Origin of the sequence: Aminobacter anthyllidis (assembly GCF_018555685.1) — a bacterium.
In the GTDB taxonomy this organism is placed as follows: Bacteria; Pseudomonadota; Alphaproteobacteria; order Rhizobiales; family Rhizobiaceae; genus Aminobacter; species Aminobacter anthyllidis.
The window spans coordinates 115,344-172,259 of record NZ_JAFLWW010000007.1 but is presented as its reverse complement, the minus strand read 5'-3'; the positions used below and the strand labels follow the sequence as shown (position 1 = coordinate 172,259).

Genomic DNA, 56,916 nt, shown 5'->3' with positions numbered 1-56,916 from the left:
CCAGTCCCGGGCATTGCTCGATGCGACCGACAACTTCAGGCGGGTTGAGAAAATCCTGACCCTGCAGGATTTCCTGACGGATTACAACGTGAGTCTCACGATCTGAGACTACAGAAGACGCAAATTGATAGCAAAGGGGCGTCGGTGCACGGACCGTTTATTGGTGTGGGTTCAGGCAAGCGGCAACGGCAGTAGCGGAGCTGATGCCTTTCAAAACGCAGCCGCGGGCCAAACACAAGGCCCAGCGTCAAGGTGATCCGGCGTCGGGGCCTCGGTCGCGCTCACTATCGCTCGGCGGTGGACAACCCGATGCTATTTGGAAAATCCAGTACGCTCGGAGCCTACTTCGGGCTTACGCCAAAAAAATATGACCCGGTGAGACCGATCGAGAGGTGGTGTCAGCAAGGTCAGCGACGCCATGGTGCGATCGGGCACAAGGCCCCGATCTCGTTGCTCAATCCCGATGGCGCCGCCAGCCCGCCGTCGTGAGAAAGCCGGGAAACTCCACCTTCCGGCGGTCCAGAGAATGGTATCGGAGCAGTTCCTGGCGGTCCTTTCCCTCAATGAAACCCGCCATGCCGAATCCCCGCTCAACCCGCAGTAGACTAGCATGAGCGGGAGTTTTCACACAGCCTCGGTGGAAAGCCGACTTTAGATTATTGGGAACACATGAAAACGTTCATGCCACTCACGTCGTCCTCAATAGCTTCCCACCCCAAGCGCCGATAGAAACTAGAGTTTTCGGGAGTTGCGCAGAGATAGACCGGGGAATGCCCGAGTTTGAAAGCCGCGTCCGCCGCCGCGCGGACAAGCGCCGAACCGACACCGCTTCCCCTGTGCTCCGGGTCCACCCAAACCACCGCAACCCAAGGCGAATATTGCGGGCGTTCGTCCATGTCGTGGGCGATGACCGAAGCCGTTCCAATGAACATTTTGCTACGATGCGCCACAAGCGCAAATGGAATGCTATTCGAGGTAAGATTTTCCTCTACGCGACCTTCGATGTAACTGAGCGGTACGTCTTGGCCCATCCACCACGCCTGCCAAATGCGCTGCGCCACGGTCGCTTTGAACTGGGGCTCGTGCCGTAGGTCAGAGATTATGTATTTGCTGTTGGCCAACTGTGACACCCTCTGAGGTCATAGACTTTGTAAAACTATTCCCCGGTGTCCGCAAAGGCTGCGACATTCACTTCAGGTCCACCAGAGAACAAGATCCGGCCGCGCAAAACCGAAAAAGCTATTCAGCACCAGGCGACGCCTTCCATTGCCTAATTGACCGGTAACCCCGTGAACGAAACCGCCATCGATCAGTGCGATATCCCCGGCCTTAAGCTGGAACTCGCGAGAAGGGACCGGCTCGAGATAAGCTGCCGAATACGGATAGCCCGTGGTCTCCACACCCTGCGACTTTCGGTCGGCGACCGTCGGTTTGTGGCTCCAGAGCCTCAGATTGCCACCTTCCTCGGGCATGCTGGGATAGACGTTGAGCGCTACAACGGTGTTGTGCGCCACCGCAGAAAGCTCGTAGTCGTTGCCAGCACACAGGACTTGAGCGACATCGTCGTGGGGGTCCAAGGAAAAAGTGCCGCTGCCAGACCAACTGAGAGCGCGACAAACACTAGCCTGACCGTGTTCTGAACGGGCCAGCCGCAATTCAATACCCTGGTTGTGAAGCTCGCGCTTCAATGCGTCGAATATTCCTCGGACCGGATCAACCAAATTCTCAAAGAGGGCGTCGACGAACGGTTTCGCATTCTTCGACTCCGCGAAATAGCTGGCTGCATCCTTCCTGTAGTGGGATGCGCCCACATATTGTCCGGGGACGCCATCTTTACGCTCCTTGAGAGCGGGACTGCCAACAAAGTTCGCGGTGATCTCACCGGCTGTTTCGGTGCTGAAAGCCTGCTTGATGTGCAGGGCCGTGATCTCGCCTTTCAGCACCGAGATGATCTCTGCAGTGCTGATCGAGCCGGTTCGTTCTTTGATCGTAAGAGGCGAGATGGCCGGCGTTTGAGGTACTTGGTTAGTCGCCATTGGTTTTCTCCTGTAGTGCCTGATCGAGGATGGCAATGCCGTGATCGAGTTCGCCATCTGAGATGGTTATCGGCGGAAGGACTTTGATGACGTCGCGATTTGGCCCCGAGGATTCGATCAGCAGGCCGTTTTCGAACGCGACATCGTGCACACGGCTAACAACGGCATGGGAACGGCACTTGAGGCCAGCCATCAGACCCCGGCCGCGCTTTTGTTCGATGCACTTGGGGAATTTCGCAACGAGGCGATCAAGGTGTTCTTGCAGTTTGACGGCCGTCCGCTCGACGGCTGTAGTAAACTGCCTATCGGACCACATTGTGCACATGGCCGCGGAAGTCACGAACGCGAGATTATTGCCTCTAAAGGTCCCGCTATGTTCTCCCGGATTCCATATGTCCATGTCGGGGCGAATCAGAACTATGGACAACGGATTACCCGAACCGCTTAGCGATTTCGAAAGACACACGATGTCCGGTTCGATTTTGGCGAATTCGAACGAGAAGAAATCGCCCGTTCGTCCCGAACCTGCCTGAATGTCATCGACGATGAAAACAACGTCGTGCTTGCGGCAAATGCGCTGAATTTCTGAGAGCCAAGGTGCCGATGCAGTGTTCATGCCGCCTTCTGCCTGGATGGGCTCCAGGATGATTGCGGCCGGCTTTTCTATCCCGCTGCCTGGGTCGCCCAACACGTGATCAATGTAACTAGCGGAATCGAAAGTTTGGTTCGGATAGTTCTCGTAAGGGACACGGATCACGTCGTGGCGAGCAACGCCGCCAAGCTGTCTAGTTGACGCTGAACCCGATACAGCCAAGGAGCCGAGTGACATGCCATGGTACGAATTTGTGAAGGCCATGACACTCGAGCGGCCGGTATATTTTCGCGCCAGCGCCAACGCCGCTTCGTTAGCGTTCGTCCCGGTCGGCCCAGGAAACTGTATCTTGTAAGAAAGGCCCCGGGGCTTCAGGATGGACTCGACAAACACTTCGATGAAATCACGCTTTGCAGCTGTATACATATCAAGCGACAAAACAATACTTTTTTCGGCGAGATATTGAATTGCCGGCGCCATAATATCTGGATTGTTATGGCCGTAGTTGAGCGCGCCGGACCCAACAAGGAAATCAATATAAGGTTCTCCGGACTCGTCCCAGATTGTCGCCCCAAGTGACTTTTTAAAGACGGTTGGAAAGGATCGTCCATAGCGACGAACGTTAGACTCGTAAGCTTCAAAAATGTCGATATCCATTAAAGGGCCTCTCTGTATGCGGCTTGCGATCAACGCTACAGGTTCTCTATTCACGCATTCCAAACCATTGATTTCGACGATTAGCTGCGGCCAATCTCTGCCTTAAGGCGAACGTATCATGGTTCAGCGACTTGCATTCGCAAAGAATCTGTAAACTTGTTTGACGAATCTGTTGCAACGCTTTGGATAGCGTGACGGTCAGTACCCGCCTTGCGGCAACGCTATCGGCGGCGTTGTTGGCGGGGGCGACTGACACAACCGCACCGGTTTTTCCAGGACGAGGCAGTCACGATGCTTTGATATTTCTCTACCGCGGCCGTGACGGCCCTTGCCGACGAGTGGCTGTGACAAACAGAGATTTCTCTCCTTCGATGTGACGGCGGACCGGGGCTCGCTCGAGTTTCGTTTTGGAACGCGGACGCGCCAGACCGCGAACTGGCGGCAGAACTGGAAGTGACGGCGGTCTCTAATCGCGGCCGTGGCCGCCGTGGCGGTGATGGCGCCGTTCGCTGGGCGACGCGTTGGCCCACCCCTGGGTTCGCGGCGTCTACAATGCTTCAGTCGGCCCTCCCAAGGTAACGGCCGCACTGCAGGCCACGGGCGGAGCACGCGGGTGGTGTTCGGCATCAACGAGCTGACGCAGAATCGACCGCGCCTGCTTCGAGAAGGCGCGATCGATGCAGTTATCGACCACCCGGTGTTCGCCACCTTACCGTGTGGTGACGATGGCGCGGCTTTTGGAGCGCAGCACGACTAAGAGTTCCCACCCTTGCACTGGCCAACATTCATACGATCGAAAACGCTGGCTCTGGCGACGCCACTGGCGATGTGTCCGATGCCGCTTTTTGTACGCAAGGTTTCACTCTGTCCGACACCCGACAATTGTTGGATGTCAGACAGGGCGCCAAATCCGCTAAACCGTCGTTTTAAAATAGTTTTCCTCTCTGGCACGTTCTGTGCAGCGTGGCTTGCAAACTCATCAGCGAGAAAATAGCCCCATGATCACACTCACTGAAAACGCCGTCGCTGCCGTCAAGACCGCGCTTTCTCGCGCCGACGAACCGGCGGAAGGCTTTCGCATCATGGTCGAGGCGGGCGGCTGCGCCGGCCTCAAATACCTGATGGGTCTGGAAAGCGTCTCGCGCGAGGGAGATGCCATCATGGAGACGGACGGGTTCAAGGTGTTCGTCGACGCAAACTCCCAGCCCCATCTCGCCGGCATGACCGTTGACTTCGTCACGGACCTGGAGTCCTCGGGCTTTGTTTTCGACAATCCCAATGCGCGGGACAAATGCGCCTGCGGCAAATCCTTCGGCTAGCCGCCATAACGACAAGGATCGGCGCCCATGCGGGACGACACCGACAACATATACTTCTTCAGCGACAAGCTCTATTTCATCAACCCGAAAAATGTCGGCGCTTTGGACACCCCCAATGCGGCCGGTGAGGTCGGCGCCGTCGCCTGCGGCGATGGACTTAAATTGATGATGGGTTTCGATCCTAAGACGCAGACGATCACCGCCGCAACGTTCCAGACCTTCGGCCGCGGCTCGGCCATAACCGCTTCCTCGGCGTTTACCGAATTCATCGTCGGCAAGACCATCGATGAAGCCCTTCAGATCACCGATCAGGACATAGCGGATTTTCTCGGCTCCCTGCCGCCGCACATGACATCCTCATCGCTCGACCGCCTCATCCTGGAGCGTGGCTTGCGGCTGATGAGCGAGTTCTTCCGTGCGGTTAGGAAGGCTTTCGAGGAGACACCAGGATTCTCACGCCTCGTGCTCGTCAAGGCATCCTCGCGATGAGCGGCGAGATCGAGGCGTTTCTCTTGGTGATAGGCTTCGAGGAGCGAGAGGCCCTTCCCCGCAGTCTCCACCCGCTGAAACCTAGTTCTGCGTGGAGTTCGAGCGAGTGGGTTTGCGGTATCGAGCCTCGACGGTGGAACGCGCAGCAAAACGTGCAGTGGGACATTTCCCACCTTTTGCCGCGTCTCGTAAGCCAGCAGAGATGCTCCCTTGCTCACTCGAAGGCCGCTTAAGCAATGTCATATGCGGTCAAGGAAATTTTCTACACCCTTCAAGGTGAAGGACGAAATGCCGGGCGGGCCGCCGTATTTTGTCGTTTCGCCCGCTGTAACCTTTGGTCGGGACGTGAAGGCGACCGGGCAAAAGCATTCTGCGGATTTTGCGACACCGATTTCGTTGGGGTAGATGGCCCCGGTGGCGGACATTTTGACACCGCACGGCAGCTTGCGCTGGCGGTCGAACAAGCCTGGCGCGGGTCGGGAACTGGGCAGAGTCTTGTCGTGCTCACCGGAGGGGAACCCCTCCTCCAGATCGATGAAGAACTCCTGGAAGCGCTGCATTCCTTGGCGTTTGAAATTGCCGTGGAGACCAATGGTACCATCCCCACACCCGCCGGCATCGACTGGCTGTGCGTCAGTCCGAAATGCAATGCACGCCTCGTGGTCATGGCAGGGGACGAGCTAAAGCTTGTATATCCTCAGATTGGCGCGGAGCCCGAACATTTCGAAGTTCTCGCGTTTGAGCACCTTTTGCTTCAGCCGATGGATGGGCCCGAGCGCGAGGCGAATACGGCCGCCGCAGTGGCCTATTGTCTTGCCAACCCACGTTGGCGCTTGAGCCTTCAAACCCACAAGTTTCTCGGAATCCCATGAAGATTACGCAAGCTTTCACCTTCGAGGCAGCGCACTGTCTTCCGCGGGTGCCAGAAACCCACCGCTGTCACCGCATACATGGCCATTCCTACCGTGTGGAACTGCGTCTGGAGGGGCCCGTCGATCCAGATACGGGCTTTGTCATCGATTTCTTCGATGTCGAGGCTGTGTTCGGACCGCTTCTGCAACGTCTCGACCATCAGTATCTGAATGAGATTGATGGTCTTGACAATCCGACCGCGGAAAACATTGCGGTCTGGATCTGGAACCAAACCAAGCCGCTTCTTGGCCAAATGTGCTCGGTAACGGTCTATGAGACGCCGCTGTGCTGGGCTGAATACGAGGGTTGACCCGATGCAACGAGATCCGGGAACCGCACTCGTCCTTTTCTCCGGCGGCCAGGATTCGACAACCTGCCTGGCTTGGGCGCTCGAGAACTTCGAGTGCGTCGAGACAATCGGCTTCGACTATGGGCAGCGGCACCGGATCGAGCTCGATGTGCGGCCCTACCTGCTCGGGCGCATTCGAACAGACTTTCCGGCCTGGCGTGGGCGACTAGGCGAGGACCACATGATCGACATGGCCGTGCTCGGTCAAATCAGTGATACCGCGCTCACGCGCGACGTCGAGATCGCACTGAACGCGAACGGTATAACAAATACCTTCGTGCCTGGCCGCAACCTTCTGTTCCTCGGCTTTGCGGCCGCGATGGCTTACCGGATGGGCGCGAAACACCTCGTGATCGGCGTGTCCGAGACGGATCGTTTCAGCTACCCGGACTGTCGGGATGACGCAGTCAAAGCAATGCAACTCGCCCTGAACCTTGGAATGGAGACGCGTTTTGTCATTCACACACCCCTCATACGGCGCGACAAGGCGCAGACCTGGGCGCTGGCGGATTTGCTGGGCGGCGAGGCGCTGGTGAAGCTCATCTGCGAGGGAAGCCACACCTGCTATAGCGGAGACCGCGAACATAGACATAGCTGGGGTTTCGGTTGCGGGACCTGCGTCGAGTGTAATCTTCGCGCAGCAGGATGGGAGCAATTCCGATCCCGCAAAGTGGCACCGGTGGCCGCCCATGAAATGACGTGAGCGCCCAGATCCAGGCCGACGGTGGCAACCTGTTCCATAGATCGTTTCCTTCTCTTTGTGGTGTTCAGCACGACCAGGGTAGGCGCCTTCGATGCCGTTTCGAAGGGCTGTTCCATACCATCGACCTTGATGATCTTTGCCGTTCGCGTGGTGCTGTTTGGTAGGGGAGTTCAGCACCATAGCGAGCAGGCTGCGATTGTTATCCTTGATCCCGGTCGGATTGATCGTGGAGCGTACCGCCAAGAAAAAGGGGAGGTTGTGGTTTCGACGAGAGGCGGTTGATGCCCGAGCCTGCCCTTATCCTGGAGGATCGTCGATGCAGGTCCATAACCAGCATGGCCGCACCATTGGCATCATTGAAGTGACGAATGACGACCTCATCGGCAATCGATGCCGGCGCCTGCGTAAGCCGGCACGGGCGCAGGCGCCTGCGGCGACGCGATGCGGATATCCCTCCCCTGGCCTACCTCGGCCCAATCATAGGATTCCTGATAAGCGCCTTCGATCTCGTAATGCTCCTGCGTCCAGTGAATACGCGTGCCGTCTTGATGGCGATCGTCACAGCCTCAGTGTCGAAGTTGACGAAATGATCTGCACAATCGCCGGAGACAATCGAGCAGGTAATTCAGCAAAGTCGATCTCATGTACCGTCGAATTGAAAAGGCCGCTGCCGTCATGAAGGATGCGCGCGACCGCATTAAGCGCCGGGGGCAAAGCCATCCCTATGCATCAGAATGGCGAAAGTGTTGTCGAGGTCCAGAAAGCACTGTCCGTTGACGTCAGCCAGATTGGCGCCTTCGCGTTGCAGCGCGCCGCGCGGCTTCGGATCGCACACCCGCAGCGCGCGTGGTGCCATCGGGCGGGCGGCCGCGGGCGAACAATCTTGCCGATTGGCGTCAGGCGGCGCCGAGATTTCGTGCAACATGTCAGGCCTCTCCACGAAGGATCCGGAGACCTACGCCTCTTTCGCGCAGACATGGCCTTTGCACTTGAAAGAAAGTCATTCACGAATTGCATATGAGAGGCGGCTGATGAACAGACCAACGATCGCCGATCTGGCGAAAGCCGCGGGCGTAAGTGTTTCCACCGTCAATAGGCTCTTGCACGGAACTGGCACACTGCGACCGCAGACGGCCGACCTCATCTTGAGCGCAGCGCAGCAGATCGGCTTCCGCAGTTCGGGGCCGCTGCACGAACGCAGGCGGGACAATCTCCCGCATCGGCACTTGAGCTTTCTCATGCAGCAATCGCACCGGCCGCTCTGCCGGATCTGGGCCGAGGCGCTTCTAGGTGCCTGCGCGCGACGCACAGATGCGGTTATTGAGCCCGACATGCTCTTCCAGGACGACCCTTCCCCAGAAGCGGTCGCTGCCAATCTGCTCAAGATGGGCGGAAGCGCCGATGCAATCGCGGTGATCTCGGCCGATCACCCGCTCGTCGGCCAGGCGATTGATGAGTTGCGCGTCAAGGGCGTTCCGGTGATCGCCTACGTCACCGACCTGTCCGCCGCCAGCCGGGCCGGCTTTGTGGGGACCGACAACTGGAAGGCCGGCCGCACCGCAGCATGGTTTATCAGCCAGACGTCCGGTCGGCCCGGCAAGGTCTTTCCTCTCATCGGCAGCAACCGTTATCAGTTCCAAGACATCTCGGATGCGAGCTTTCGCTCCTATATGCGCGAGCACGCGCCCGAGTTCCACGTCAGCGAAACCCTGCTGACCCATGAGGCGCCGAAGAACGCCTATGCAATCGTTCGCAGGCTGATAGCGGAGGAGCCGGAGCTCCGGGGCATCTTCGTTAATGGCGGCGGCATTTCCGGCGTCCTGCGTGCTATGCGCGAGCTCGCTGCGGAGCAGCAGTGCAAAATCCGGGTCGTCTGCCGAGACATCGGGCCCGAGACACGCAAGGGATTGAGCGAAGGCTTGATTACTGCTTCCTTGTGCCATCCCGTCGACAGGATGCCTGAAGAACTCATCGACGTAATGCTGCGCATGATCGAACGTACGGACACACGGCTAATCGAACAGCGGATCGTTCCGTTCGAGATCCTCACGCCAGAGAGCATTTGGACTTAAGAATCGGAAGAGCCATCGTCGTCCGGATAAAACTGGGGCGCAAGGGCAGTTCGGCACTCATGGTCCTCGTATCCACCGAAATAGGCCAGAGGACGAGGAGATGGAAATCTCCGAGGAAGCCTATCTTGTCGAGAGCTGGACCCCACGCTTCCGCCAATGATTAGGCTGCATCGGCCGTCGGCGCCGATTTGCGCGGCTTGTGGCGCACCACAACGTCCACCTTATAAGCGCGTCGATCGAGGCAGCGCATCGGGCGATCTATAGAGAACTTGCCCTGTTCGCCCATGACTACGGCGGATATGTCGGGCTGTTTCATAGCAAGCAATTGCGCTGATTTGGCTTGAGTGAGGCGCCGACGCATAATGATGGCGCGGATCTCACGGGCGAGCTTGGCTTTCCGCAATTCCTCTTCGGAATTGTCAAAGCCCAAATCCGCAAATACGTTGCCGCTGGTCATTTCGCCGGTGATTCTTCAGTCATGACTGTGTTCCTTTCCGATAGTTTTCGCGATCGTGCGTCTCAGCCACCTTCAATCGCTGTAACGAGGTCGACTTCGCACTTGGGCGTGTCCCTGCCCTTCTTCTGCAAGCAAAGATGCAGATCACACCAGCGAAGCGGCATGGACGGGCGATAAGTATCCCTGTCTAAGTCGTCGACCACCGCAAGGATTCGGCCGCCAAATCCCTTGAGGGCTTTGACCGCCAGATGCTGCTCGCCATTTTGGGCATCGTTGATTGCAACACCCATGACGATGCAGACATCGACCAATCTCACTCCGCTCAGCCACTGAAAGAAAGATCCGGGTCAAACAGCCGTTTTCGCCAAGTGATCATATTTCCTATGAACGCATTTTGGACTGCACGGACCGTTCCAGCTCGGCGCAAAACCCTCCCAGATACTCGTCAATCGCGCTCTGCAAATGCACCCAATAGAGCACTTTGGCGGTGCTACATCGATAATGAGCCCAGTTTTGCTTTTTTTGAGAAGATGTCCCTCTTGCTTGGCCGCAGCGAATATCCCAGTAAAAATTGGCGGCAGCGCATCGCGTTTAGCGCTCGCCGGGCGGAGCTGGTCCGGGTTGCGAAGCCCGGCGAGCGCGGATCGTCTTGGGCCATGTGGTGATCAGGTGCGGTTCTTGGAGCGCCAGGATTCATGTCCGATTTCGATGATCTCGCAATGATGCGTGAGAGGATCGAGCAGTGCGGTCGTTGTTCCGTCGAAGTAGCCGCGCCTGCTGTCGCGGATGAGCGCCCGGGCGATGGCAATGGCCAGATGCGACTTCCCTTTCCGGGCCACCAATCAACACGCCATTGGACAAATGCCATCAAGGGCATCTCCGCTGGCCGGCGAACAACGCAGGCTTGATGACGTGATCGCAGCCCTCCCCGAGGAGCGTCGGGAGCGTGTCGACGCACGTTTCGAAGAGTTAAAGGACGGAGGTCGAACGGCGAGCTGCGCCGTGCGGCTGGGAAGCCCCAGGCGGAGATTGCCTTGTCCCTCAAGATCAACCAGCCCTCTGTCTCGAAGATCGAGCAACAGGCCGATATGTATCTGTCGACACCTAGAGCTACGTAGAGGCGATCGGGGGACAACTCAACCTCATCGTCGCCTCGCCGCGCGCGCCCCTCCGTATAGAGCGGCTCAGCTACGTCGTAGCCCCCAAACCCCCTCCGCACGTAGTGCTAAAAGAGCGCGAGGTGGACGACCCGCCCGAAGGCAACGCGCCGGCTGAATGCGCCGTTTCGGTCAAAATTGCCGAAGGAACGACAGTCTCGTCGACGCTCGCAATAGGTATGAGCAAGCCCTCGTTAAGCCGGATACCGACTGCCCGCTGTCACGTCGCGGGGGACGCCTCTCCCTCACCCATGCTGGCCCAGTTCACCGCCGCGCTGGGGGTGTCCGGCGATGTGCTCGCCGACGACGACCCGCTCGAGCACGCTTGGTCACAGCTTCCAAACCTGCTCAAGTAGATACCTCCGCGCCTGCGCGACATCTTCGGTAGCTTACAATTTATCAAATTTACGGCGATTATCGCGGCCCCGCAAAATGACAAGAAAGTCAAACGGCCATGTCTTCTCCCTTCTTATGCGGCTCCGGGACACATTGAGCACAGGCAAATGCTGCCAAGCATGCCAGCACCACGACCCCACGTCGTGGCGGCAGTTAACAGCTGCCCGCTGAAGTTTGCCAACGGGCCTTCGGTCAAACTTGGCGCAGCGCTGTTACGGCAGGCACAGCACGTGGAGGTCTGTCGAGCATCAGCCATTGCGAAAGGTGTAGCCATAACCGTTGATGGCCGGCGCGCCGCCGAGATGCGCGTAGAGAATCCTCGAGCCCTCTGGAAAAAAGCCTTTCTGGACGAGGTCAATCATCCCTTGCATCGATTTGCCCTCATAGACGGGATCGGTAATCATACCCTCGAGCCGCGCACACAGACGGATCGCCTCCTTGGTTTGCTCGGATGGAATGCCGTACCGCGGGTGCGCGTAGTCCTCGAGCAACACCACGTCATCCTCGGCAAGTTCCGATCCGAGCTCGACGAGGGTCGCTGTATGTCGGGCAATGCTAAGCACCTGCGCCTTGGTCTTGGCCGGGGTCGCAGAGGCATCGATACCGATCACGTTGCGCTGCCGACCGTCCTTGGCGAATCCGACGAGCATGCCGGCATGCGTTGAACCGGTGACCGTGCAAACGACCATGTAATCGAAGGCAAACCCAAGCTGTTCCTCCTGGGCGCGCACTTCCTCCGCGAACCCCACATAGCCGAGGCCTCCATTCGGGTGAACAGACGCCCCGGCCGGTATCGCATAGGGCCTGCCGCCCCTTGCCTTGACCTCATAGAGCGCTTTTTCCCAGCTGCGGCGGATACCGATGTCAAAGCCATCGTCGACCAGACGTACCTCTGCGCCCAAGATGCGGCTCAAGAGAATGTTGCCGACCCGGTCGTAGACGACATCCTCATGTGGAACCCAGCTCTCCTGGACCAGGAGACATTTCATGCCGATCTTGGCGGCAACGGCGGCGACCATCCGCGTATGGTTGGACTGCACGCCGCCGACGGTGACAAGGGTATCGGCATCTGACGCGATCGCGTCGGGGATGATATATTCGAGCTTGCGCAGCTTGTTGCCGCCGAACGCCAGACCGGAGTTGCAGTCCTCGCGTTTGGCGTAGATTTCGACCTTGCCACCCAGATGCTTGCCGAGCCGGTCGAGCTTCTCGATGGGTGTGGGTCCAAAGGTGAGCGGGTAACGCTCGAATTTTTCCAGCATATTCTCTCCGGCGATGACCATTCAGCTGAAATAGCCACGCAAAACTCGTTCCATAAGCGCTGCTTGGATTGGTCGGCCGCGCTCTCCGACCACCCATCAGAGCTTTGGGGATTTCCAGCGCTCTCCTTGCGATTCAAACGAAGCGATCCACATGTCGGCATGCTGCGATGAGGCGACCATCGCCTAGGAAACCTACGACGACACGCGGTCGGCATCTGCGTTTTTGCTAGCTTTGCAAGTGCAGCCAGACCGCCAAACCAACAGACTTCGATAAAAACGCAGTGGCTCTTGTTTGCGATTGGACCGGCAGGAACCGCACAGTTGCCGAGCCGAATTCCGCGAGGCGATTTTTGTGGCGCTCAACGCCTCACAGAAGTTTCAGCTGCTGGATCGAAGTGCTCGTCTACCTGATCGAAACGGGTGCCAATGCCCTCGAAGGGCTGGCCTCGCTGCGGCCGTAAGTCGTCGGATTGTAGTTGACGAGCGTGTCGGTCCTAGCGGTATCCAGCAACTGATTGTAATCTGTGTCGGTGTTGCGGACGTGAACTTGCTGCTGTTCTGAACGCGAGTCGTCTGAAAGGCATGCCCGGCAGAGACGGAGCTCCCTGCCGGGCCGGGTTCGCCTTGGGAGGTGGCGTAAGCTAGCGACTTTCGTGGCGGTGGGACCACTCAATCCGTGCGTTTTGCGCAATAACGAGCATGTACCGTGCCAAGCCAAAAAGCATTTAAAAAACACCCAAGAGTCAGCTTCCTCGACGTTGCATACCCCACATTGTCGGTTATCGGACAATGCCGAACGTGCCTCTCGGCATCGACCTACGCCTGAATCCGAGCGCCCCCGCAAGGTCGTTCGCTGCCATTTCGACCTGGCGAACTGGTGGTGACCGGGTTTTAGCTCCGACGTTCTCCGGCTGACGGACAGGGCGGATGTCGCTTTTAAAAGAGGAAATGTCTGTACCTTCAATTCAAGAGGGCAAGCGGCCACGAGAGACGGCGCGGCGAATGGGTCGCGCAGATGATCGCGAGGATCAACCCATCCGGCAAACGCGCAAAACCGCAGCCTGATCAGTGTCCACCCCTAGGGCGCTCTCCAACCGGGGGTCAAAATTGGACGCCGATTCCCCGCCTCAGGTGTCAAAATCGCACGCCGAAACACAGGACCGTCATCGGCGAATCCGCCCGGAGAACCGAAACTGCATTCCCCTGGGCGGTAGAACGATGAGAATGCCGTCGCCTTCGACCTTACCAGGGAACCATGGCCTGAATAATCAAACTTGAACAAAGGGATGACTCTGAGCTCTGATCTTGTTACGGCGCCTCAAGGGAGGAGCAGCGATATGCCGAGCGTTTGATTGCGCTGGGGCACATCTTGAGTTTCATTCCTATGCTCATCGTCGCGCGACTGGTACCGAACTTCCTGGGACCTATCGAAAAGCTCAGCCCCTTGCCCGGCTTTGCCAGCGCAGCTCGATCGCCAAATCAGAAAGAGGACACTTGCGAAATAGCCCAGCTGAAGAAGTAGCGAACAGCCCAGCGTCGTGACGACTGCTAGACGGAACGAATGCGAGGCGAAGTAAACCGTCACAGCGTTGCCGCACAGGACTAGCCCGAGGAGCCGACAAAAGATGATGAAGCGCATGGCGTTCTCCTGATTTTGTCTCGTCAAATCATGCAGCTCATGCTGCGATCTGGTCGGCCGCGAGATGGGTCTGGCAGTTCTTTGGGCAGACGCGGCCGCAGGCTCCGCAGCCAATGCAGCGGCCGGCATGGTCGACAACCATGATCATACGATTGAGCTCACCGTCGAAATCGTCGTCATCGGCGTCGCAGGCGCCGAGGATTTCACCCGCGTCATCGACGCCGTAAAGATGCATGACCTCGCGCGAGCAGACTTTGAAGCAGCGGCCGCAGCCGATACAGATCTTGCCATCGATAGCGATCAGATATTCAGGCACCCATATGGAGCCGTCGCGGCTGATGAATTTGCTCCTCATCGCAAAGTCTTCATTTTGGCAAGCTCTCTCCTGGCACCATCCAACTCGGCATAAACGGCATGCGTTTTCTCGGCGACTTCCTCTATCTCAATCCATTTGACCGGGAGACCCTCGGCAAGGTCGCGCAAGTTCGTCTTGGCAATTGCCGCGCGCAGTTGAAGCTTTCGGACTTTCTTCGCCATCTCATCCAAGTTTGACATGATCCTTCCTCGAAAACCGGTTTCTTCACGCCCGCGCCACGTCGGGATAGGCAATAGCTGCAGTCGCATCGACCAGTTTGGCGCCGGCATCCGCGAGTTTCCGGAGGGTCTCGAAGCCGAACCGGTAGACGCCTCGACAGACCGACGAACTGCCCGGCGGTGAAAAGCACGCGTCCGAAAGCACCGGTCGGTTTGATTTCTGTTGTTGACTATGACATCACGCCTGAGCGCTCCTCGATCGCCAGCTCCACTAAGGTTTAAAACATGTCGAGCCTCCACATCGCGTCCGGATCCGGATTGCCAATGAGTGGATATTCCGGCGCAGTTCCTCGGTGATAATGAAATCGGCCAGCAGCCCGGTGTCCGATTTCCGTTGGCATGAGCCGTGGAAATCCTGAGCACGGATCAGCCGCAGGAGGCATTTGACGAACGGGCGGGCAAGGGCCTCGCCATCCTTGTTGACGGCAGGGCCAAGCGCTGCGTGAGACATTTCGTTTCCTCAATTTCAGGTCTCGTCCTCAACGGAGGATTTCTGCTTTCGGTTACGCCGACTTCGGGCTCGCTTACGCAGCCGACGTCCAGCCTGGCCAGGCCGATTCCACGTAAATGCTGCCCCTGTGGCCGACCTTGAACAGGACCTGGACTGTGACATCTTCAACGACGGGCCAAATTCGCGTCGAATATCGCGGCCGCGGCTATTCGGTTGGAAGTCTAAGGTCCGAGCCCTGACCTGGAGCGAACGATCGACCCTGTGCTCCATGGACATAGTTACTGCGGGCGCGCCGCAGAAAATGGGCGGATTGACCAGGGTTCCATTCCACTTGTCATCCCGACACCTTGCCGGGCTGAAAGTTCGTGAGAGGTTCGCCACGCAGCCAGTCGTCCACTTTGATCAGAGGAGCCGGGGACTCTCTACGCAACATGTTGTTCTCCATTCCACACCTTTCCTGACGTTTATGCGCGAGCTGGTTCTTCTCTCAGAACGGAACACACCGGTTAGGAGACCATCAAAGTCTTGCGTGTTCTCATGCGATCAGCCCTCACTCAGTATTGCCGATCTCAACCAGCAAACGTCATGCCATCGCTTTGCCCGCAGTAAATGCATGATTCTGCCTCGAAACCTTACAAGCCCAAGACGGCCGGTTGTTTTGAACCCGACATGTTTTCTGCTGCTGTCAGCTTTTGGACACGCATCATGCGTCAGACGCTTGAGGGCGAGAACGGCTTGGCTGTCTGCCCTGCGGTAATGTTGGCGTCGGCTCATCTAGCATCATTCGCCGCCGGCGATGCGCGGGCGCGCACAGCTAGGCCGACCCAGCGCCCCGAACCGCATGACCTTCTTGACCGGCTGGCTATAGGTCGGAAATTCCGCGATTCCGAGAAAGTTGGTCAGCGCAGTGCAGCCCGCTCGGCATTTGCCGCACGAATGGCAAGCGCTTGTCAACCGAGCGATCCTCCAAGGCGCGGGCCAGCGTCTCGACGATTTGTTGGTTAAGGCCGGCCAGTGTTTGTGTCTATGGTCTGGGAGTGGCCTTCGGCAGCCAGTGGCCGCGAGTAAAGCTTCGGCATCATCGGCTTTGATTGCGGCCCAAATCTGGTCGAAACTACGATGGGCTATTATGCCTCCTCTTCATTGAGTGCAGGAATGTCTGCTCTGGCGTAGAAGCCCAGCACGGGTCCGAGATCAAAGGTCGTTCCTGGCGCAAGGCGCCGGACGGACGTGGGCCATGTTTCGGTCGAGACGCCATCGATACCTCGCGCCAGCGTGCTGGCAAATCGGGGCATCAGCGGCGCGAGTGTCTGTGCCAGGATTGCAGCGGCCGTCGTCTGAAGGGCGAGCGACGTGCGGGTGCGGGCGGGATAGAGACGTCGCGCCGCCTCATAGTCTTGCGCCCGTCGGTAGACTACGCAATCGCTGACGAAATCGCAGGCCTGCGCGGCCGCGCGCCGGACCGAGAAGCCATCGTCCGAATAGACGCGTTCCATCGCCGCGCGATGGATCTCTATCCGAGCAAAGAAAGCGCGATCGGCGGGGGCCCAGTCGCCTGCGTCGGGCACACAGCCGCCAAAGTCCTGCTTGATTTCCCGGTGCAGCGCATCAAGCCAATTCAGCCAGATTCCTTGGAACACCTCGTTCTCGGTGCGGCGTAGCGCGTCCAGCGTGAAGTTCGTCCGCTCACCTTCCGGGCGTGTCAGGCCCAAATGAAGACGGACGACATCGACTGTCTTTGGGCCCAGAACCTCTTTGCCCCAGACCCCATGGCCGCGGCTGGTCGAGAACTTCTGGCCGTCGAGCAGGTAGAACTCGTTCACATGATACCGGATGCGCGGGGTCCAGTGGGAGAAGACCTCAGCATAAAGCGCCGGATAAAGCAGGGCGTGGTAGAAGGAATTATCGAAGCCGAAGAAATGGACAATCTGCCAGTCATTGCTGGGCAGGGCAGCGTTCCAGTCTCGACCGAGCGATGTAGCTAGCGCCTGGATGTTGTAAAGAAAACCAAACGCCATCTCTGGCCAGACCCAGATCACCTGCCCCGGGAGCGCCTCGGCCGGCAGGCCCCAGTCCGAGGGGTGGGTGATGGGCACGGAAAAGTCGCCACGTCGGCGTAGACGCGCGAAGAGGTCCATGATCCGAACGGGGGCGCCCGACGCCCTTATATGCCGGTCGATATTGTCGTAGCACCGTTCCAGCGCAAGTTCGGGACGGCGCACGGAGCCGACCACCGGCGCCTCGGCCGAGTGCCGCGACCGGACTGCATCTAGGTCGTGGCATAGGTTCGGTGCGCCGCATTCCTCGCAGATGTTGCCACCAGCGGAGCTGCCGCAATCGGGGCAGAGGCCGCTTACATCCGGCTCGTAAAGGTAGTCGCCTGTCACAGCATCGAAGAGCGCAGGGCTCTGGCGCAGATCTACCGCCGTGCTGCTCAGAAGACTACGGAAACACGCGGCTTGAAACTCTGCATAAGCGCTATCGCCCAAAGTCGGGAGGAAGCTGTGGACCTCACAGTCGAGAAGCGCAAGCGTGGCTCGAATCTCATGGGCGTAGTGGCGCGCCACCTTTGCGGGCGTCGATTGCTCGGCATCAGCACGCGCGGCGACGTAGCTCTGGTAATCGTCGCTTCCAGTCAGGTGATAGGCTTCGACCCCTTTCATGCGCAGGAAACGCGTGTAGACATCGGCGCCAAGATAAGGGCCAGAAAGATGCCCCAGATGCAGATCGCCATTAGGCGTCGGCGGCGTGGAGAAGACGAAGATCGGCCCGCGGGGAATCGCGACCTGTGCAGCAGCTTCGAGGGCTGCTTTGCCGTCGCGCCAGTAGACATCGACGAAGTTTAGGTTTTCGACCCCATCGTTGTGCAGCACATGCGCTTCAAAAGGATGGAACAGAACGACATCGCCGGCTGCGACCGAGATTTCCCCAAGGTCGGTCCTGACCTTGCCCGCTCCAGACAGGACCACGAAGGCCTCGATTTCGTCGTGCCGATGGGGCTCGGATGTGACGCCCGGTGCCACCTTGCCAAATGAAAACCCGGTGCCCGCGCTTCCCGTCCCAAGCGTAGCCATGTCGATACCGAACGCCCGCGACAGCTCCGATCGAGAAAACGTGGATTTCCGCATGACGGCCCTCAGCTGACGCAGTGGTATCTTCGGCTGCCAACGCAACAGCCTCTGCTGCAAGTTGCGAAGAGAGGCGGTAGCCCGACACGTTGGCCGCCTCCGTCAGAATAATCCGGCTCTGGGGCCAGGCGGGCGACGACGGGCGGCAGCGGGGCTTTAGGCGTTACAGAAGACTGCCCGGCGACACCTGCACGATCGACATAACGAAGTGTCGTAACGGACTGCGGGCGAGGTCCAGTAGCGGGCAATCAGAACGCCATGCTCTCCGCGCATTTTTAAGCCGTCGATCAGTTTCGTATGCATGGCCCCGCCTGGTTCCGTGAGCTCAATCGCGATAGAAAATGCCGTTTGGGGGCTTGAGGTTGTCGAGATCGGCCACTTTTCCCTCTGGCGGATTAAGGGCGCGCTTAAGCACGTTATATTCAGCGCGGGTCGGTCCACCGGTTGAAGCACGCTGGAACACCAAGTAGAGCGTCCGCCGAGAACGATTGCTTTTGTTCGGTTGTGAGTAGTGCGGTGCGTAATCGTCGAAGATGAAGATGTCGCCAGCCTTCCATACTATGGGTTCCCAGGAAAACATTTCGGTGACTTTAGGATCGATCACCCCGCCGGCATCCATGGGAAATATCCCCTTCTTGTGGTTGCCGGGACTGAAGAAAAGGCCGCCGTTGTCCGGGTCGGAATCGTCAATGCCTATGGCAACGATCGCATGGACCATCCGGTCGGGCAGCCTGTGTGGAATGTGATAAATGTCCTGATGCGGGCGATAACCGCCGCTATCGGGATAGTGGAAGATCAGCAACTCCTTGAGTCTGCGCGAATCTTCGCCAAGCAAATCGTCGACCGCACAGTTTATGCGCTGATCTTCTAAGAGGAGAAGACGCAATGGGTCATGGAAGTCCAGAAAATTCTCGGCCTTAGAGGTGATCTTTCGATCATCAGTCGTTTTCTCGAACCACATGAGCCATTTATCATCGCTGACATCCCCGCGTGATATGTCTTCAACAAAATTTGGAAATACTTTCCAGAGCCGCGGGATCGAAGAACCTCTCGAGCCTGACGTATCCATCTTTCTTCCACTTTTCTATTTGTGCATCGGTCAACATGCGAAAAGCCTCCTGTTGGAAAGAGTGGTTGGTCAAACATTCCGGTTAGGGGCAGTCGGGCGCTGACCACGGAGACGATACTCCACGGCATGCAGACGGCGGCGCTAAGTGCGTTCCGCTCCGGGTGGATTGCAAGGCTTTGTTGTCCCTCCTCAATGGAGAGATCGCCCAGGCCCGTAAAGGTCTGTCGATCCGGTCCGTCTGCATAGTAGTCACGGCCGGGCATGCTGTTGATGGTGCGACTGCCCGAAAGACGACCTTCGTGCAGCCTGACGCAACGCAAGCCGTGCGCAGCGCGAATCTTTGCGACAAGTTCCCGTTCGGGGCGGGCGATCAGGGAGGGCACGTCGCTGGCATCGGGTCCATCGATGCTCAAAAACGGGTACTGTCCGCAGAAGTTCGGCGCCAGACTGCCCATCCGAGGCCACGCCGGGCCTAGGGGTTCCCTAAGCTCGTCCCGATCATTTACCTCACCCGGTCCAGCCACCACAGGCTTCGCTACGAGCCGGAAGCCTCCACTGACGGCGACGCAGCCATGGCCGCCAGGGCCACTGCGCACTTTCGAGTGAGCGACCTGGTGCGGTTTCGACGACCGTGGGGCAAATGCACGCCCGCAGAATAAAGCGATGCACCCATAGGTCCAAGGGCAGGTTCGATGAGTTCGGAGCGGGCTCCGGCCTTCGCCGCAGCGGAGGCGGACATTATTCTTTGGGTGCCACCGCCGACGATCAGCAGTCGACGAGTCATATCCCGCTGCCCATTTCTTCGGCTAATGGGTCGGGCCAGCTCTCGACGGAGGTACGGCTGATAAAGCCAGAATGCACGGGGTTGGCGCACGGCGCGCGCTGTAGAAGGCTGTCGAGAATGCGCCGCGCACGCCAGGCCAGCAGGCTTAGGTTCGGATCGGCCAGCCCGCGCTGCCCGGGATTGGCGTTCTGTACGAAGATGCGTCTGTCGCGCGGTCCATCCCAGCACACCGAAAAATCCTCGTCGATGACCAACTCATTGTCGATCTGTTTCAGCCGATCCGCCATCGGTTCCAAAAAGCTTGGCACGGCGTTCTCGTAACCGGTGGCCAGGATGACGATATCGGCCGTGACTTCTTCGACGTCTCCCAAGCCGCGCTGCAGCGTCAAGTTATGACCCGCGCCGGCGTTGATGCAGCGCGAAACGTTGCAACCCGGCCGCAGTGCGATGTCACATAGGTCTGGCTCAAGAAATTCGTGGCGATACAGCGCCTGGTAGACGGCGCGCAAAGTGCGGTCCGAAATGCCATCCGAGGCAAGCACAAAACGCCGCAGGAACAGCTTGCGCTGCGGCTCGCTCATGGCCGCAAAACGATCCGAAAAACAGGGCATGAACAACTCGTTTGTGAACGGGCTGTTGTCGAGGGGCAGGTAGTTTTCGCGCTGCGAGACCCAGGTGATCGAGGCAGGCCGCCGTTCTCTTGGCCCACCGACCAAATGCAACAGCACCTCGGCTCCCGACTGGCCGCCACCAACGACGCAAACATGTTTATGTCGCACCTCAGGATGGATGTGCAGCAAATCGGATGAATGGAACAGGTTGCGTCCGATCCAGCCCTGAAATTGAGGTGGAATCCGCGCTTGCTTGCCGATGCCGACCACCAGGTCTCTTGCACTGAGAACTGCGTCGTCCGTCCGCACCCGAAACTCGCCATCATAGCGTATTTCGCGGACGGTCTCGCCGCCGCGCACAAGTGGGTTTCTGCGGAACGCCCAGTTCAGGTATTGCTCGAACTCAGCCCTGAGCACAGCATCGAACTGTGCGTTCAGGAAGTGATACAGACGCCCGTTCTCGTGCAGGTAGTTTATGAAGGTGTAGCCAGATCGCGGATTCACCAGCGTGACCAGATCCTTGATGTGGCTGACCTGGAGTTCTGAGGAATCGAATGCACTGCCTGGATGCCAGCGGAAGTCGACTTGCCGATCCAAGAACAGTGCCCCGTGCCCGATTTGCTCGTGTATCTGACACGCAAGGCTCAAATTGGACGGGCCAGCACCGATCCCAATGCAAGAGAGATCCAGTTGTCTTGCTCCTACTGACCTTTCCCAAACAGACGCTGTGCGCAGCGAATGTGGGCCATGGCAGTTGGGCTTGCCCTCCCCGCAGGCATCGTCGACACCGCCGGACTTGCGACAGCTTGTCCGCGCGTTCGTAGTATCGGGTGTGACGCCCGCGGATTCCCGCTCCGTGATGAGATCGGCACTCATGCCGGCGATATGTTGCGCGTGGCTGGCATCGAGAATCCCGCCTCGATGACCCCCGCGTGGTCAGTGACATCCTTTTGCAACCTATCCCTCATTGCAATTGGGCTCAGTTGCCCGCCTCGACCGCGATGAGCCGACCTTCGGCCTGCTTGGCGACCAGCGAGGGCACGGTCATCAATGCGGCGACAGCATTTTTCCGTGGGTTTGATCATAGAAGACCTCCGCTGCTGCTTTCGGGAGGTCCCCTGCATCGAACGTGCCAGAGCAAAACATCAGCAAAGGCAACGGAAGGCAGGTTCGCAATCCTGTCGAGGATCCGACATTGAGGCCGAAACCTTGCCCCGGCGCCGATTTTTGCACGCAATCGTACTCTTCGACTTTCATAGCGTTGCAGGCGCTCTTGGCACTTTCCACACGGCCGTCATCGAGGACTGGCCCGGCGCCGAGTGTCGATCCCTGAAAAGGAATATCCGTTATCAAGGTCCTCATGAGGACTATCCCGACATGGTCCTGCATTACGGCGACACGACGGATGCGGCAAACCTGATCCGTCTCCGGCAAGAAACGCAGCCGGACGAAATCTACAATCTGGCTGCGCAAAGCCACGTGCAGTCTCCTTCGGGACCGGGAATACACCGCCAATGCCGATACGCTCGGCACGCTGCTGCTGCTGAGCGATCCGCATTCTTCGTCTCGATAAAGAAACGCGGTTCTACCAGGCGTCAACTTCCGAACTCTTTGCTTCGGTCCAGGGGCATCCCGCAGCAGGAGAGCACTCCGTTTTATCCACGCTCGACCTATGCGGTGGCGAAGCTCTACGCCTACTGGATCACCATGAACTACCGGGAGGTATACGGGCTCTATGGCATCCTGTTCAATCACGAAGGGCCGACGCGCGGCGAAACTTTCAACACGCAAAGTGACGCGTGCGGTGGGTCGATCATGGCCGGCAAACAGGACTGTCTCTATCTCGGAAACCTGGAAGCAAAGCGCGACTGGGGCTCGGCGCGCGCCTATGTCGAGGGCATGTGGCGCATCTTGCAGCATCAACCTGACGATTTCGTGCTGCCAACCGGCGAGACACACACGGTCCGCACCTTTGTCCGGGCTTGCCTTCAGGCGAGTCGAAAAGGAGATCGTCTGGGAGGGCGAAGGCGTTGACGAGGTGGGCCGTGAACGCATGAGTAATCAAGCGCTGATCCGGATCGACAAACGCTGTTACGGGCCAATCGAGGATGACCCGCTGATCGGCGATGCCTCCAAGGCAGCCGACCAAACTCGGTTGGAAGCCGAAGACCACTTACGATGAGCTCGTCTCGGAAATGGTCGAGGCCGACTGCCGCGCCTACGGGATCGTGTTAGCGTGACGTGAAAACACGATGACTTCGCGGGCATGTGCATCTTGCCGTTTCGGGGACGTCGGCATTTCAGGCCCGCCGCGGTCAGCCGGCGTCAGTCAGTTCTATCGTTTGGATCGGCAAATTCACACATCCTGCAAAGCAGAAAACCAGCCGCTCCATTCATGCGATCGACGATTTCGCAAAAAACTGGGCTTTTAAAGAGATCGCCATATTCGTCGCATAGAAGGTTGCCCAATACGTGACGCCGCTCAAAATCCATGGAGCAGAGAGTAACATCGCCGTTTGGAAGGAGTACATTCCGATACTGCCGTTCGTCCACGCATATCAGCGCTCCGACGACTGGCTGCCGTGGTTCTACAATCTTAGGGTCTACGCTTCCACCCCTGCTGCTCACCGGTCGCGCGCGAACTAGGGCTTGGGCAGGGATAATGTCGGCGATATCGGGATGGGGCTCACCCAAAACCACGAATCGGATCGAAGGGACGTCGGCGTCGACGAGTTGACCAACCAAATCGCGATACTTGTCTCCGACAAGGCGGCTATTCATGTGGGCGCCATCATCAAAAACATGAACCACGAATACCCCCAACCGCAGCGCCTGCAAGCGTTGTAGATCCTGCCCCTTCATTCCCACAAGCGTCGTGAAAATCCTGATGCCGTGGCCTTTGGCGGAAGCGTGCTCGACCATTTCGGTGCAATCCGGATTGAGCCATGGCTCAGAATACCCGGCAAAACTAATGTCGACGGAGGCTGGTACGCGCGCCAGACAGCGCTTGAAATCTCCAAGACTAAGATGCTTCGTATCAGATACTTTTCTTTGCCGGTCAGCGAACTTGTCCTGCGGACAATATGAACATCCCACGATGCATCCTGTGGTCGTCGTTATCTCCAAAACTCTGCCGGCTGGGATAGCAGAGCGCAGTTCCGGTAAAATCATTCGTTGTGACTCCCACTCGTCTTGGTCATGCATAACGTCCAGTATGATGTCTTTGGCTTCATGACACCGACGGTCAAGACAGTCCGAATGAGCCCAGCCATCTCCGCCTGGGCAGCAGTCAACAGCCGGTTTCCTCAATCTGCCGAGCGGACTATCAACGAACTTTGGGCGCATCGGCGCGGCAAGGCGGCGCAACCGCAAAGTCGCGCGTCAGCCATTGCCAAAGGTGTAGCCGTGACCGTTGAGCGGGCGCGCCGCCGAGATGGCGCAGCAGACCATCAATCGTCTCGCGTTCTTATGCGGTCAGCCCCCACTCAATATTGCAGCATCTCCAGCAAAGGCCGTGCCAGCGCGCTTAGCCGCAGCAACTGCACGAGTAGGCTTCGAGAAACCTCACGCCCAAGGCGGCCGGTGGTTTTGGACCAGACATGTTTTTTGTCGCTGTCAGCTTTTGGACATGCATTTCAGACGCTTGAGGACAGACTTGGCTGTCTCCCCTGCGGTAATGTTGGCGTCGGCTCATCATCTAGCATCATTTCGGCGCCGGCTGTGTGCGCGGAAGATCTACACGACCTGACCGCCGCGTGCAGCGACTGCCTGCCGGCTCATAGCTGATCTTTTCTCCTGAAGCCGGCGATGGGGCCAGGCCGTCGAGTGCGTGCTGCCGGATGCTGCGTATGCTGTCTGGCTAGACGGCGGATACCGCGTCACCTCCATGTTTTCGCGACAGAGGTTTGGTGGCGTCGCAGGCCTTCCTGCTACATCACCGCAGTGCTCGGGAATTCGTATCTGATCCGCGTGAGGCGAAGACCTTCTCTCTCGACTGGCTCGCCGAGGCCGTCTGTCCTGCGGGCACCGAACGATTTCTCATTTGGCATGGCGCATGCGCGTCGATCCGCAAACCCCGTCATGAGGACAAATCGGAGCTGGCCACCACTCCACCTCCTCCTACCACGAGGGCAGACGGGAAGCAGCGCCTTCAAATAAGGAACAAAATCACTTTACCTCGAATCTTGCCTCTCGATCACAACCGGAGCCCTGGAACCGCGTCCGCGATGGCTACGACAGCACCTCGGAGGGCCTCGCCGCCATCATGCAGACCGATCTAAGCCCACCTGATCCAGCACAAAGGAATTTCAAACATGCACCAAGATACCGTCCGTGGGAAAGCTTTCGCCATGCCCCTGACCAGCCCGGCCTACCCGGCCGGCCCATATCGCTTCCGCAACCGGGAGTATCTGATCATCACATATCGCACCGATCCGCAGAAACTGCGCGACCTTGTGCCGGAGCCGCTTCAGGTGTGCGAGCCTATGGTCAAGTTCGAGTTCATTCGCATGCCGGACTCGACGGGCTTCGGCGACTACACCGAAGGCGGACAGGTCATCCCTGTCTCCTTCTGTGGCCGCAGGGGGAGCTATACCCACTGCATGTTTCTCGACGACCATCCGCCGATAGCGGGCGGACGCGAGTTGTGGGGCTTTCCCAAGAAGCTCGCTAGCCCAACGCTCCGAACGGAGACGGATACCCTTGTTGGCACGCTGGACTACGGGCCGGTCCGCGTCGCGACGGGTACCATGGGCTACAAGCACCGAGCCGCCGACCTCGCGAGCGTGAGGGCCTCGCTCGCTGAACCGAATTTCCTCCTCAAAATTATCCCGCATGTCGACGGCACGCCGCGCATCTGTGAGCTCGTGGAATATCATCTAGAGGACGTCCATTTGAGGGGCGCCTGGACCGGCCCGGCAGCCCTGAACCTCTGGTCGCATGCGCTTGCCCCCGTCGCCGAACTGCCGGTGCTGGAAGTAGTCTCGGCACTACACCTCGTCGCAGATCTCACGCTCGCGCTCGGGAAGGTAGTCCACGACTATCTCGCGGAAGCCTAGCCTCGCCATCGGAAAGGAAGAACCATGAACTTTTACGGTGATATCTCATTGAACCAACGCGATGGGGAGCTGGTGGACGGCTTCTCGACAAGGAACGCCACTGACAATCTCATACAACGTCTTTCCAGCGACCTAGCCTTAGAGGACATTCCGCCGCTTTGCAGCGAGTGCAGGCGCCTCGCGAGTAAGAGCGATTGCCCTTGCCCATCCTCCCTGCTTTTGGTGCAACATATGCTCGCTGCCGTTTACCAGCGGCTTGACGCCATCGACTGCCTCTCAGAGCAAGGCGCCATAAGACTGAAGGCTTTTACCGATTATCTGGCGGCGGTCGTTCGAATAGCTTCAGAGAGCGGCGACGCGGCACCCTGGATTGATCTAGCAACCCGGTTTAGCGCTCTTTTCGATCCCGACGAGGTTGCTCATTGATCTCGCGCTTATCGCTTTTTCGTGGAACGAGCGGCCTCGTCGGCAGATGCGTCATCGATCGCCAGCGGCGTGCCGGCGCATATGCGAGCGTAAAAGCGCCGAGCAGCCGGTGATGTATCTCGAACGTGACGACGCCGATTGGCGCGATGCGCGTTGGCTTGGGGCCCTCGTGCCCAAGCATGGGTGCGTTGCCATTCCGCGGCATCGTACTCGCGATCCCGTCCGTGCCGTGCTCAAGCAAACGAGCTCGAGCGAACCGCCCCAGGTTGCGGATTTAGACAATCGTTGATGGAGTTGGCTGGCGAATTGGCACATTCGGCCTTCGGTTGGAAGACCGGCTTGAGGGGGGCCAACGAAACGGAATTGGCGAAGCCACGCTGGAGCATGCCTTCACTGGGGTCGCGTCCCTACACGTGCTGTAGCGCAGCGTTCGCGAAGCCGCTCGCGAGCGCGCCCTCATAGCGCTGAGCGGGCGAGCGGCTTCGGGGCGGGCGCAGAGGCTGGGTAGACTGGGCCGAACTCACCTCACCCGGTCCAGCCACGACATGCATCGCCAAAAGCAAGGACCCCGCTGACCGCGCCCGCGAGGGGGGAGATTGGCCGTCATCGCTGCCTTCGCCAATCTCCAAGGCTAGAAGTTTGGAGCCGCCAGTGAAGCTGCCGGTCTCCCCCTTGCGGGGGAGATGGCCGGCAGGCCAGAGAGGGGGCTGTCCCGCCAGCATTAGATCACATTCAATTCCCTGAACGCCCGCCCTTCAGCGACACGGCTGTACCCAAACGCCGAGCAGTCCACCGTGCGGTAGCCGCCGTGCACGATCAGCTCGGCCAGCGCCTTGCCGACCGCCGGCGCCTGCTGCAGGCCGTGGCCGGAAAAACCATTGGCGAAGAGGAAATTCTTAACCTGCGGATGCGGGCCGATCACCGCGTTCTGGTCGAGCGTGTTGTAGTCGTAATGGCCGGCCCAGGCGCGTGTCGGCTTGATCGCCTCGAAGGCGGGAATGCGGATCGCCAGCACCGGCCAGATCACCTCTTCGAACAGCGGCCAGTCGGACTCGAAATCGCCGGGGTCGGCGGGACCGTCTCCCTCTTCCGGCTCGGCGCCGCCAGTGATGTAGACCGAGCCTTCCGGACGGACATAGATGCCGGAGGGATCGACCAGCAGCGGCATATCAGAATATTTGTCGCGCGCCTCGAAGACGAAGACGTTGCGCTTGCGCGGCTCGACCGGCAACACCAGCCCCGCCATGGCAGCCACCGTGCCGGCATTCGGCCCGGCTGAGTTGACGACGATGCCGACTTCCAGCCTGTCGCCATTGTCGAGGCTGACACTGGTCACGCTCTGGCCGTTCCACCTCCGCCTCGCGCATGACTGGAGAGATTTCCGGCGGGCGTCGCCTCCCGAGCAATGCTTTTCATGTTCGTTACTCTTCGTAAGATCGATTATTTCGATGGAGCCCATCTACGTATGAATGCAGGCGTCACAGTAGAGCTTTGAACGGCATCGGTGCGGGTCCGGAACCGTCATCGAGCCAAAAACAGCGGCAATGTCGGCTTTTCAAAGATCCATCTGGTCACACCGCCAAAGAGCCGCTCACGCAGCCGACGGCTGCCATAGGCGCCCATGACGATCATGTCCGCAGAAATGTCGATTGCGTGCTGCGCAAGCACCGTGGCCGCCGATTTGCCGGCACTTGGCAGGAGGTCAACCGACACCCGAGCGCCGTGCCGAGTGAGATAGGCAGCGATGTCGGCTCCAGGCTCCGCGCCGTTCCCGTTGTAGTTGGCCTTCGGATCGACCAGGGCGACACGAACTTCCTCAGCAACGCATAGGAGGCCCAGCGCTTCTCGAACCGCACGGGACGCCTCGACTCGCGAATCCCAACCGACCAGGACGCGCCGTGGCCACAGCGTCGCCTCAGCCCCCTTCGGCACAACGAGCACCGGCTTTCCCGTATCGAACAAGCAGCCGTTGACCACAGGAGGTCCGAGATTCTCGTCGTTGAGGAGCCCCGGTCCGATGATCGTGAGGTCGGCGCAGAGCGCCCGCTGTCGTGCCACTTCACCGAGGCTGGCCGGATCGTAATAGTCGGTGTCAACGTCATAGGCGAGCGACATAGATTCCAGCAGTTTCTGAATATCTCTGGAGCGTTTTTCCAGTCTGACCGCGTTCTGTGTAAATCGATCGATTTGCCGAAACCGATCGTTCAATCTGGCAATTGCCTGTCCACGTGCTACCGGCCACTCTGGGACACCATCTCCGATCCGCCGATGCGACATAAGGAGCATCGGAGCGGGTATAATCAGTACGGAAAGGTGCGCGCCGATTTCCGCACACAAGCCGGCAGCAGTTCTGACGTCCTGATCGGAATGGTCAGCGCCGGTCAAACAGAGTACCGTTTTAAAGCCCATTTTCCTGCTTCTTCCTGAGTGTTCGATGAGGGCGTTTCAGGCCGCAAGACCGGCTCACAGCGCGAGGAAAAGGGAGTGGCACCAGACCCGGCACTCGATTCAGCCGTCCAGCTTCTCGAGCGAGTAGCCGGCCGACCTGACGGTACGAATGACGATACCGGTCGAGGCCGTCTCCAGTGCCTTTCTGAGCCGACTGATATGGACATCGACTGTGCGTAGACCGACATGGATATTGGCCGGCCAGGCCCCGCCGATCAGCTCGTCCCGGCTGAAGACCTTGCCGGGAGCCTCCAGCAAATGCCGCAGCACGTTGAACTCGATCGGTCCGAGATGGATGTCATGGCCATTGCCGCAAACCCGGTGGGCATCGAGCTTCATCTCAAGGCTGCCATAGGAAAGCCAGCTGTCGTTTTCAATCCCGTTTGAACCCGGCTTCGGCAGCGCCAGCCTCGTCCGCAGATAATCGAGCAGCTTGGCCGGCGCCATTGGCCGCACAAAGCTCTCGTCAATGCCGGCCTTCAACAGATCAAGGTGCTGGTTCTCGGCGCCGGGCGCGATCAGGGCAATGATGGGCAGGCCGCCGGTCCGGGGTTCCCGCTTGAGGCGGGCGCAGATTGCGGACCCGGTAAGGCTCGTTGGACCGCAGTCCAGCACCACGGCCTGGAATTCCCGTTCGTCGGCCTTTGCAAGTGCTTCCTTGGCGCCGCCTGCCGGCTCACTGACGAAGCCGTCCACCTCCAGTATGTGGCTGAGGAACAGATAGAACTCCGCATCTTGCGAACAGATCAGGACGAGTGGCTTCATCAGCGCTACCCCGAGAACCACATTGGCCTCGACCGCGTCGGCCGCGTGGGCTGGCCATCGCGGCTCCTCAAGGCCTGACATGATCCTCTTGCTCGAAAATTGGTTTCATGCCCGTGCCACCTCGGGATAGGCGTCGATGGCTGCGATGGCATCGTGGACCAGTTTCGTACCGGCGGCGGCGAGTTTGCAGAACGTCTCGAAGCCGAACCGATGGACGTCGCGCACGGTCTTGGACAAAACGACCAGCCGCCCGGCGGTGAAAAGCACGCGCCCGAACCCCTCATAGCTCATTTCGATCATCGGCGATGCCATCAGGCCGGAGCGCTCCTCGATCGCAAGGGCGACGGCAGTGTAAAACTTGTCGAGCCTCCACAGCACGTCCGGATCGGGATCGCCGATGATTGGGATCGTACGACGCCGTTCCTTGCTGACGATGAAGTCGGCCAGCAACTCGGCGTCCGCTTTGCCGTCCCACGACCCGTGGGAATCTTGAGCAAGGATCAGCCGCACGAGGCATTTGACGAACGGGCTGGCAAGGGCCGCCTCGTCATCGTTGACAGCAGGGCTGATCGCGACTTCAAACATTTTGCTCTTTCCTTGTTTCAGTCCTCATCCTCGAAGGAGGGTTTCTTTTCGGCGACACCAGCTTCGGCCAGCACCTTGCGCAGCCAGGGCGGAGGGCACGTTCTCAGCATCATCTGCGTGCGCAACAGCACCTCTTGGATGGTTTGTGGCTGCGGCACCTTGATTGGATGGATTTTTGCCGAAATAACCTTGGCTGCCGAAGGCCCGCCGATGGCCAGACAAAACAGCAGATGGCAGCCCTTCAGCGCCTCCACCTTCGGCGTGACGCGGTCATCGCCCTCGGTCCGACGCTTCCCGCTCTCATCGGAAACGTCATCGAAGGCCACGGCTTCCACGAGATGCCACTCCTCGCGCGTCACGTCGTAGACAGCAAAGCGCTTGGCCGACCCGAAATGGGCATTGAGATTCGTCATGTCTTGCGTGGCGATGGCTACGCGCAATGCGCCTGCCCGTCGGTCCGTCATCAGTGCGTGAACCTCGTCAGTGACGAGTGAGAGGCGACGAACGGAGCTCATCTGGCATTTCTCGTTTCCGGAATGGATCAAGCGCCTCAGGCGTCGGCGCGTGCTGGTTGGCCTGGAAGATGTTGGCAACATCGAAGATCAGGTCGCGGGTCCCCCGATAGAGGATCCTGAGCTTGTGCTGGCTGCCGAGCCGATCGAAGATCGGGAAGCCGACGCGCATGAGCGGAATGCCAAGGCGTCGCGACGCCTGGCGACCGTGGGAATGTGTTACGAGAAGATCCGCGCCCGCTGCAAGAGCTTCCAAATCGCCGAGATCGCCGATCTGAACCCACTCCGCCGGTACTTTTTGCAGAATCTTCGACATATCGGTCGTCGTGACCGCCGCCGCGATGTCACAGCCCATGCCGGTGAAGAAGGTTGCGAGTTGATAGAGTTGGTCTGGTTCAGCAGCGATCGCAATTTTCTTGCCTCCGAAATGGAAATGTCCGTCGAGCAATGCATCCTCCAATTGCGCCCGGTGACGGCGAACGCGGGCCGGTACCGCCGCGCCCGAAACCGCCGACAGCAGCGAGATGAACCGGTCGGCAGCCCTCAATCCGGTCAGCGACTGGAACACCGCGAACGGCACGCCGGTTAACCCGTGCAGTACTTTCGCCGGGCGGCGCATGTGCTCGCCGATGACGATGCATTGCACGGCCGTGCCAAGCTCGCGGATCTCCTCGACGCTGGTGCCGCCATAGGTGGTCGTTACCCAGCGGTCAGGAACCGTGCCGTCGAGCGAGCCGGAGACGTCCGGCAGAATAACCGGCCTGAGACCAAAACTTTCAACCATGTCACGCAAATGTTCGACGTCAGCGACAGTGAGGTTGCATCCGGGCAGGATCGCGATCTTCTTCGGCTGCCGGGTCCGTGCGCCCGACCGTGTAATCCCTTCGATCATCGCCGCGACAGCCTTGGCCCAGCCTTCTTCGATCGCGCCGTCAAAATCCGGCGTGTTGGCCAGCACGACCTCCGTACCCGCGAGCTCTTCCACGTGCTTCAGCTTGACGTTGGCGATATCACTCGCGCAATCTTCGCCACGGGTTTCGACCAGGGCGGTCGTGCACACCCCTATCAGCTTTGGCTTTGTGCGGGTTTTGAGGTTGAGGATCGCCTCTTCCAGATGGTCCGCTCCGCCGAGTATGGTTGCCACCTCGTCCATCGCCGTTGTCTGCAAGGGGATCGCTTCCTTGAAATGCCGCACGAAGAGCACGAGCGCGAAGCTGGTGCAGCCTTGGCCGCCGTGGAACAGGGGCATCGCACCCTCGACTCCAAGAAAAGCGAAGGCGGCACCCAGCGGCTGCGACGACTTCAGCGGGTTGACCGCCGCTGATTTGATTTTGCGAAGGATGCGGACCATCGGATTTCCTCAACGGTCGCCGAAGTGGTGAGCCGTCGCGCCGGCGAATTCATTGAAAGCGTTCACAGTCGCGGTCCCGTTCTTCGTGCTCGCCGGATCGTCCTCCAAAGCAAGCTGGCAATCCCACGGCGCCGGCTCCCGTACCTGGCCCCAGATCGGGTTATGAATGGCGAGGTCGATCTGCCGGACAAGTTCCACCATGCCGTCATAGCCGGCATAAGGATGTTGGCGCTCCTGGTTGATATCGAGCCAGGGTGTCTTGGCCTTCAGCGCGATGAATTGCGTGCGCCCGCCCGACAGCATGATGTCGGCCTTGTGTTTTGAGAGCATGGCGTAAAGATCGCGCGCTGTCATCTGCTCGAACATGTGGTTCTCGTCCTTGAGGATCCGTTTGATCCGCTCCTTGTCTTCGACGGTGGATTTCTTGACCGAGGTGCCGACGATCTCCATGCCGATCTCCATCAGTGCGTGGACGACTGACCAGGACTTCACACCGCCTGTATTGAGTAGCACGCGCTTGCCTTGAAGCCGCGGGCGGTAGGCCTCGAGCTTCTTCCACGCAATCGCTTCCTGCTCAGCAATCAGCGTGTCTGTGCGATCAAGGATCTCTGGATCGGCGCCCTTCCTCACCAGCAGCTCAGCAATGTTGCGAAGTGCTTCCGAGGTATCGGTTATGCCGTAGAAGGAGCCCTCGAAGAACGGGATGTCCCAGCGCTCCTCCATCTTGCGGGCCAGATTGATGAGGGCGCTCGAGCACACCAACATAGCCGCCTGGGCGCGGTGCGCGGATGCAACGTCGATGTAACGCGCATCGCCCGGAATGCAGGCGCGCACCCGGATGCCGAGCCGATCAAGCAGCGGCTTCACCAGCCAGAATTCGCCGGAGAGGTTGAATTCGCCAAGGATGTTGATGTCGTAGGGCCCGGCGTCGTCGGGTTCCACCGTGCCGATGACATGATCGAGCAACGCTTCGGCGGCCAGTTTGTTGCCGAGGTTCTTGGAGCCGGCCAAGCCCGGCGCATTGATCGGCACCACGGCCAAGCCGAATTTTTCCGCCGCGCGTTTGCACACGGCCTCGATGTCGTCGCCGATCAGCGCCGTCACGCAGGTCAAATAGACGAAGACTGCCGGCGGCGCATACGTTTCCTTGATCTCGCGGATCGCCCTGAAGAGCTTCCGCTCGCCCTGCCCCATCACGACGTCGAGTTCGGTGAGGTCGGTTGTGAAGCTTGTCCGCCACAGGGTTGGCCCGGACGAAGCTGTGCCTCTGTTGTCCCAGGAATTTCCCTCGCAGGCGAGCGGCGCATGGACCAGGTGCGCAACGTCGGTGATCGGCTGCAGGACGATCTTGGCGCCGTCAAAGGCGCAGCCGCCGGCTGCCGCCCCGGGGGTCAGCGGCTTCGAGCAGCCCTCCTTGCGCGCCTTGGCATCCTTGCCGCGGTTGTTATCGCAGGCGGGCTCGTCGAAAACGTCCTGGATCTTGGCACTGAGCGAGGTCATTGCGTCAGTCTCCGAAGTCCATTGGGCGATTGGCGGCCTCGGCGAAAAGCCGGCACGGGCTTAGCGGGTGAGGTCATAGGAATAGTCCGTCACGCCCGTTTCGCTCGTCTCGCGATCGAGCTTGTCGAATATCTTGTCGAGGATCGTCGTCAGCACGCGTAATCCACCCTGATAGCCCATGAGGGGAAAGCGATGGTGATGGTGCCGGTCGAAGATTGGAAACATCAGCCGGATCAGCGGCGTGCCGGTGTCGCGCTCCAGATACTTGCCATAGGAATTGCCGATCAGCAGGTCCACCGGCTCTGTAAAAAGCAGCGAACGCATCGCCCAGAGATCCTTGCCCGCCCAGACCTGGGCATCCTGGCCGAAGGACGAGGATGCAAGCAACTCCTTCATCTCGGCCTCCCAGGTCGATGTGCCGTTGGTCGCGAGGCAATGTGTCGGCTCGCCGCCGGTCTCCATGACGAAGCGGGCCATGGCGTAGACGAAGTCCGGATCCCCATAGATTGCGTACTTCTTGCCGTGCAGCCATGACTGGCTGTCCGCCATGGCGTCAACCAGTCGGCCGCGGTCCATCCGAATTGTCTCGGGGATCTCCTGGCCGGAAATCGCCGAGACCTTCATCAGGAATTCGTCGGTCGCCTGGACACCCAGCGGATAGTGGAAGGATGCCGTCGCCTGCCCGACCTCGTTGCAATATTCCAGCGTCTTGCGGGTGTTGTAATGCTGCAGCGACAGTGTCGCCTCCGCGTTGAGCGCCCCTTTCACGTCTTCGATCTTGGTGCCACCGTCATACATGCGGTATTCGCCGTCCGACGGCGTGTCGAACTGGTCAGAGGCGTCCTGAATGACGGTATAGGTGACACCCATCAGGTCGAGGAGGCGCTTGAGTTCCCGGTTGTTTCCGACGCAGAATCCGTCGAAGCCTGGGATGATGTTGATGGTCCCAGCGGCTTGCGAGCGCTCGCTGCCCTTCCAGAAATGCTCCAGCACGCCCTTCACCATGCCGTCGTAGCCATCGACATGGCTGCCGACGAAGGCAGGCGTATGAGCGAAAGGGACGTCGAAGTCGCACGGTACGGAGCCTTCGTTCTTCGCGTTTTCTATGAAGCTCCGCAGGTCGTCGCCAATGACTTCGGCCATGCAGGTGGTCGAGACGGCGATCATCTTGGGATCGTAGAGCTTGTAGGTATTGGCGAGCCCGTCGACCATGTTCTTCAGGCCGCCAAACACTGCCGCGTCCTCGGTCATCGAGGAGGAAACCGCTGACGAAGGCTCCTTAAAATGTCGCGACAAATGCGAGCGGTAGTAGGCAACGCAGCCCTGGCTACCGTGGACGAAAGACATGGTGCGCTCGAAGCCCGCGGCCGCGAACACCGCACCGAGCGGCTGGCAGGCCTTGGCGGGGTTTATGACAAGCGCCTCGCGAGCGAGGTTCTTTTCGCGGTATTCCCAAGTCTTGGTCAATTCGCGTTGGTCGGTGACGATCTGATCAGGGTGCGGACATTCGAAATTCAGCTTCTTCTCGGCAAGCATTTGTCTGTATTCCGGCTCGCGGAACAGGGGAGCATGGTCGAGAACTTTTTCGGCCGATTGCGGCATGGTGGTCACCTTTTCCATCTGGCCGCGGCAAGCGGCAGCACAGGGACATCGAAACTTTAAAGGGCCTCCGCGGATCGAGTGCCCCCGAGCATTTATCGGCCTCCCTGCCTGGCAGGGAGGCCAGTCCTCATTCGGCGGCGACCGCCCTCAGCGGTGCGTCCTTCATCTTCTTCCACGGCGCGCGGTAGAGACCCCAGACCGGGTTGTTGATGGCCAGATCCATGTCGCGGGCGAAAATGGCGAAGCCGTCATAACCGTGATACGGGCCGGAATAGTCCCAAGAGTGCATCTGGCGGAACGGGATGCCCATCTTCTGTACCGGGTACTTCTCCTTGATACCGGAGCCAACGAGATCCGGGCGGATGCCTTCGATGAACTTCTCCAGCTCATAACCGGTGACGTCGTCATAGAGGAGCGTGCCATTCTTCACGTAATGGCCGGTGCGCTGATAGTCGTCGTTGTGGGCGAATTCGTAGCCGGTGCCAACGATCACCATAGCGAGGTCCTCGTAGGCAGTGATGACGTGACGGGGGCGCAGGCCGCCGACATAGAGCATCACCGTCCTGCCTTCGAGGCGCGGTCGGTACTTGGCGATGACGGCATCGACCAAGGGCCGGTACTTGGCGATGACCTTTTCGGTCTTCTCCTCGATTTCCGGGCCGAAATGCTTGGCGATGTTGCGCAAGGAGGCCTCGATCTGGGTGGGGCCGAAGAAATTGTATTCCATCCAGGCAATGCCGTACTTTTCCTCCATGTGCCGGCAGATGTAGTTCATCGACCGGTAGCAGTGGATCAGGTTGAGCTTGGCCTTGGGCGCGCGCTCTATCTCGGCCAGCGTGGCGTCGCCCGACCAGTTGCCGACCACCCGAAGTCCAATCTCCTCAAGCAGGATTCGCGAAGCCCAGGCATCGCCGCCAATGTTGTAGTCGCCAACGACATTGACGTCGTAAGGGCCGGACTCGAACGCGACATCGTCCTTGTCGAAGACCCAATCGCGGATCGCATCATTGGCAATGTGGTGGCCGAGCGATTGTGAAACGCCGCGGAAACCTTCGCAGCGCACCGGTACAATCGTCTTTTCGTGCTCCTTGGCTTTCTTGCGCGACACTGCCTCGATATCGTCCCCGATCAGGCCGATCGGGCATTCGGACTGCACCGAGATGCCTCCACTGAGCGGAAACAGGTCCTCGATCTCGTCGATGATCTTTTCCAGCTTTTTGTCACCGCCGAAAACGATGTCCTTCTCCTGGAAGTCGGAGGTGAACTGCATTGTCACGAACGTGTCGATGCCCGTCGTGCCGACGTAATAGTTGCGGCGTTGCGACCAGGAATATTGCCCACAGCCGACTGGCCCGTGCGAGATGTGGACCATATCCTTGACCGGACCCCACACCACGCCCTTGGAGCCCGCATAGGCACAGCCGCGAATTGTCATCACGCCCGGAATGGATTTGATGTTCGATTTGACGTCGCATTCGGAAAGGCCCTTGTCCTCACCTCCAGCCTCGTCCTTGCTCGTTACGACACTGAGGTGCTTCTTGCGACGCTTCGCCGCCTTGTCTGGATATTGGGACAGCACGTCTTCGATAAGCTTCGCATGCAAAGCGCCGTCATTCTCATAGTCGAGGCCCATGGGACCTGCCCCTTTCAAGGTTCGGGTAACGCCTCGCCAACGAGGCCTTGCTTCGTAGAAAGGGGCGCCAGGTCACGGTCGGCGCCCCTGTCGGTAACGGCGGCTACTGAGCGACGGCCAATTTCGCTTCCTTGGCCTGAAGCTCGGCAAGCATTTGCTCGTCCGTCTTCATGATGCCGAAGTCGAGCAGCATGTCCTCGAGCTCCTCCATGGTGATTGGGGTCGGGATGGTGCCCTGGCCCGAATTGACATGGATCTTCTCGGCCAACGCGCGGTACTCCCCTGCCTGTTTGGAGTCCGGCGCGTACTGGATTACCGTCATCTTTCTAAGTTCGGCGTGCTGGACGATGTTGTCGCGCGGCACGAAGTGGATGAGCTTGGAATTGAGCCTGGCCGCCAGCGCCTCGGAGAGGTCGAGCTCGCGGTCGGTCTGGCGCTCGTTGCAGATCAGCCCGCCGAGCCGCACGCCGCCCGAATGGGCGTATTTCAGGATACCCTTGGCGATGTTGTTGGCGGCATAGAGCGCCATCATCTCGCCGGACATGACGATGTAGATTTCCTGGGCCTTGTTTTCGCGGATCGGCATCGCGAAGCCGCCGCACACCACGTCTCCCAGCACGTCGTAGGAGACATAGTCGACATTGTCATAGGCGCCGTTCTCCTCGAGGAAGTTGATCGAGGTGATGACGCCGCGGCCGGCGCAGCCGACACCCGGCTCGGGGCCGCCGGACTCCACGCACTTGATGTCTTTGTAGCCGATCTTGAGCACGTCCTGGAGTTCAAGGTCTTCCACAGAACCTTCCTGGGCGGCGAGATGCAGAACCGTATCCTGCGCCTTTGCGTTCAGGATCAGGCGGGTAGAGTCCGCTTTGGGGTCGCAGCCGACGATCAGGATTTTCTGTCCGAGGTCGACCAGGGCGGCTAGCGTATTTTGAGAGGTGGTGGACTTGCCGATGCCTCCCTTTCCGTAGAATGCGATCTGACGCAGACCTGACATGTTGCTTTCCTTCCTTCTTCCATCCATAGCGGTTACCGCGACTTCAATGCCGGTCGGCAGATCCGCCGCCTCGCACCGATCGTTTCAAAACTCGTGCCAATTTGGCCGGCTGGATCGAAGAAGAAATTTTATGATTGCTTTTCAGCTGTTTAACATTTGGCAAAAATATTAAATTGGCTAAATAAACTTGTGTCGAGGACTCGACAAAGGCGACATAAGATGTCGGAAGGCGTTGATTGAGACGTCGGCCTCGGAGACCGGAAAGGAGCTCGTTGCTTAGTAGCCGGCATGAACGGCCGGAGGTGACCGATAGTGTTGAAGAAGTCGGCGATGAAGCCGTAGGTCCATTCGTAGCGACCTCTTGATTAGGCGCGGTGAAGGGGGGCGGCGCAGGCGATATGGGCATGGCCGCTACGCGTGCGATATTGCTGACCTTAAAGTCAGTATTCTGGCTTCTGGCTGAGGCGGGGAAGGATGTTCGGAACTGTCAGGAGCCTGATCGCCGTATTGTTGATGGCAGCCCTCTTGCAACCTAACTTGTTGTCAAAAATTTATGGTTATGAGACAACGGTGTGATCGAGGGAGACCGTCGCATGGAACAGCGAATCGCTGAAGCAAGAGATGCATTGCTGCGGCACATCCGCAGAGAAAACCGAGCCGTAGATCCCGAGCGGCTCGTGGGGCTTCTGACGGCGGACGGGTATTCGCGCCGTGAGATCCAAGCTGCGTTGCATCTAGCCATGAGCCGCAATCAGATCCGCATCGACAGAGAGATGCGTTTCTTTAGGCCGGGCAAAACTTTGCAGGCTGCCTAAATCGCGAATGGTATCGCGTGTATGGACGGATGCGGCTCGGAGGAAGCGCCTCCACAGCACACCTGAAAAAGACCAGCGGAAACCTTTTGAGGTCGACCGCGATAGGATTCAGTATTCTTCCGCGTTGCATCGTCTCGCCGGCGTCACCCAGATCGTTAGAGTAGGCGAAGCCGATGTGTTCCATACCCGGCAGCAACACACGTATAAGGTGGCCCAAGTTGGGCGAAGGCTCGCTCAGAATTGCATCGATGCCGATCCTAAGCTCGCGAAGAAACTCGGGGTTGACGTTGAGGTAGTGGAGGCGGCTTGCCTCGCCCACGACCTGGGTCATCCCCCGTTTGGGCATGCTGGAGAAAACAAACTCAACGAGTTGTTGGAAGGTAGAGAAGACCCTGACGGATTCGAGGGCAATGCTCAAACTTTCCGAATTCTGACCACGTTGGGCGTTCGATATCCGGACTGTCTCGGACTGGATTTGACCCGCGCTACGCTTGCGGCTTGCTTAAAGTACCCTTGGACTCGAGATCCAACAAAACCAGAAAGGAGCATTAAGTGGGGAGCCTACAAGGTCGATCAAGCCGACTTTGATTTTGCCAGGAGGTTCCAGGATCACGCGTTCCAAACTACAGAAGCCGCGCTGATGGACTGGGCAGATGACATTGCCTATTCAGTTCACGATTTGGAGGACTTCCATAGAGTCGGCGCTATTCCCTGGAATCATATTCTCAACGAAGGCTCGCAGGAAATCATCCGCAAGACCCACGAGGTCTGGTTCGGCGCCCCGAGCGATGCACAGGCTCACCTGAATGCCGCATTTGAGCGCTTGGCTTCGGTGCTCAATTCCGCGTTTAGCGTGCTTTTGAATACCTCCTACGAAGGCTCCCGAGAACAGCGGGTGGCGCTTCGGAGCCTGACTTCGTTCCTAATCGGGCGGTTCTTGACGGCTGCGAAGCTAACCGAGGAAGGAAACGGATTGCACATCCCCTTGGATACTCTGGCCGAGGTCAAACTCCTCAAACAGATTGCCAAGCAATATATTATTTCCAATCCTTCTTTGATCGCCCAGCAGCTCGGTCAAAAGAAAGTAATTTCTGAGCTTTTTGGAATATTGTGGGATAACTCTGAAAAAGGACCCCCAAGATTCCTGCCCGTTAGATTGAGGTACATCTGGGACGTTTGCGAAGGCAAAAGGGCAAGATTCTCAGCCGACTGCATCGCGAGCCTAACTGAGCACGAAGTGGTAGCATTGCATGCGAGATTGTGTGGCCTTTCAGGAGGTTCCGTCTTGGATCCAATCGTGAGGTAGGTTCGGCACCCCATTCCGGGCAAGAGCGCAGCCGTCGACAAGTATGAAGATCAGCTCCTTTGCATTGGGAAACCGTTATTTGAGGGTCGGGTCGAGCTTATCGCGCAACCAGTCGCCCAGGACGCTAACGGCAACGGCCGTGATGACAATGACGAGGCTTGGAGCGAGCAGCATCCAGGAGGCGCGGGTGATATACTCGCGGCCGGCCGCGACCATGACACCCAGGCTGGTCATCGGCGGTTGAACGCCGAGGCCGAGGAAGGAGAGTCCGCTTTCCACCAGGACGATTTCCGGAAAGGTCACCGTCGCCGCCACGAGAAGCGTCGCCGCGCTGTTGGGCAGGATATGCCGCAGATAGACACGCAGCGGATGGGCGCCGAGTTGGCGCGTTGCGCTCGCATAGCCCTGCGCGCTGGCGGTGATTGCCAGTCCTCGTGCCAACCGCGCATTCCGCTCCCAGCCATAAAGTCCCATCAGGGCGACGAACAGCGTCAGTGAATTACCGAAACAGGCGAGCATTGCCAGCGCCACGATTAGGAATGGTAGCGAAGCCTGTACGTCGATCATTAGCAGCAGGGCATGCTCGACGAGCCCGCGGAAATACGCCGCGATGAAACCGATCCCGGTACCGACCAACACGCTGATCGCAGTGGCGCCGAAGGCGACCAGCAAGCTGGTGCGGATCGAGTAGAAAAGACGCGAGGCCACATCACGGCCCAGATCGTCGGTTCCCAGGGCATGTAGCATCGTTCCGCCAAAGCCGACGGGCGGCGTCAGGCGATGGCGCAGGTCGATGGAAGTGATCTCATAGGGAGCCATCAGCGGCGCGGCGAGCGCCGTGAAGAGCATGAGGAGAACCCAGCCCACAGCAAGGAGTGTCGGCAGGTCCACCGTGCGAGGCGACGGACGGTTGGTTTCTACAGTTGCCGTTTTCATTGCGATCCTGAGTTTGTTCCACGCAGGCGCGGATCGAACACGCCGTAAAGCAGGTCCATCAGCAGGTTGGCCGATGTCATGGTCAGCGCCACGAGAAGGAGGATGACCTGCACCACGGCGAGATCACGGTTCGCAACCGAAACCACCAGCAATTGGCCGATGCCGGGCCAGCCGAAGACGCTTTCCACCAGTACGGCACCCGCGACCTGCCCGCCGAGCATCAGACCGAACAGCGTCAGCACAGGAATGATCGCATTCGGAAAGGCATGGTGGCGAACCACCTGCCGCCACGTCACGCCCTTGGCGCTGGCCGCCACGATGTAGAGCTGCGACAGAACTTCGATCATGGCGCTACGCGTGAAGCGCGCGATAATGGCCGCCCCGCCCAGACCAAGCGTGAGCACCGGCAGCACGAAGCTTTCCGGCCGATCCGCGCCGCCGGATGGGAACAGGCCGAGCGTCACGGAAAAGATCAGGATCAGCAATAGCCCGAGCACGAAGCTTGGCACGGTGAAGCCGAACACGGTCAGCATCATCACCGATCGGTCGACCCAGGTGTCGCGATGCATGGCGGCGTAAGCGCCGACCGGAATGCCGATCAGCATCGTGAGCGCCAGTGCAGGCAGCATCAGCGCCAATGTCAGGGGCGCGCGCTCGAACACCAGCTGCAGGGCCGGTTTTCCAGCCAGCATGGAATTCCCGAAATCGCAGTGAAGTGCCGCCAGGACATAGCGGACATATTGCACATACAGAGGCTGATCGAGCCCCCAATGCCGGCGAAACGCCTCAAGATCCGGGGCGCGGGCGCTGGGACCGAGTATCTGCAGCGCCGGGTCTCCAGAGGCCCGCAGCACCACGAATGTAAAGGTCACTACGATCAGGATCGACAGGCCCGCACGCAGGAGCTTGGGGCCGGCGAAACGAAACACCGCACTCATCAATGCCTCACCACATGGCAGGCGACCTGCCGTTCCGGTCCTAGCGGCAGGAGTTCGGGCAGGCTCTGGCGGCAGACATCGCGCGCAAGTGGACAGCGTGGATGAAACGGGCATCCGCAGGGCCGATCGGTGGGGCTCGGCGGCTCGCCTGGCAACGCCACATAATGATCGAAGCCGCCCGGAAGCCTCGGCATGGCAGAGACGAGCGCCTGCGTATAGGGATGGGCGGGTTGATCGATAATGGCGTCGGCGCGCCCCTGCTCGACGACGCGGCCAAGATACATGACGACGATCCGGTCGCTGACATGGCGAACGACCCGCAAGTCATGGCTGATGAACAAGAGGCCGATCCCGAGCTCCTGCTGAAGATCCATGAGCAGATTGACGATTTGCGCCTGGACGGACAGGTCGAGCGCCGAGACCGGCTCATCGCAAACCAGAAGCGAGGGTTTTGGCGCGAGCGCCCGGGCAAGCACGACGCGTTGGCGCTGGCCGCCGGAAAGCTGATGCGGATAGAGCCTGCCATGGTCTTCGCCGAGGCCGACGCCGTGGAGAAGCTCGGCCACACGTTGCTCGCGGCTTGCCGAATCGCCAATCCCGTGAATCGCCAGCGGCTCGGCGATGAGAGCGCTGACAGTCATTCGGCGGTCAAGCGCTGCCAAGGTGTCCTGAAAGACCAGCTGCATCTGGCGCCGCTGCGCGCGCCACTTTTTGCTGTCGATGCGCGGCAGCGGAAAACCCTGAAACAGCACACCTCCGCTGTCCGGCGGCTCCAGACCGAGCGCAATACGGCCGGTGGTGGACTTGCCGCATCCGGATTCGCCGACAATGCCGGTCGTCCGGCCCATCTCGACATCCAGCGACACGCCATCGACTGCTACAAGATATTTCCGCGGTCCGTAGAGTGGCGAGCCGAGCGGAAAGCGACGGGTGATGTTGTTGAGACGCAGCAGGGTCATTGATACGTGCCGGCGTCCAAACGAAGGCAACGCACCGAATGCCGCGCGGCGACCTGCCGCGGTTCCGGTCGGCTCGTGCGACATACCGCGATCGCGTGCCGGCAGCGTGGCGCATAGGCGCATCCCGGCGGCAGATTGCGTTGTGGCGGCGCGCCGGCAATGGCGGTCAACCGCATGCGCGGACCGTGCGAGGGCGGAATGGCACCGATCAGGTCGCGTGTATAGGGGTGCTCCGGCGCGGTCAGAAGCGTGTGTTTCGGCGCCGTTTCGACGATCTGGCCCGCATACATGACGCATGCCCGGTCACAGACGGCCGCCACCGCGGCGAGATCATGGCTGATCATGACCAGCGCCATGCCTGTGTCGCGTTGAATATCTTTGAGCAGCAGCAGGATCTGCGCCTGCACGGTAGCGTCGAGCGCGGTCGTTGGCTCATCGGCGATCAGCAGTTCGGGCCGGCCGGCGAGCGCGATGGCAATCATCACCCGCTGGTTCTGGCCGCCCGACAGTTCGTGGGGGTACGCGTTGAGCCTGCTTGCCGCAGCGGCTATCCCGACCTGGTCGAGCAGGCAGCAGGCCTGGGCACGGGCGGCGGCACCGCTGAGGCCACGGTGCAGGCGAAGCGCTTCGGTGATCTGCGCGCCGATGCGATGCACCGGGTTCAGCGCGCTGGCCGGATCCTGGAAGATCATGGCAATGCGTCCGCCGCGCACCCGATCCAAAACGGATTGTCGTGCGCCCACAAGATCGAGATCACCAATCCTGGCCTCGCCCCCGATCTCGGCGGATTTCGGCAGCAGGCCAAGAACCGCCCGCCAAGTCACGGACTTGCCGCAGCCGGATTCGCCAACGATACCCAAGGCCTCGCCTTTGTTCACAGCGAGATCGACACCGTGCAGCACAGGCACATCGCCGAACGCCACCCTCAAGCCAGCAATGCTGATGGCAGGTTTGGTGGCGGAAGCCCCGATGCCATGAGCCGGCAACAGCGCGGCGCCCGCGCTGTTCTGGAAAGACTTATGCAGCATGGAACTCAGGCCACCGGCTCAGGCGGCATCTTCGGACCGAGATACATTTGCGGCAACGGGTTGGGCTGCCAGCTGACATCCGCCTGCTGCCCATAGATAAAGGGCATGGAATGCAGCGGCGTGATGCAAGGGTCCTCGATCTCGACAATGTCCTGCATCCGTTTGAAGGCCGCCTGGCGCTTGGCGAGATCGGTCGTCGTTTCAAGCTCGTGACCGCGCGCGTTAAACTCGGCATTGGTCCAGCCACCTGTTGACTGGAGGTCATTGGTCGGACCGATAATCTGCCACAGCATGGAAACGGGATCGGCGTAGAAGGCGCCGCCGGACGTGTCATTGATGCCGCCAATGTCGCCGACCTGCGTCCAGTTTTCACACATGATCAGCTTGACGTTGATTCCGGCAGCCTTCCACATCTCGACAAGCGCCTGGTTCTCGGCGAGCTGCATCGGATAATAGGTGCCGACGGAAGGGTATGGGATTTCCTCACCTCTGTAGGATGACTTGGCGAGCAGTTCCTTGACCTGCGCCGGATCATAGGACACCCCCTTGCGGTTGGGGTCGTTGATCTCGCCGAAGATCGGTAGCTGCCAGCTGGTCAGCGCTTTCGCCCGGCCGTCCCAGAGGCCGTCCGCCAGCGCACCGCGATCGATAGCGAGAGCGAGCGCGCGACGCAGATCGACATCTTTCAGGATGGGAGTCCTGAGCGGAGCAAATGTGAGAAAGCGGAACCACATGGCTTCGCCACCAACGATCGAGAGGCCGTTGACACCCTCAATTTCGGCAATGTGGTCCGGAGTGATGTCTGTGACGATATCGTAATCGCCCGACTTCAGTCCGGCGATGCGCGCGGCGATTTCCGGCAGCCGCTTGAAGCGGATCGAGGCAAATGGCGGCTGGCCTCCCCAATATTCGTCGTGCGCCACCAGTGTGATCTCGTCGCCATTGCGGACCTCGCCGATCTTGTAAGGGCCGGTCCCGATCGGCTTCGTCGCCCAGGCGTCATAGCTGCTGGCGCCAGCCCGTGCCCTGGCGCTGATGATCTGCGTGCCCCACGCGCCGAGCCGCTGGGCAAAGACCGGATCCTCTGTCCTGGTGATCAAACGGACAGTGCGATCATTGATCTTCTGCACATCGGCAAGCGAGGAGAGGAAGTTGGCAAACACGGCCGCGCCCGGCGCATTTTCGCCGCGCAGTCGATCCGGCCCGAGCGAGAAGACAACGTCATCCGCCGTCATTGTGGAACCGTCATGAAACTTCACATTGTCGCGCAACCTGATCTCATGGATCGTGGCGTCAATTTGCTTCAATGATGTCGCGAGCGCGAAATTCAGGCGAAAATTGTCGTTGTAGTCGGTCCGTAAAAGCTGATCGAAAATGCTGTATTGCACCCGCCAGGAAACGTTGGCGATGGAGGAGCCGTCCACCGGTTCCAGAATTGTGCGCAGGTCCTGAACGGCAATATTGAGGTTCGGCCGCCGGCCGGTTGCCGCCATGATCGTGTTCGGCAATGCTATTGCGCCAGCCGCCATGGCGGTCATGCCGAGAAATCTGCGACGTGTCGTTTGCATATCAAAATCCCCTCTCTTTCAGTCGGGATGACAATCGGAGCGAATGAAATCCGCTCCCGAGACGGGCTGAGACATAGCGCGGTTATGTGACGGTTTTTTGCAGGTTTGAGACGGATTGTGTTGGTTATTGAAATCAAAAGGAAAAAAATGTTTCACGGTTGGGTCAGCCGTGCGGGCTGAAAGAAGAGGATCAAGTAGAGACCAGTGCGGGGTTGTGACGGTTTTGCGGATATAGAACTTCAACACCAGCGGCTTCGATCTTGTCCAGCATGTCCGATGCAGGCCTCCGGTCGGTGATGATCGCGGTAATCGCCGAATGGGGCAGGATGCGGTAACGCGCCGACAAGCCGAATTTGCTGTGATCGGCGAGAATGACAATTTTCCGTGCTTGCTCGCAGAGCGTCGCAGCAAGCTCCTGTCCGACCTGTTCATGGTCGAAGACGCCATTCGGATGGACCGCATTGACGCCGATAAATGCGACGTCGATCTGCTGTTCGCGGAGTGTACGCAAGGCGGTGAATCCGGTTACGGTCCGGAAATCGACATTGAAATCGCCCCCCAGCATGACAACGCGATGCCGATAGCCTTCGGCCGCGGCGATGGCAGTATCGACCATGTTGGTGACGACGCGCATTTCCGGGAGGGCCGATATGCGGCTGGCCAACGACAGAATGGTGCTGCCGCCCCCGAAGAAGAGATTCTGACCGGGCTTCAGAAGACCCAGGGCGATCTCAGCGATGGTGCTTTTTTCCGCGCGCTCGGAAACAGCTCGCGATGAGATGGCCAGCAGCTTTGGCTGTTGCGTTGCGACCGCGCCACCATGGACCCGTGCGACCAAGCCATCCTGCTCGAGCCGTTTGATATCCCGCCGCGCAGTCTCTTCTGAAATATTGAACCGCTGCATCAAATCTCGGATGCGCACTTCGCCATTCGCCTGGATGATTTCAACGAGCCTTTTATGACGATTGTAACTTAGCGACATGCTTCTCTCTCTCGCGGCATTCGAAAAAAGACTATTCAGTTCGCTGCGCAAATGTCACGTCAGGGCGTCACTCTCAGAGGCCGTTGAGCGGCTTAAGGTGCGCCGCAGAGCTTTTGCCAGCCTTTCGTTTTCCGTCCGACTTCGAACCGTCAGGCGCAGATATCGATCTGCGTCGTTCATGGCTTGATAGCCGCATTCTCTTACGAGGACGGATTCGAACAGAACGAGGCGGCGCTTGAGCTCGGCAGCGGATACCGAATTTTCAGGCAGCCGGCACAAGATGAAATTCGTTTGCGAAGGTACGACGTCGAGGCCCGGTACCGTCCGCAGCTCCTCGATGAACAGCTCTCTATCTTCTCGCAACATCTCTAGACTGTGTTCCAGTTCCTCTGCGAATTCGGGAAGCAGGAACAGTGTGTATTCCGCAATACCGTTAATGTTCCACAGCGGCAGTTTCCGGCGCACAGCGGCAACGAGCGCGGGATCGCCAGCCATGAGGTAGGCGAGCCGGATTCCTCCAAGTCCGAAGACCTTTCCAAGGCTCTTCACCACGATCAAATTGGCACAGGACGGCACCAGAGTCTCAACGCTGTTTGATCGGCCATCAGCGGGGAAATCAATGAACGATTCATCCACGATCAGCCGCCGCCCTCGAGATCCTAGGGCCTCCGCCAGCCATGCCACGTCAGCATGATCAACAAGTCGACCGGTCGGATTGTTTGGATTTACAACGATTGCCGTATCCGCGCCTGTCGCCAGTACGAATTCCAGGAAAGCTCGAACGTCGAGATCGAAATAGGGCGGGGTGAGGACGAAGTTGTTCTTTTGTTCGTCATCGAGTGGTGTTTGAAAGCCGGCGAACGTCGGCACGGGAATCGCGATTGTGGGGTTCAGCGTTGAATAGAGCGCCTGGATGAGATCGGTCACCCCGTTTCCGACTGCAATAAAGTCCGGCTGCTGCGAGGTCATCGTGCCAACAACTGAAGCGATATCGATCTGCTGAGAAGGATAGCATGTCAACACGCCTTCGAGCCTCGCCGCCAGCCGATCGTAAAAAGTCTTGGGAGGGAAGCGGGTATTGCAAAGAAGCATGTGCTCGGCGATTGGCTTGCGCCAATAACCTCCGACGCTCGTTTCCAGACGCCGCAGCACGTTCTCCTTGTCACACCGAAATTCCGCGATGGATGCGTCGACACCGTCGCAAATATCGAGCAGCTTGGAGCCAACATTCAGCACATTGTCAGGCAACGCTCCGTCCAGCTGGGACAGGCCCGCGACCAACGTGCTCAAGGCCTGATGCAGAGATGCCGCGGCGCGGCTTTCGGCCAGAAGATTGCGTAGAACATCAGCACTCAATCGATAAATCCCGGTCGGCGCGTCGGGCCGCCAAGCGGAGCCGCGCAAACCTTTGTTGACATCGATACCGTCAAGAACCTCACTGTCGAAAAGCGGCGTTCCCCATATCAGGAGGGTATCGCCATCATGTTGGCGGAACTTCTCAATGAGATCGCCGTCATGCGCGTCGTGCCACGAAAGCGTATTTGTACTGTCCTGCAGGCGGAACCCATCGAATGTGCCGCTGCTCAAGTTTTCAACGACGGTGACATCTTCAATGCCGTTTTCGACACAGGCGTTGACGAGACGGTCCAAGAGCGGCTGACCGTTGATAGGAACCAACGGTGCATCGTAGCTGCCACTCCACAGATGTATTTTTGGCCCTGCGAAATCGAGGATAAAAATAGCACGGGTCGTATCGGCCACCTCGGACTCCTTTCTTCTGAAGGAAGCAAAAAGCGCGCGTAGAAGCGCCCATTCCCAAAATCAAAACGACTTACGGGCGCTCGAAGTATCCCGTGATGCGTTCATATCGGCGTCATCCGAAGCCTATAGGGGACTTCGGTTTCGATCGGTCTCTTCGAGGTGCAATATGACCCACACCAATCCATCCAAGCCTACCGCTCGTTTTCAGACGCCTGCCTCGATAAAGCCGCGCGCTCCTACGAAAGCGATTCTGATCCTCATGGACGGCGTAAGCGCGGACTATTTCGAAAAGCACAAACATCGGTTGCCGACGCTTCTTCGTTTGGCAGGAGACGGTCTTTCCATCACTCGCCTGCGCTCAACGGTGCCGGGAACGTCGATGCCGGGGCGCGCAAGCATGCTAACCGGCGCGGCGCCTCAAGCGAACGGGATCTACGGAAACCACATTGTGCGAGATGGCTCGTTTGTCTGCGCCGACGCGTCTGATCTGCGGGTTCCGACCATTGCAAAGCTTGCCAAAAATAGCGGGCTTGATGTCGCGTCCATCGGCGCTGGGTTGATCGACCCAGCCGATTGCGATGTCTTCGTGCCGGCCTGGTGGGAACGAGGGTTTCTCCAGGGAAGCCGGTCATTTAAGAGCCTGCCCGAAAACCGCATCGCTCGCTCGCGCATGATCAAAGATCCAAATGGGCGGTTGCGAGCCGCCGGCGTGTTCGATCTCTTCGGCTTCCCGTCCAGTAGTGACACCGTTGCGAGCACTGCTCTCGTTGCGGGCCTGGCCGCGGATCATCTCATGATCGGGGCTGCAGGAGCGCTGGCTTGCTCGGAGAACCCGCCTGATCTCATTTTGACCGAGATCGACATGACGGATTCGATTCAGCATCAGTTCGGATACGAAAGCGAGGCGGCACATTGGTCTATCGCCGCGGCCGACATGATGATTGGCGCTCTCATCGAAGGACTGAGGCGAGTCGGGCGGGAAGACGATTACGCGATCGTAGTCGCAAGTGACCATGGACATAGCGCCGTCCACACAACCATTTATCCGGATGCGATCATCCCTGACTTGCTTTGGGAAAGTGAAGGAGCGACGCTCCATGTCCTGGTTGACGGAGCTCATGACCGCAGAATCGCAGACGGACTGTTGGCGCGCTTCCAAGTGGAGCCGTGGTCGAGCGACCATGTTCCGGTAAATGAACGCGATTGCATAGCGACCTATGTCGCACCTCCTGGACACTCCTTCGAGGAGACCGTTGGAGACACGCAAGAAGCCGGCCCGACGGGCAGGCCTCGATACTTGTCCACCCACGGTTTTCGACCGGGCAGCGCGGAGGACGATCGGATATGCCTGTTGAGCATCCCTGGAATGCAACCTTGCAATATTGCCTGGGGCTCCGCTGAAGAGTTCACGCCAACCATTGCTCAGATCTTGGGATTGTCCGACGCCCCGTTTTCGGCAAAGGGTCTTCTGTAAAATGCCCGCATGCGACCGCCTGCGGGCTCGCATATTCATCATGAGAATACCTCTTTGAAGAATATCCCAAGGTTGGCCAACAGCCAAAACTTCCGACCAAACGAGTCTGAAGGATTTCGTCGTCCGGCCTCGAACCAACGCCGCAAAGCAGCAGGATCGAACAAATCTCCCAGAGGAGAGTCCTTATCAAACAGCAGCCTTCGATATTCCGTTGCTCCCTCGCCAACGGCCCACTGACCCAGTGGCAGCGGAAATCCCATCTTTTTGCGAGATAGAACAGATCTGGGCAAGACGCTCCGGTATTCCCTTCTTAAGGGGAATTTTGAGACATCGAGACGTTCGCTGAAGGAAGCAACCGGATGCCACAGTGCCTGGACCGAAGCGATTGGAGACCTCCACCTCAACCGCTGTGAGCCGGGCATCGCCATTGCGGCGGTAACGAGCTGGTGATCGGTATAAGGAACGCGAGCTTCAAGCCCAGCTGCCATTGTGGTGTTGTCAACCATTTCCAGCAATGCGGGCAAATGCGTAGAGACGAGAACATATGAGATCTTGCTAAAGAAATCTCCGCCCGCCTCCGCAAATTGAGTCGAGAAATGATCGAAGAGCTCCATCTCGTGCTCGGTTCGCATCTGACCATCGATAGCAAGCGAGCGGATCTCTTCAGCTGGGAAGTATCTATAGCGCTCCAGGAAGAACTGCAGCTGACTGCAATGGACGCCGAGTCCAAGGCGTCGACGTGCGATCTGCGCAAGAGCAGGTGGCAATGCGGTGATGATCTTGCTTCGATTGTAATCATACGGTGTACGGAACAATCGGCTGTAACCAGCAAAAATCTCATCGGCGCCCTCGCCCGTGAGTACGACTTTGTGCTCCTTCGAAATCGCCTTTGCGAGCGTGAACATGGCGGTTTCGTTATGCATTCCAAGCGGATGTCCACGCAGGCGAACCAGCTCCGCTACAGCGTTGATATCGGAAGGTTCTCCAATCGGGACGACCCGGTGAGTGAGCCCGAATTCAGCGGCGACCTCCATCGCATAGGCCGTTTCGTCATAATCGGCGGTCTCGACCTTGCCGGTATAGCAGACCGGACGAATTTGGGAGCGAGCGGATGCCTCATAGGCCAGGATGCTCGAGTCAAGTCCACCGGACAACAATGCGGCGACCGGTACGTCAGACACCAGCTGACGTTCGACGGCGCTTCCAAATAGTCTCCTTATGTCGGAATAGTCCGGCTTCGATCGCGAAATGCGCTCGGACAGATTCCACCAACGCTCCGACGTGTGTCGCCCGTTTGTTATTTCGAGGAGATGGCCGGGCTCTAACTTGGAAATCCCGGTAAACAGCGTCCTGGCGCCGACAACCGCGCGATAGGAAAGAAAACTGAGCGCGCCGATCATGTCGGGTCCGCGCATTACGCCCGGCCAGCGAATGAGAGCGTTCGGCTGCGATGCAAACAGAAGCCCAACATCGCAAATCGTGTAGTAGAGGGGTTTTACCCCCAAACGATCTCGGGCGATGAGAACAAGCGAGTTCCGGGGATCGAAAAGCGCGAAGGCAAACATCCCGTCAAGGCGGTTTAAGAATGACTTTCCCCAAGCAATATAGCTAAGAATTAGAACCTCGGTGTCGGACACCGTCGAAAAGGAAAAACCCATATCCCTCAATTCAGTTCTAATTTCCCGATAGTTGAATATCTCGCCGTTGTACGTTACCACCACTCCTGTATTGTCATCGCGATAGGGCTGATTGGCGCGAGAATGAGCGTCGACAATCGATAGCCGTCGATGCGCGAATGCGACCGATTGATCAATGTATAGGCCGCTGGCATCAGGCCCGCGATGAGCGAGAGCCTCAGCGCAACGCTCAACGGCCTCAGCACAAACGGGTGTTCCCTCGTTTTTGAGGACTATCCCAAAGATTCCGCACATTGGGGTCGCTCTCTTGGCACGAATAACGCCAACTACGTGCTCGGCTTTTCGCCGATCATCTGGATGCAGCCATCGCCGAACCAGAAGCGGGCCAGCGGGTGGTCATAATGACGGTACATCGGAGCGAGAAAGCGCCGAAGATTATGGAAATTTTTTGTATACCTTGAGATCCTGCGGATTTTCTCGAAGCCGCACTCGCCATACCAGCCTCGGATTTGCACCTCTGTGAAGGCGAACTCGTGATAGGTCGGCGCCTGGAAACGATCCCGGATCGTCACGAACAAATCATCGTCAAAAAGACTCCGAAAGAATTCGTTTTCGCCGGGTATATATTCTTCCTCCTCGCCGTCCTTTATTCGCAACAGCCAGTTGATGGCTTCGCGTGCGGTGGATGCATCCAGATTGTCAATGGAACTGCGGAATTGTTCGTCGCTTTGGTAGAGTTCTCGCAAGTGATTGATGCATCGGTAAATGACGCCGTTGGCGGTACCCATAATCGTCAAAAAGAAGCTGCCGCCGGGGCGGGTTACACGGGCAAGCTCTTCAAAGCCTTTTTTCGGATTGCTGGTGTGCGGCAAAACCCCTGCGCAATGGACAAAATCGAAACTGAAGTCGTCAAACGGCAGATCGAGCACACTGCCAGCGACCAGTTCCGAGCGCGGCCCAAATCGGCTGAGCCGTTTGCGCGCGCAATCCATCCAATCATTGCTCAATTCAAGCGAAACAACGTTTCGTGCCCCCTTGTCGAGAAACGCATAGGACGCATTCGCGTTGGAGCCGCAGCCCGCGTCCAGGACATCAAGACCGCGGAAGCTACCGGTAGGCAGGCCGAAATATTCCTCCTCGATCAGAGAGACCAACCTGTCGAATATGTGGTCGTCATTCTCCTGCTGGCGCTGGTAGCGATCAAAGACGGTGCGAGTTTCGGCCTCGAAAGAGTTTTCCATGTATTCTCTTCCCTATAGCTGCAAACTGATTCACTTTGTGAGTAAGGCGACAGATCCGGCTGCGGCGAGTGTAAGGTTACCCAAACGCAACGCACTGCCGGTACCTGGAAATTTGAAGTTTGAAAGATGCAGGACCGACAGCACAAACCCTGCACCGATCAATAGGTTGCCCAGGCCTTGCACCGGCAAGTGATGGTCGGCGACGAAGAGGAACGCCAACACGAAGAGATTATTGTTCAACGGCAATCCTCTGCCGAATCCGTCAGCGTCCAGTCCGAACGTCGAAAAATAGCTGAGGCGCAGAGCCCCTGACAGGATGAGGCAGTAGGCAGCCAACAATGCGGGAACGGAGAACGCGTTGAAGGACAAAATCAGAACCGCTGGAAAGACGGCTGCGTAGACCAAATCAAGCAGCCCGTCCAACGCGCCACCCAGCTGTGCCATCAAAGCGGACCGGTTCGGGGAACTCTTCGCGACCATACCGTCGGCATCATCTGCCAAAAGAGCCCACAAGCCGAAACAGATGCCAATCTCGAAGCGCCCGATCAAAGCAAAGTAGATCGCCGTGGTGGCCAAGATCAGCCCAAGGGCCGTAATGGCATTTGCAGGGTCGAACAGATAGCGGATCATCCTCCTACCCCCGCCACGGCGGCCGGCGCGTCGGCACTATGTCTGTGAGGTCGCTCGAAGGCGAAAATCCTTTCCGCTACCCGCAGGTCCTGTTCACTGTCGATCTCGTACCATCGCAAATCGTCACATCGCGCCGCGGCGAGTTGCAGTCCGCGCTGCTCGATGAGATGCGCGAGCAGCTCCTCGGTATAGGCTTTGATTGCGCCCGAGCCGATCAGGTCGTGGAGGACCGGGACGATCACCGTTTGGAGTTCGGCGCCAGAGAACCGGATGAGGTTCATCATCTTGAAGAGCACCGGGGTGCCTGATACCAGATTTGCCGCCGTCTGCTTCAACCGGACTTCGGATATGAAGCCGTTGCTGGAAAGGACGGCCGCGGATCCTTCCATGGATGGATCGAAGGGCGCGACCGCGGCGGCATTGGGCGCCTCCACCCTGATCAGGTGGCGCAGTGCATCTTCTTCGAAGAAGACGTCACCTTCGAGGAGATAACAGTCGCCGGAAAGAAGCGTGTCGCGTGCCAGCCAGAGCGAGTACGCGCTCCCTGTCTTGTCGAAGACCGAGGACTCGACATAGTTGATGTCAAGTCTGCCGAAGCGCTCGCCACAGGCATGGCGAATGGCATCCTTGCGATAGCCGACAACAATCGTCACCTCTTCAACTCCCACCGTCTGAAGGGTCCACAGTGCATTGTGAAGTATCGGTGTGCCGTTGACTTCGACGAGGGGCTTGGGACACAGATCGGTCAGCGGACGCAGGCGGGAGCCGAAGCCGGCAGCGAGAATGACGGCTTTCCTGGGAGCAGCGGGAGGCATCTCATTCACCTCTTTCGTTTTGTTGCGGTGTCATTTCCAGGCGTTGAGGAATTCGACGAGCCGGGCCAGGCCGGTCGCGAGTTTTTCAGATGGAATTCCATAGGACAGGCGCAGGCCGGCGGGGTCACCGAACGCGGCGCCCGACACAGCTGCGACGCCAGTTTCGGCAAGCAGAGCCGTCACGATATCGTCGGCTGTCGTTGAGGCGCCGTCTTCCGATGCCGATCGCAGCAGACGGGAAAGGTCGAGATAGAAATAAAAGCCCCCTTGCGCCCTGGCGACCGGGACACGCGTCAACCAAGCAAGCACGTCAAGACCCACCCGTCTGGCGCTTGTCAGGCGTGAGCGCAGCTTGCCTTCATAGTCCGATCCATCCCTTTGCAAATGGGCGAGCACCGCGTGCTGGGCAATTACGTTTGGATTCGAGGTGGTGTGCGATTGCAGGGCCTTGACGGCATTGATCACCTCTTTTGGACCCGCCAGATAACCGATGCGCCAGCCGGTCAATGCCAGTGATTTGCTGAAGGAATTGACGATCAGCGCGCGCGCTCGAATTTCGGGAGCGACCGAGACGATTGGATGGTGGGTATGACCCCCGTGCACGAAGTCGCCATAGCACTCGTCGAAAATGATCCACAGGTTGCGGCTGACCGCCAATTGAGCGATGGCCATCAGGGTCTCAACATCGTAGACCGCACCGGCCGGATTGCTGGGCGTGTTGATGACGATCGCCCGCGTTCGTTCGGTGACCGCCTCCTTGATGTGCTCGGGGCGCGGGACGTAACCGTTGGATCTGGTGTCGACGAAGACCGGTGTGCCGCCGGCGATTAGCACCTGGGCCGGAAACGTTGTCCAGTAAGGCGCCGGGATGATGACCTCGTCGCCCGGGTTCAGCAGCACCATTGCGGCATTGAACAAGGCCTGCTTCGCTCCGGACGTCACGGCAACTTCCTCGGCCTTCCAGATCTGTCCGGTATCGAGGGAGATCTTCCGCGCCAGTGCCTCGCGCAGCTCCACCATGCCAACCGTATCGGTATAGCGATTGACGCCCTTATTGATGGCGTCGATCGCGCCGTCGCGAATCGTGGGAGCAAGCTCGCTCCAGATCTCGCCGGCGGTCAGATCGATGATCTCCTTGCCAGCATCGGCCGCCGCTTTTGCGGCAGCGCGCGCCGCGGCGGTACCCGATGTGCCAAACAGGTTTGTCCGATGCGCAAGCATGTGCGCTCCCGTTTTCGTTTTGCTTTTCAAAAGACGGGCTGGGCCTGCTACCGCACGCCGGTCGCCGTCTGCGGCAGATATTTCTCTTCCGCCGCTGAGAGTTCCTGGTAATTGAGCAGATCGAAGAGTTCGTCGAGCGTCGCCACCTCGTCCTCGATACCGGCGATACTTTCTTCGCGGAGGATGCGGTCGCAGACCTGGCGCATGGCCGATATCGCCGCGCGCATGTTGTGGTTCGCCCAGATGACCGTGGAGATTCCGGCCGCCCGATACGCGGAGACCGGTGTGCGGTAATATTTCGTAGGCACGATCACGACCGGAAGGCGGTTCTGCCAGGCGCGCGTGAAGGCGAAAATCTGCTCAGCGTTGGACTTGCGGGAATGAATCAGAATAGCATCGGCGCCGGCCTCAGCGTAGGCTTGTGCTCGCGCCAGCGCCTCATCCTCTCCGCGGCCGGCGATGAGCGCCTCGATCCGGGCGACCAGAACGAACTCCGCATCCGGCACTTGGTCCTTCACCGCCTTAAGCCGGCCGCAGAACTCGGGAATATCGGCCAACGGGTGCCGATCACCGATGAACGAGTTCATTTTCGGGAACGCCGTGTCCTCGAGACATATGCCGCTCGCGCCATGTTGGCGCAGCTTGCGGGCGACCAAACGGGCATTGTTGAAGTTCCCGAACCCGCTGTCCCCGTCGACGAGGACTGGAATGTCCACCGTGTCGGAAATTCGCTCAACGACATCGACGAGTTGGGACCAGGAAGCTTCGTTCGCATCTCGATATCCGAGACTGGATGAAATCGAGAGGCCGGACGCCCAGAGCGCCTTGAAGCCAGCGCGCTCGGCAATCGCCGCCGAAAGGCCGTCATGAGCCTCCATTGCGAAGGCGAGTTCACTGGACGCGATCATTCGGCGCAAGCTCTCGCGCGTCTGCGCACCAGACTGCCTCTCCACCATGCGGTCTCACCTCCACCGACGCTGTCCAGCCGACAAGCCTGTCATCGCTGCCGCACGAAGTACTTTCAGAGGCGAACCGCTCTGCCCACCGATCGGCGACCTGCCACTGTCGTGCCCATACAGAATCAATGAAGCAAGGCGCGTGCCGAATTGGCGAACCACCTGCGCCGCACCAGTTCTCCATACCGGCGGCCAGGTACCCTCTCGACCCTTGGTCGGGCTTGCGACATCCTCGTCCAACTTCGGACACAAGAGGGGTCGTGGGAGTGGCTATTCGTCTGCGCCGTGGCGGGCGTCCCGTCAGGCTGCCGATCAAGGATCGCAAGCGAGATGGCCCGGAGGGCGGAAGACCGGTGGTCCGTGCAGGCAAGGTGACGGACGGCGTTGGTCTTCGATCCCGGCAATCACCAGGCGGCTTGACTATATATCCATGCCGCATGGACGAAGTGTCGAGCATCGGCATGCGAGATTTCAACACCCCCAGGGCCCGCCCCGAGCTTCAAGCCTTGACCTAACCAAGCGACTTGTTGATCGCTGGAATGATCTTGTCTCCCCAGAGCTCAATCTGGCGTAGCATCGTCTTTTGGTCGAAATCTCCCAATTGGGTCTGAATTGCGATCTGGTCCGGCTTCAGGATACTTATCTCTTCCAGCAGGCGATCGATGACGCGACTTACGCTGCCGATCGGCAGGTTCTGGCGCATGGTCTCGAACGACAGATCCTGCTGCGTCGGTGTTTCCTGCAGCAGATAGCCGTCCCGGCTCTGCTGGCGGCGCTGATGAAGTGCTTCAGATAGTCGGCGCTGGAAGCGGGCGTTGTCGAGATAGCTGTCGATCTCCGCCTGATCGTCGCTGGCATAGCAGCAGCGCAGAAGCCCTATCTTGGCGGCGGTGACATCCTTACCCCGCGAGGCCGCTGCTGCCTCGATGGTCTCACGCAGCGTTCTCAAGTTTTCCAAGCCGTTGTGGAACGCCGTGACGAAAAGATTGTGGCCCTCACGATAGGCCCGGCACATGCTTCGCGCGGACCCGCAGGCGATCCAGATCGGTGGGGCTGGCCTTTGGATGGTGCGCAGCGAAATCGCCGTTAAAGGTAT

Annotated in this window: 53 protein-coding genes and 4 pseudogenes (2 of these 57 running past the window's edge); 16 read left to right on the top strand and 41 right to left on the bottom strand. The window is 59.0% G+C overall.

The features are described from left to right. Positions 1–106, top strand: the 3' portion of a protein-coding gene (gene asnB / locus J1C56_RS23720; protein WP_338001493.1) for an asparagine synthase (glutamine-hydrolyzing). Its footprint begins 1,796 nt before the window's first position; only the last 106 of its 1,902 coding nucleotides appear in the window; its start codon lies beyond the left edge, outside the window; the stop codon is at positions 104–106. 550 nt (positions 107–656) lie between these two features. Here asnB (J1C56_RS23720) and J1C56_RS23715 read toward each other — a convergent pair. The 3 genes from J1C56_RS23715 to ectB form a co-directional block, all read right to left on the bottom strand. Beyond that, complete coding sequence (locus tag J1C56_RS23715; protein WP_420797427.1) at positions 657–1,130, bottom strand: GNAT family N-acetyltransferase; 474 nt, start codon at positions 1,128–1,130, stop codon at positions 657–659. A gap of 63 nt (positions 1,131–1,193) precedes the next feature. Next, entirely contained in the window at positions 1,194–2,036 is an 843-nt protein-coding gene (locus J1C56_RS23710) for a 2OG-Fe(II)-dependent halogenase WelO5 family protein (RefSeq protein WP_214392477.1), read from the bottom strand. Then, entirely contained in the window at positions 2,026–3,285 is a 1,260-nt protein-coding gene (gene ectB, locus J1C56_RS23705; RefSeq protein ID WP_214392476.1) for a diaminobutyrate--2-oxoglutarate transaminase, read from the bottom strand. Before ectB ends, J1C56_RS23710 begins: the two co-directional genes overlap by 11 nt. A gap of 613 nt (positions 3,286–3,898) precedes the next feature. On the opposite strand from ectB, the gene J1C56_RS23700 reads away from it, so the two are divergent. The 6 genes from J1C56_RS23700 (at position 3,899) to queC (ending at position 7,057) form a co-directional block, all read left to right on the top strand. Next, the gene (locus J1C56_RS23700) at positions 3,899–4,042 is read left to right on the top strand and encodes a hypothetical protein (protein ID WP_214392475.1); all 144 of its coding nucleotides are present in this window, start codon (positions 3,899–3,901) and stop codon (positions 4,040–4,042) included. 241 nt (positions 4,043–4,283) lie between these two features. Beyond that, positions 4,284–4,604 carry a HesB/IscA family protein gene (locus tag J1C56_RS23695; protein ID WP_214392474.1) on the top strand — a complete coding sequence of 107 codons (321 nt, stop codon included), beginning with the start codon at positions 4,284–4,286 and terminating at the stop codon, positions 4,602–4,604. A 27-nt stretch (positions 4,605–4,631) separates the two neighbouring features. Further along, positions 4,632–5,093: an iron-sulfur cluster assembly scaffold protein gene (locus tag J1C56_RS23690; RefSeq protein ID WP_214392473.1), complete on the top strand. Its 462-nt coding sequence runs from the start codon at positions 4,632–4,634 to the stop codon at positions 5,091–5,093. Positions 5,094–5,329: 236 nt separating this feature from the next. Next, the gene (gene queE / locus J1C56_RS23685; RefSeq protein WP_214392472.1) at positions 5,330–5,965 is read left to right on the top strand and encodes a 7-carboxy-7-deazaguanine synthase; all 636 of its coding nucleotides are present in this window, start codon (positions 5,330–5,332) and stop codon (positions 5,963–5,965) included. Further along, the gene (gene queD, locus J1C56_RS23680) at positions 5,962–6,315 is read left to right on the top strand and encodes a 6-carboxytetrahydropterin synthase QueD (protein ID WP_214392471.1); all 354 of its coding nucleotides are present in this window, start codon (positions 5,962–5,964) and stop codon (positions 6,313–6,315) included. The genes queE and queD overlap by 4 nt, the downstream gene beginning before the upstream one ends. Positions 6,316–6,319: 4 nt before the next feature. Then, positions 6,320–7,057: a 7-cyano-7-deazaguanine synthase QueC gene (queC, locus tag J1C56_RS23675; protein ID WP_199201525.1), complete on the top strand. Its 738-nt coding sequence runs from the start codon at positions 6,320–6,322 to the stop codon at positions 7,055–7,057. A 697-nt stretch (positions 7,058–7,754) separates the two neighbouring features. Here queC and J1C56_RS23670 read toward each other — a convergent pair. Next, entirely contained in the window at positions 7,755–7,982 is a 228-nt protein-coding gene (locus J1C56_RS23670) for a hypothetical protein (RefSeq protein ID WP_214392470.1), read from the bottom strand. A gap of 106 nt (positions 7,983–8,088) precedes the next feature. On the opposite strand from J1C56_RS23670, the gene J1C56_RS23665 reads away from it, so the two are divergent. Further along, positions 8,089–9,129, top strand: coding sequence for a LacI family DNA-binding transcriptional regulator (locus J1C56_RS23665; RefSeq protein ID WP_214392469.1), 1,041 nt, complete (start codon positions 8,089–8,091; stop codon positions 9,127–9,129). 160 nt (positions 9,130–9,289) lie between these two features. Here J1C56_RS23665 and J1C56_RS23660 read toward each other — a convergent pair whose 3' ends face one another. The 3 genes and pseudogenes from J1C56_RS23660 to J1C56_RS23650 all read right to left on the bottom strand — a co-directional run. Continuing rightward, complete coding sequence (locus tag J1C56_RS23660; RefSeq protein ID WP_214392468.1) at positions 9,290–9,586, bottom strand: helix-turn-helix domain-containing protein; 297 nt, start codon at positions 9,584–9,586, stop codon at positions 9,290–9,292. Positions 9,587–9,648: 62 nt separating this feature from the next. Beyond that, complete coding sequence (locus tag J1C56_RS23655; RefSeq protein WP_246591849.1) at positions 9,649–9,897, bottom strand: type II toxin-antitoxin system RelE/ParE family toxin; 249 nt, start codon at positions 9,895–9,897, stop codon at positions 9,649–9,651. Positions 9,898–10,251: 354 nt separating this feature from the next. After that, positions 10,252–10,338: pseudogene (locus J1C56_RS23650) on the bottom strand (ATP-binding protein); the annotation flags it as partial. Positions 10,339–10,826: 488 nt separating this feature from the next. On the opposite strand from J1C56_RS23650, the gene J1C56_RS23645 reads away from it, so the two are divergent. Further along, complete coding sequence (locus J1C56_RS23645; RefSeq protein ID WP_214392467.1) at positions 10,827–11,099, top strand: hypothetical protein; 273 nt, start codon at positions 10,827–10,829, stop codon at positions 11,097–11,099. 288 nt (positions 11,100–11,387) lie between these two features. On the opposite strand, the gene J1C56_RS23640 is transcribed toward J1C56_RS23645, so the two are convergent. The 9 genes and pseudogenes from J1C56_RS23640 to J1C56_RS23600 form a co-directional block, all read right to left on the bottom strand. Then, positions 11,388–12,401 (bottom strand): 1-aminocyclopropane-1-carboxylate deaminase, encoded by a 1,014-nt coding sequence (locus tag J1C56_RS23640; protein ID WP_214392466.1) that lies wholly within the window; start codon positions 12,399–12,401, stop codon positions 11,388–11,390. A 1,318-nt stretch (positions 12,402–13,719) separates the two neighbouring features. Then, positions 13,720–14,040: an exopolysaccharide production repressor protein gene (locus tag J1C56_RS23635; protein WP_172374730.1), complete on the bottom strand. Its 321-nt coding sequence runs from the start codon at positions 14,038–14,040 to the stop codon at positions 13,720–13,722. A 37-nt stretch (positions 14,041–14,077) separates the two neighbouring features. After that, a complete protein-coding gene (gene fdxB, locus J1C56_RS23630; protein ID WP_202296272.1) occupies positions 14,078–14,395 on the bottom strand; it encodes a ferredoxin III, nif-specific in 318 nt (105 codons plus the stop codon). Further along, positions 14,392–14,595, bottom strand: coding sequence for a CCE_0567 family metalloprotein (locus J1C56_RS23625; protein WP_027033222.1), 204 nt, complete (start codon positions 14,593–14,595; stop codon positions 14,392–14,394). Before J1C56_RS23625 ends, fdxB begins: the two co-directional genes overlap by 4 nt. Before the next feature lie 25 nt (positions 14,596–14,620). Further along, positions 14,621–15,085, bottom strand: a pseudogene (locus J1C56_RS23620) (DUF269 domain-containing protein). A 1,127-nt stretch (positions 15,086–16,212) separates the two neighbouring features. Beyond that, a complete protein-coding gene (locus J1C56_RS23615; protein WP_214392465.1) occupies positions 16,213–18,213 on the bottom strand; it encodes a class I tRNA ligase family protein in 2,001 nt (666 codons plus the stop codon). Between the two features lie 325 nt (positions 18,214–18,538). Next, positions 18,539–19,319, bottom strand: a pseudogene (locus J1C56_RS23610) (phytanoyl-CoA dioxygenase family protein). Between the two features lie 743 nt (positions 19,320–20,062). Beyond that, the gene (locus J1C56_RS23605) at positions 20,063–21,367 is read right to left on the bottom strand and encodes a lysine N(6)-hydroxylase/L-ornithine N(5)-oxygenase family protein (RefSeq protein WP_214392525.1); all 1,305 of its coding nucleotides are present in this window, start codon (positions 21,365–21,367) and stop codon (positions 20,063–20,065) included. A gap of 357 nt (positions 21,368–21,724) precedes the next feature. Beyond that, positions 21,725–22,039: a hypothetical protein gene (locus J1C56_RS23600; protein WP_214392464.1), complete on the bottom strand. Its 315-nt coding sequence runs from the start codon at positions 22,037–22,039 to the stop codon at positions 21,725–21,727. A 15-nt stretch (positions 22,040–22,054) separates the two neighbouring features. Between J1C56_RS23600 and J1C56_RS23595 the strand changes: the two genes are divergently transcribed. Further along, positions 22,055–22,711 carry a GDP-mannose 4,6-dehydratase gene (locus J1C56_RS23595; RefSeq protein ID WP_246591843.1) on the top strand — a complete coding sequence of 219 codons (657 nt, stop codon included), beginning with the start codon at positions 22,055–22,057 and terminating at the stop codon, positions 22,709–22,711. 4 nt (positions 22,712–22,715) lie between these two features. Beyond that, entirely contained in the window at positions 22,716–22,859 is a 144-nt protein-coding gene (locus J1C56_RS33020) for a hypothetical protein (RefSeq protein WP_338001491.1), read from the top strand. Between the two features lie 143 nt (positions 22,860–23,002). Here J1C56_RS33020 and J1C56_RS23590 read toward each other — a convergent pair whose 3' ends face one another. Then, positions 23,003–23,848, bottom strand: a complete 846-nt coding sequence (locus J1C56_RS23590) for a radical SAM/SPASM domain-containing protein (protein WP_246591839.1) — start codon at positions 23,846–23,848, stop codon at positions 23,003–23,005. Positions 23,849–24,990: 1,142 nt separating this feature from the next. On the opposite strand from J1C56_RS23590, the gene J1C56_RS23585 reads away from it, so the two are divergent. Beyond that, positions 24,991–25,734, top strand: a complete 744-nt coding sequence (locus tag J1C56_RS23585; protein WP_214392462.1) for an acetoacetate decarboxylase — start codon at positions 24,991–24,993, stop codon at positions 25,732–25,734. A gap of 24 nt (positions 25,735–25,758) precedes the next feature. Next, positions 25,759–26,160, top strand: coding sequence for a hypothetical protein (locus J1C56_RS23580; protein WP_214392461.1), 402 nt, complete (start codon positions 25,759–25,761; stop codon positions 26,158–26,160). A 721-nt stretch (positions 26,161–26,881) separates the two neighbouring features. Here the strand turns inward: J1C56_RS23580 and J1C56_RS23575 are convergent. The 10 genes and pseudogenes from J1C56_RS23575 to nifH all read right to left on the bottom strand — a co-directional run. Beyond that, a pseudogene (locus J1C56_RS23575) lies at positions 26,882–27,505 on the bottom strand (NAD(P)/FAD-dependent oxidoreductase); the annotation flags it as partial. Positions 27,506–27,681: 176 nt separating this feature from the next. Then, entirely contained in the window at positions 27,682–28,569 is an 888-nt protein-coding gene (locus tag J1C56_RS23570) for a universal stress protein (protein ID WP_214392460.1), read from the bottom strand. A 99-nt stretch (positions 28,570–28,668) separates the two neighbouring features. Next, the gene (locus tag J1C56_RS23565) at positions 28,669–29,454 is read right to left on the bottom strand and encodes a response regulator transcription factor (RefSeq protein ID WP_136617667.1); all 786 of its coding nucleotides are present in this window, start codon (positions 29,452–29,454) and stop codon (positions 28,669–28,671) included. A 24-nt stretch (positions 29,455–29,478) separates the two neighbouring features. Continuing rightward, positions 29,479–29,958, bottom strand: coding sequence for a NifX-associated nitrogen fixation protein (locus tag J1C56_RS23560; protein ID WP_214392459.1), 480 nt, complete (start codon positions 29,956–29,958; stop codon positions 29,479–29,481). Between the two features lie 17 nt (positions 29,959–29,975). Continuing rightward, positions 29,976–30,473: a nitrogen fixation protein NifX gene (gene nifX, locus J1C56_RS23555; RefSeq protein WP_214392458.1), complete on the bottom strand. Its 498-nt coding sequence runs from the start codon at positions 30,471–30,473 to the stop codon at positions 29,976–29,978. Beyond that, positions 30,439–31,821, bottom strand: a complete 1,383-nt coding sequence (gene nifN / locus J1C56_RS23550; protein ID WP_214392457.1) for a nitrogenase iron-molybdenum cofactor biosynthesis protein NifN — start codon at positions 31,819–31,821, stop codon at positions 30,439–30,441. The genes nifX and nifN overlap by 35 nt, the downstream gene beginning before the upstream one ends. A gap of 9 nt (positions 31,822–31,830) precedes the next feature. After that, a complete protein-coding gene (gene nifE / locus J1C56_RS23545) occupies positions 31,831–33,321 on the bottom strand; it encodes a nitrogenase iron-molybdenum cofactor biosynthesis protein NifE (RefSeq protein WP_214392456.1) in 1,491 nt (496 codons plus the stop codon). Positions 33,322–33,381: 60 nt separating this feature from the next. After that, a complete protein-coding gene (gene nifK / locus J1C56_RS23540; RefSeq protein WP_214392524.1) occupies positions 33,382–34,923 on the bottom strand; it encodes a nitrogenase molybdenum-iron protein subunit beta in 1,542 nt (513 codons plus the stop codon). A gap of 127 nt (positions 34,924–35,050) precedes the next feature. Next, complete coding sequence (nifD, locus tag J1C56_RS23535; protein ID WP_214392455.1) at positions 35,051–36,556, bottom strand: nitrogenase molybdenum-iron protein alpha chain; 1,506 nt, start codon at positions 36,554–36,556, stop codon at positions 35,051–35,053. Positions 36,557–36,659: 103 nt separating this feature from the next. Further along, on the bottom strand, positions 36,660–37,553 hold the full coding sequence (gene nifH / locus J1C56_RS23530) for a nitrogenase iron protein (RefSeq protein ID WP_006331760.1): 894 nt from the start codon (positions 37,551–37,553) through the stop codon (positions 36,660–36,662). Positions 37,554–38,146: 593 nt separating this feature from the next. Between nifH and J1C56_RS23525 the strand changes: the two genes are divergently transcribed. Both J1C56_RS23525 and dgt read left to right on the top strand, forming a co-directional pair. Beyond that, positions 38,147–38,368 (top strand): hypothetical protein, encoded by a 222-nt coding sequence (locus J1C56_RS23525; RefSeq protein WP_214392454.1) that lies wholly within the window; start codon positions 38,147–38,149, stop codon positions 38,366–38,368. Positions 38,369–38,375: 7 nt separating this feature from the next. Then, positions 38,376–39,674 (top strand): dGTP triphosphohydrolase, encoded by a 1,299-nt coding sequence (dgt, locus tag J1C56_RS23520; RefSeq protein ID WP_214392453.1) that lies wholly within the window; start codon positions 38,376–38,378, stop codon positions 39,672–39,674. 75 nt (positions 39,675–39,749) lie between these two features. On the opposite strand, the gene J1C56_RS23515 is transcribed toward dgt, so the two are convergent. The 7 genes from J1C56_RS23515 to J1C56_RS23485 form a co-directional block, all read right to left on the bottom strand. Further along, positions 39,750–40,610, bottom strand: coding sequence for an ABC transporter permease (locus tag J1C56_RS23515; protein WP_172374758.1), 861 nt, complete (start codon positions 40,608–40,610; stop codon positions 39,750–39,752). Continuing rightward, entirely contained in the window at positions 40,607–41,548 is a 942-nt protein-coding gene (locus J1C56_RS23510; protein ID WP_172352467.1) for an ABC transporter permease, read from the bottom strand. The genes J1C56_RS23515 and J1C56_RS23510 overlap by 4 nt, the downstream gene beginning before the upstream one ends. Then, on the bottom strand, positions 41,548–42,507 hold the full coding sequence (locus tag J1C56_RS23505) for an ABC transporter ATP-binding protein (RefSeq protein WP_214392452.1): 960 nt from the start codon (positions 42,505–42,507) through the stop codon (positions 41,548–41,550). Before J1C56_RS23505 ends, J1C56_RS23510 begins: the two co-directional genes overlap by 1 nt. Beyond that, on the bottom strand, positions 42,504–43,535 hold the full coding sequence (locus J1C56_RS23500) for an ABC transporter ATP-binding protein (protein WP_214392451.1): 1,032 nt from the start codon (positions 43,533–43,535) through the stop codon (positions 42,504–42,506). The genes J1C56_RS23505 and J1C56_RS23500 overlap by 4 nt, the downstream gene beginning before the upstream one ends. Positions 43,536–43,540: 5 nt before the next feature. After that, entirely contained in the window at positions 43,541–45,028 is a 1,488-nt protein-coding gene (locus tag J1C56_RS23495) for an ABC transporter substrate-binding protein (protein WP_246591835.1), read from the bottom strand. A 265-nt stretch (positions 45,029–45,293) separates the two neighbouring features. Further along, positions 45,294–46,085: a DeoR/GlpR family DNA-binding transcription regulator gene (locus tag J1C56_RS23490; protein ID WP_109671378.1), complete on the bottom strand. Its 792-nt coding sequence runs from the start codon at positions 46,083–46,085 to the stop codon at positions 45,294–45,296. 54 nt (positions 46,086–46,139) lie between these two features. Beyond that, a complete protein-coding gene (locus J1C56_RS23485) occupies positions 46,140–47,846 on the bottom strand; it encodes an aminotransferase class I/II-fold pyridoxal phosphate-dependent enzyme (protein ID WP_214392449.1) in 1,707 nt (568 codons plus the stop codon). 166 nt (positions 47,847–48,012) lie between these two features. Here J1C56_RS23485 and J1C56_RS23480 point away from each other — a divergent pair, with 166 nt between their 5' ends. Continuing rightward, positions 48,013–49,320 (top strand): alkaline phosphatase family protein, encoded by a 1,308-nt coding sequence (locus J1C56_RS23480; protein ID WP_214392448.1) that lies wholly within the window; start codon positions 48,013–48,015, stop codon positions 49,318–49,320. A gap of 38 nt (positions 49,321–49,358) precedes the next feature. On the opposite strand, the gene asnB (J1C56_RS23475) is transcribed toward J1C56_RS23480, so the two are convergent. The 7 genes from asnB (J1C56_RS23475) to J1C56_RS23445 all read right to left on the bottom strand — a co-directional run. Next, positions 49,359–51,251, bottom strand: a complete 1,893-nt coding sequence (asnB, locus tag J1C56_RS23475) for an asparagine synthase (glutamine-hydrolyzing) (RefSeq protein WP_214392447.1) — start codon at positions 51,249–51,251, stop codon at positions 49,359–49,361. Positions 51,252–51,283: 32 nt separating this feature from the next. Beyond that, a complete protein-coding gene (locus J1C56_RS23470; RefSeq protein WP_214392446.1) occupies positions 51,284–52,198 on the bottom strand; it encodes a class I SAM-dependent methyltransferase in 915 nt (304 codons plus the stop codon). 30 nt (positions 52,199–52,228) lie between these two features. Continuing rightward, positions 52,229–52,828 carry a CDP-alcohol phosphatidyltransferase family protein gene (locus J1C56_RS23465; protein ID WP_214392445.1) on the bottom strand — a complete coding sequence of 200 codons (600 nt, stop codon included), beginning with the start codon at positions 52,826–52,828 and terminating at the stop codon, positions 52,229–52,231. After that, positions 52,825–53,643, bottom strand: a complete 819-nt coding sequence (locus J1C56_RS23460; RefSeq protein WP_214392444.1) for a phosphocholine cytidylyltransferase family protein — start codon at positions 53,641–53,643, stop codon at positions 52,825–52,827. Before J1C56_RS23460 ends, J1C56_RS23465 begins: the two co-directional genes overlap by 4 nt. Positions 53,644–53,673: 30 nt before the next feature. Further along, positions 53,674–54,864 carry an aminotransferase class I/II-fold pyridoxal phosphate-dependent enzyme gene (locus J1C56_RS23455; RefSeq protein ID WP_214392443.1) on the bottom strand — a complete coding sequence of 397 codons (1,191 nt, stop codon included), beginning with the start codon at positions 54,862–54,864 and terminating at the stop codon, positions 53,674–53,676. Positions 54,865–54,911: 47 nt separating this feature from the next. Next, the gene (aepX, locus tag J1C56_RS23450; protein ID WP_214392442.1) at positions 54,912–55,820 is read right to left on the bottom strand and encodes a phosphoenolpyruvate mutase; all 909 of its coding nucleotides are present in this window, start codon (positions 55,818–55,820) and stop codon (positions 54,912–54,914) included. A gap of 511 nt (positions 55,821–56,331) precedes the next feature. Then, positions 56,332–56,916, bottom strand: the 3' portion of a protein-coding gene (locus J1C56_RS23445) for an LLM class flavin-dependent oxidoreductase (protein ID WP_214392441.1). Its footprint extends 459 nt past the window's final position; 585 of the gene's 1,044 nt are visible here — the last part of the coding sequence; the start codon falls outside the window, past its right edge; it ends in the stop codon at positions 56,332–56,334.

What these genes read in the sequence shown, in the direction of transcription:
- J1C56_RS23710 (WP_214392477.1), bottom strand. Translation starts at nt 2,036, where the DNA reads ATGGCGACTAACCAAGTACCTCAAACGCCGGCCATCTCGCCTCTTACG.
- ectB (WP_214392476.1), bottom strand. Translation starts at nt 3,285, where the DNA reads ATGGATATCGACATTTTTGAAGCTTACGAGTCTAACGTTCGTCGCTAT.
- J1C56_RS23695 (WP_214392474.1), top strand. Translation starts at nt 4,284, where the DNA reads ATGATCACACTCACTGAAAACGCCGTCGCTGCCGTCAAGACCGCGCTT.
- J1C56_RS23690 (WP_214392473.1), top strand. Translation starts at nt 4,632, where the DNA reads ATGCGGGACGACACCGACAACATATACTTCTTCAGCGACAAGCTCTAT.
- queE (WP_214392472.1), top strand. Translation starts at nt 5,330, where the DNA reads ATGTCATATGCGGTCAAGGAAATTTTCTACACCCTTCAAGGTGAAGGA.
- queD (WP_214392471.1), top strand. Translation starts at nt 5,962, where the DNA reads ATGAAGATTACGCAAGCTTTCACCTTCGAGGCAGCGCACTGTCTTCCG.
- queC (WP_199201525.1), top strand. Translation starts at nt 6,320, where the DNA reads ATGCAACGAGATCCGGGAACCGCACTCGTCCTTTTCTCCGGCGGCCAG.
- J1C56_RS23670 (WP_214392470.1), bottom strand. Translation starts at nt 7,982, where the DNA reads ATGTTGCACGAAATCTCGGCGCCGCCTGACGCCAATCGGCAAGATTGT.
- J1C56_RS23665 (WP_214392469.1), top strand. Translation starts at nt 8,089, where the DNA reads ATGAACAGACCAACGATCGCCGATCTGGCGAAAGCCGCGGGCGTAAGT.
- J1C56_RS23660 (WP_214392468.1), bottom strand. Translation starts at nt 9,586, where the DNA reads ATGACCAGCGGCAACGTATTTGCGGATTTGGGCTTTGACAATTCCGAA.
- J1C56_RS23640 (WP_214392466.1), bottom strand. Translation starts at nt 12,401, where the DNA reads ATGCTGGAAAAATTCGAGCGTTACCCGCTCACCTTTGGACCCACACCC.
- J1C56_RS23635 (WP_172374730.1), bottom strand. Translation starts at nt 14,040, where the DNA reads ATGCGCTTCATCATCTTTTGTCGGCTCCTCGGGCTAGTCCTGTGCGGC.
- fdxB (WP_202296272.1), bottom strand. Translation starts at nt 14,395, where the DNA reads ATGAGGAGCAAATTCATCAGCCGCGACGGCTCCATATGGGTGCCTGAA.
- J1C56_RS23625 (WP_027033222.1), bottom strand. Translation starts at nt 14,595, where the DNA reads ATGTCAAACTTGGATGAGATGGCGAAGAAAGTCCGAAAGCTTCAACTG.
- J1C56_RS23615 (WP_214392465.1), bottom strand. Translation starts at nt 18,213, where the DNA reads ATGCGGAAATCCACGTTTTCTCGATCGGAGCTGTCGCGGGCGTTCGGT.
- J1C56_RS23600 (WP_214392464.1), bottom strand. Translation starts at nt 22,039, where the DNA reads ATGAGGACCTTGATAACGGATATTCCTTTTCAGGGATCGACACTCGGC.
- J1C56_RS23595 (WP_246591843.1), top strand. Translation starts at nt 22,055, where the DNA reads ATGGTCCTGCATTACGGCGACACGACGGATGCGGCAAACCTGATCCGT.
- J1C56_RS23590 (WP_246591839.1), bottom strand. Translation starts at nt 23,848, where the DNA reads ATGATTTTACCGGAACTGCGCTCTGCTATCCCAGCCGGCAGAGTTTTG.
- J1C56_RS23585 (WP_214392462.1), top strand. Translation starts at nt 24,991, where the DNA reads ATGCACCAAGATACCGTCCGTGGGAAAGCTTTCGCCATGCCCCTGACC.
- J1C56_RS23580 (WP_214392461.1), top strand. Translation starts at nt 25,759, where the DNA reads ATGAACTTTTACGGTGATATCTCATTGAACCAACGCGATGGGGAGCTG.
- J1C56_RS23570 (WP_214392460.1), bottom strand. Translation starts at nt 28,569, where the DNA reads ATGGGCTTTAAAACGGTACTCTGTTTGACCGGCGCTGACCATTCCGAT.
- J1C56_RS23565 (WP_136617667.1), bottom strand. Translation starts at nt 29,454, where the DNA reads ATGTCAGGCCTTGAGGAGCCGCGATGGCCAGCCCACGCGGCCGACGCG.
- J1C56_RS23560 (WP_214392459.1), bottom strand. Translation starts at nt 29,958, where the DNA reads ATGTTTGAAGTCGCGATCAGCCCTGCTGTCAACGATGACGAGGCGGCC.
- nifX (WP_214392458.1), bottom strand. Translation starts at nt 30,473, where the DNA reads ATGAGCTCCGTTCGTCGCCTCTCACTCGTCACTGACGAGGTTCACGCA.
- nifN (WP_214392457.1), bottom strand. Translation starts at nt 31,821, where the DNA reads ATGGTCCGCATCCTTCGCAAAATCAAATCAGCGGCGGTCAACCCGCTG.
- nifE (WP_214392456.1), bottom strand. Translation starts at nt 33,321, where the DNA reads ATGACCTCGCTCAGTGCCAAGATCCAGGACGTTTTCGACGAGCCCGCC.
- nifK (WP_214392524.1), bottom strand. Translation starts at nt 34,923, where the DNA reads ATGCCGCAATCGGCCGAAAAAGTTCTCGACCATGCTCCCCTGTTCCGC.
- nifD (WP_214392455.1), bottom strand. Translation starts at nt 36,556, where the DNA reads ATGGGCCTCGACTATGAGAATGACGGCGCTTTGCATGCGAAGCTTATC.
- nifH (WP_006331760.1), bottom strand. Translation starts at nt 37,553, where the DNA reads ATGTCAGGTCTGCGTCAGATCGCATTCTACGGAAAGGGAGGCATCGGC.
- J1C56_RS23525 (WP_214392454.1), top strand. Translation starts at nt 38,147, where the DNA reads ATGGAACAGCGAATCGCTGAAGCAAGAGATGCATTGCTGCGGCACATC.
- dgt (WP_214392453.1), top strand. Translation starts at nt 38,376, where the DNA reads ATGGTATCGCGTGTATGGACGGATGCGGCTCGGAGGAAGCGCCTCCAC.
- J1C56_RS23515 (WP_172374758.1), bottom strand. Translation starts at nt 40,610, where the DNA reads ATGAAAACGGCAACTGTAGAAACCAACCGTCCGTCGCCTCGCACGGTG.
- J1C56_RS23510 (WP_172352467.1), bottom strand. Translation starts at nt 41,548, where the DNA reads ATGAGTGCGGTGTTTCGTTTCGCCGGCCCCAAGCTCCTGCGTGCGGGC.
- J1C56_RS23505 (WP_214392452.1), bottom strand. Translation starts at nt 42,507, where the DNA reads ATGACCCTGCTGCGTCTCAACAACATCACCCGTCGCTTTCCGCTCGGC.
- J1C56_RS23500 (WP_214392451.1), bottom strand. Translation starts at nt 43,535, where the DNA reads ATGCTGCATAAGTCTTTCCAGAACAGCGCGGGCGCCGCGCTGTTGCCG.
- J1C56_RS23495 (WP_246591835.1), bottom strand. Translation starts at nt 45,028, where the DNA reads ATGGCGGCAACCGGCCGGCGGCCGAACCTCAATATTGCCGTTCAGGAC.
- J1C56_RS23490 (WP_109671378.1), bottom strand. Translation starts at nt 46,085, where the DNA reads ATGTCGCTAAGTTACAATCGTCATAAAAGGCTCGTTGAAATCATCCAG.
- J1C56_RS23480 (WP_214392448.1), top strand. Translation starts at nt 48,013, where the DNA reads ATGACCCACACCAATCCATCCAAGCCTACCGCTCGTTTTCAGACGCCT.
- asnB (WP_214392447.1), bottom strand. Translation starts at nt 51,251, where the DNA reads ATGTGCGGAATCTTTGGGATAGTCCTCAAAAACGAGGGAACACCCGTT.
- J1C56_RS23470 (WP_214392446.1), bottom strand. Translation starts at nt 52,198, where the DNA reads ATGGAAAACTCTTTCGAGGCCGAAACTCGCACCGTCTTTGATCGCTAC.
- J1C56_RS23465 (WP_214392445.1), bottom strand. Translation starts at nt 52,828, where the DNA reads ATGATCCGCTATCTGTTCGACCCTGCAAATGCCATTACGGCCCTTGGG.
- J1C56_RS23460 (WP_214392444.1), bottom strand. Translation starts at nt 53,643, where the DNA reads ATGCCTCCCGCTGCTCCCAGGAAAGCCGTCATTCTCGCTGCCGGCTTC.
- J1C56_RS23455 (WP_214392443.1), bottom strand. Translation starts at nt 54,864, where the DNA reads ATGCTTGCGCATCGGACAAACCTGTTTGGCACATCGGGTACCGCCGCG.
- aepX (WP_214392442.1), bottom strand. Translation starts at nt 55,820, where the DNA reads ATGGTGGAGAGGCAGTCTGGTGCGCAGACGCGCGAGAGCTTGCGCCGA.